This is a genomic window from Streptomyces sp. NPDC093260 (assembly GCF_040683715.1).
Taxonomy (GTDB): domain Bacteria; phylum Actinomycetota; class Actinomycetes; order Streptomycetales; family Streptomycetaceae; genus Streptomyces; species Streptomyces sennicomposti.
On the sequence record NZ_JBFBEK010000008.1, the window covers coordinates 1 to 57,671 of the forward strand.

A 57,671-nucleotide genomic window follows, 5' to 3' on the forward strand; every position below is an offset into this window, starting at 1 on the left:
AACAGGACCCTAGACAAGTCCCATCGTTGCAGGTCAGGAGCACTCTCCGCTTATTTGATCAAGCCTCGGACACCCCACCTCGCGAAAGCGCGAGGCTAGCGGCCCGCTCGGCAGGAGCGCCGGCGGCAGGATCGCGCCGCAATACTGCCCCACGAAGTGCCGGTCGCTCTCGGCGGCCGTGCATAGTCTCCGAATCGCGGACGGTGCTGCCCCTCAAGGGCGATCCGCAGTCACGGCGGTCGGAGAACATCGGAGTGACCATGGTCGACCAACGGCGTCTGCTCGTCCGGGGAGGCCGCGTCGTCACGATGGACGGCGCACTCGGCGATCTGGCGGCGGGCGAGGTGCTCATCGAGGGCGACACCATCGTGGCCGTCCGGGAACGGACGCGGGCGACCACCGACGAGGTGATCGACGCCACCGGCGGGATCGTGCTGCCCGGACTGATCGACACTCACATCCACCTTTGGCAGACCGTGCTGCGGGGCATGGCCTCCGGACTGTGGACGGGCGAGTACTTCGAGCGGGTCCTGCCCCACCGTGCACGGTTCAGACCCGAGGACGTGTACGCCGGCGGTCTGGCGGGCGGGCTGGAGCTGCTGTCCAACGGCGTGACGACGGCGGTGGACTTCTGCGACTGCGTCGGCTCCCCCCGGCATGCCGATGCCGCCGTCGCGGGCATGGCCACGTCGGGCGTGCGCGGCCTGCACGCCTACAGCGTGCGGGCGAACGCGCCCGGCACCTTCGCGGCTCCGGAGGACCGGTTGACCGACGCGGCACGGCTGTGCGCCGAGATCCCCGGACGGGGCAAGGGGCGCATCGGCCTCATGGTGGCGATCAGCGACATCGGAACCGTCGACATCGAGACCACCGCCCGTGAGGTGGCACACGCCCGTGCCCTCGGGCTCGGCATCACCATGCACGCGAACACTCCCGGACAGGTCACCGCATTGCACCGGGCGGGGCTCCTCGGGGAGGACCTGCTCCTGGTGCACTGCAATGTGGTGACGGACGAGGAACTCGACCTGATGGCGAGCACCGGCATGACGATGTCGGTCACTCCCGGTCTCGAACTGGCCTTCGGCTCACCGTTCACCATGCTCGGCCGGGCCCTGCGCCGCGGTGTGCGGGTGACCTGGGGATGTGACATCCCGAGCTTCACCAACGCGGACCTGCTGGCCCAGATGCGCCTCGCCTATCACGTGCAGGGGTGCCTGGACGGCCTTCGGGAGCGGGCCGAGGGGCGCTCCGGGCGGCGGCGCCCCGGCGTCCCCACCCTCACCCCGTCCGACGTGCTGCGAGCCGCCACGATCGACGCCGCCCGGGTCATCGGACTCGGCGACCGCATCGGCTCACTGACGCCGGGAAAACAGGCCGACCTGGTGATCCTGCGCGAATCGGCCTTCGGCGCGTCGCTGAGCGATGCCGCCGCCGCCGTGCTGCTGCAGAGCGGGGCCCAGGACATCGACACGGTCATGGTGGGCGGACGGGTCGTCAAGAGGGACGGCCGGCTGTGCCACGACGGACGGCCCGCCGAGCTGATCGAGGCGGCCCGGGCGCATGTGCTGGCCGCGGACGACGGGAGCCGATGACCGCTGGGAAGCGTCCCGCGGCCCGCCGCACCGGCCAGCCGTCGTCCACGGCACACCAGGCCGGACGCAGCCCGCCGGTCGCAGTCAGCGGGGCATCACCGTGGGGCACGAGGGCCTCCTGGGTACCGGTCGTGGATGTCGCAATCCACACCGCGCGCAGAAGGCCCTCACCTGTTCAAGCACCCAGCGCGCGTGTCACCGACATCCGGGGACAGCACAGCTAGCGCGCCTGCCAGCGAGGTTCACGCTTCTCGGCGAAGGCCCGCGGGCCTTCGACCGCGTCCGCGCTGTACATACGGCGCTCCTCCCAGGGATAGCGGGCGGCGAAGGCGGACTCCAGGGACAGGGCGGCCGACTTGGTGGCCGCCTCCTTGACGGCGCGGACGGAGAGCGGCGCGCAGCGCCTGAGGTCGGCGACCCACCCCTCGACACAGGCGTCGAGCTCGCCGGCCGGCACGACCTCGTTGACCAGTCCGAGTTCCCAGGCGCGGCGGGCGTCCAGCGACCGGCCGGTCAGCAGGTGTCCCATGGCGGTCTTCCAGGGCAGCTGCCGGGTCAGCCGGAAGACGCCGCCCGCGCCCGCCATGAGGCCGAGTCTGGCCTCGGGCAGGGCGAAGGTCGCGTCCTCGGAGGCGACGACGATGTCGCAGGCCAGGGCGAGCTCGAATCCGCCGCCCAGCGCATATCCCTGGACTTTGGCGACCACGGGCTTGACGAGGTCGAAGCGTTCCGTCAGCCGCGGCCAGCCGGGTTTTCCGCGGCTGCCGAAAGTGGCTGGCCCCGATGTGCCGTCCTGGTCTCGGGAGGCCAGTTCCTTCAAGTCCTGGCCGACGGAGAACGCCCGGGAACCCGACCCGGAAAGAACGGCGACCCACATCTCGTCATCGGACTCGAAATCGTCCCACACCTCAGCCAGTTCCTCGTGCATGCGCAAATCCATGGCATTGAGCACTTCCGGCCTGTCGAGCGTTATCCGGGCGATGTGGTCCTTCTTTTCGTAACGCACTCTCGACATCTGCGGTGCAGAATTCTCGAACTCCATCGATTCTCACAATCTTGTGCGGGGCGCCGGGTCGTGTAAGGCTTTGTCTATGGAGCCTTCCGAGCATCACGCCGAAGCCGATCAGCCGAATCGACGACCCGGACAGTGCAATGAGCCGGCCGTCCCCGTGAAGGACGGGGACGGCCAGGACGACACCAAGCTCGTGTGGTCGGCCTATATCTACTTGCGTATGTCCTGTTAACCGGTTGCCGATTAACGCATCGCCGGGGCCGGCCGCGCGCTGCCGTCGGCCACGGCCGCCAGCGCGGCGGGGCTCTGCTTCTCGAAGACCTGGCGAGCGGTGAGGAGGAGGCCCGCCTCGCGGGCACCGGACACCACCCGCATCGCCATGAGCGAGTCGCCGCCGAGCGCGAAGAACGAGTCGTCGGCACCGACCCTCTCCACTCCGAGCACGTCCGCGAACACGGTGCACAGCACAGCCTCGGCGGGCGTCCGCGCCGCTCGCTCCCCGCCCGCTCCGAGGCCGGGGGCGGGCAGAGCGGCCTTGTCGAGCTTGCCGTTCACGGTGAGCGGCAGCACCTCCAGGACCACGATGGCCGGCAGCATGTACTCGGGCAGGCGGCCCTCGGCGAAGGCCCTCAGGGCCGCGGGGTCCGCCGCACGACCGGCGGCGGGAACGACGTAGGCGACCAGACGTCGGTCACCCGGCCGGTCCTCGCGGACGACGACCGCGACCTGTGCCACGCTGTCGTGGGCCGCGATCACCGCCTCGATCTCACCCGGCTCCACCCGGAAGCCGCGGATCTTGACCTGTTCGTCCACCCGGCCGACGAACAGCAGCCGGCCGTCCTCGGTCAGGCGGGCGAGGTCGCCGGAACGGTACATCCTGGCGCCGTCGCCGAAGGGACACGGGACGAACCGCTCGGCGGTCAGGCCCGGACGGCCCACATAGCCACGCGCCAGCCCCGGGCCGGCGACGTACAGCTCGCCCGTCTCGCCGGGCGCCGCGAGCTGGAGGGCGTCGTCGAGGACGTACACCTGGGCGTTGCTGAGCGGTCGGCCGATGGCCGGCGGCTGGTCCTCGGGGGTGATGGCCGGGTCGACCACTTCCGCGGTGGTGATCACGGTCGCCTCGGTGGGCCCGTAGGTGTTCCACACCTGTGCCTGTGTGGTCCAGCGGCTCGCCAGGGCCGCGTTGAGGCGTTCCGCTCCGAGCACCCAGTTCTTGACGCCCGGTACGGAGGACGGCTCCAGGACACCGAGCAGGGAGGGGACGACGCTCGCCACGCTCACCCCGGCGGAGCGGACCATCTTCGCGAGTGCCTCCGGTTCGGAGCGTTCCTCGCCGGAGGCGATCGCCAGCGTGCCGCCGGCCGCGAGCGTGACCGCCAGGTCCAGCACCGCCGCATCGAAGCTGAACGAGGCGAACTGCAATGCGACGACCCCTTCGAAGACCCCGAGCACCGGACGCATCGCCTCGGCCAGGTTCACCACCCCGTGGTGGGCGATGGCCACTCCCTTGGGGCGTCCCGTCGAGCCGGAGGTGTAGATGACATAGGCGAGCCGGCGCGGATCGAGGACGGTGTCCGGCGGTTCGGCGGACTCGGCCGCGACGGCCTGCGCGGCCTCGTCCAGCAGGATGATCCGAGCACCGTGCAGCGGCATGTCCTCGACGGTCGCGGCCGTGCCCAGCACCACCGCGGCGCCGCTGTCGCCGACCATGTAGCCCAGCCGTTCGACGGGGTACTCCGGGTCGAGCGGCACGTAGGCGCCACCCGCCTTCCACACCGCCAGGATCGCCACCACCATGTCGACCCCGCGTGGCAGGCACAGCCCGCACCTGGTCTCCGGACCGACACCGAGGCCCGTCAGATACCGGGCCAGCCGGTTCGCGCGCTCGTCCAGTCCGGCGTAGGTCAGCACATCGGAGCCGCTGCGCACGGCGGCGGCGGTCGGCGCACGGTCGACCCACGCGCCGAACAGGTCGAGCAGCGTCCCTGACGGGATCGGCCGGGCGGTCGAGTTCCACTCCGCCACCGTCCGGGACCAGTCGGCCCCGTCGCGCCCGGTGCTCGCTGCCGCCGGCCGGCCGGCCCGCGTCTGGCGGCGGTCCGCCGCGGCGCCGACCCGTGCGGCGATCTCCTCCAGGAGCGACGCCGGGCGCTCGGTCAGATACATGTGGCCGCCGGGCAGCTCGGCCGTCGCGAACTCGCCCTGGGTCACCGCGCTCCACTGCTCCAGCCGGTGTCGTGAGATGAGGTGGTCGTCGGTGCCGCGCAGCGCGGTGACCGGTATCGACAGCCGGAGGTCGCCGGTGGGGGGCCGGTAGCGCTCGTGCATCACGGTGTCGGCCCGCAGCAGCGGCACCAGCAGGGAGCGGAGTTCGGGATTGTCGAAGGCGCCGTGGCGGTAACCGGTGATCTCTTCGACATGAGCGGCGAGCGCGTCGTCGTCGAGCGCGCTGTCCGGCGGACTCTGGTCCCAGGGGCCGGCCGCTCCGCTGACGAACAGATGCACCAGCCGGTCGAACTTCCGGGCCCGCAGTTCCCGCGCGGTCTCGTACGCCAGGACGGCACCCAGGCTGTGTCCGAAGAGCGCGACCGGGCCGGTGTCGTCCTCCATCAGCAGGATCGTCTCCACCGCCGCGTGCCGCGCCGCGTGCCGTACATCGGTGTACGGGTCTTCGTTGAAGAGTTCCTCGCGTCCTGGCAGCTGGGGAGCCACCACACGGACGCCGGGCACTCCCAGCCGGTCCCAGGGGCGGTAGAACCCCGCTCCGCTCCCCGCGAACGGCAGGCACACCAACGTGAAGGACATGTCCACACCTCTTCCGAGTCGTTCCGCCCGTACCGGCCGGCGCGGCGCGGACGTGTTCCGTAACCGGCGGCGAACCGGGTGGACACAGCCAAGGCCCACGGGTCGGTTCCGCCCCGGGAAAGGGCCCGCGGCCCTCAGTGGGCCCCGTGTCCCTCGCGGGAGGCCGACAGCGACGGGCGGGCCGGGCGTCCGCTGCCGATGAGTCCGGCGATCCCTGCGGGTGTCGGACGGTCGAACAGGGCGGCCAGCCGCACTTCCACACCGAAGGTGTCCCTGATGCGGTTCACCAGCCGGCTGGCGTGCAACGAGTGGCCTCCCAGAGCGAAGAAGTCGTCGTCGGCGGAGACCGGATCGCATTCGAGGATGTCGGTGAAGAGGTCGCACAGCCACCGCACCCGGACTTCGAAGACCGGCAGCCTGGGCGTCCCGTCACCCGGGCCGGCTGCGCTCGGCGCCCCGCCCGCGGGACGCTCGACGGCGGGTGGCCGGTCCGGCTCGTGGGCACCGGAGGTGGCGCCGTCGGTGGTGAGCAGCTGGGCGAGTCCGGCCGGCGTGGGGTTCTCGAACAGCAGCCGCACGGGCGCATCGACGCCCAGCAGGGCCTCGATGCGCCGGGTCAGCCGGAGGGCGGTCAGGGAGCCGCCTCCGAGGTGGAAGAAGCTGTCGTCGACGGTCACGTCGGATGCGCCGAGCACCTCGGCGTAGATCTCGCACAGCGACGTCTCCAAGGCCGTGCGCGGTGCACGGCGCACGGCGTCGCGGGTGGGCCGGGGCAACGCCGCTCGATCCAGTTTCCGGTTGGGGTTGAGCGGCATCTCGTCGAGCTGCACGAAGGCCCACGGCACCATGTAGTCGGGCAGCGCCTCGGCGACGTGCGCGCGCAGCGCGGCCACGTCCACGGGACCGGACTCCGAGACGACGTAGGCGACCAGGCGCTTGCTCCCGGGACGGTCCTCGACGGCGAGCACGGCGGTCCGGGCCACGCTCGGATGGCGCCGCAGCACAGTCTCGATCTCGCCCAGCTCCACCCGGAACCCGCGGATCTTCACCTGGTGGTCGACCCGGCCGAGGAAGACGAGGCTGCCGTCCTTGCGCCGGCGCACCAGGTCGCCGGTGCGGTACATCCGGGTCCCTGGAGCGTCGAACGGGTTGGCGACGAAGCGGGAGGCGGTCGGGGCCGGGCGGTTGAGGTATCCGCGGGAGAGCTGTTCGCCCGCCAGGTAGAGCTCGCCGACCACGCCCACCGGTACGGGTTGCAGGCGCCCGTCGAGGACGTGGCCGCGCATGTTGCCGATCGGTCTGCCGAGGAGCGGTTCGTCCGGCCAGTCGTCCACGTCCCGCGGGAAGGACTGGGCGATCGCCAGATGGGTCTCGGTGGGGCCGTAGTAGTTGTCGAGCCGACGGCGCGGGGGTGTGAAGAAGGTCTTGAGGCGTGGCGAGAGAGTCAGGGCCTCGCCGCCCTGCGCGATCATCCGCAGTTCGGGGAACTCGGCACCGGTGCGCTCGGAGACCTCGCAGAGCGCGTCCAGCACCAGATTCGGCAGATTCATGTCGTGGACCCGATGGTCGGCCAGCCACCGGGCGAACAGCTCGACGTCGCGCCGCACCTCCTCGGGCGGCACGACGAGGCAGCCACCGCTGGTGGTGGCGAAGAGCACCTCGAAAGCGGACGTGTCGAAGCTCAGGGAGGAGAACTGTGCCATCCGCCCGGGCGTCAGCGTCGTCTCGTACCAGGTCAGCAGGGAGACCAGGGAAGCGCCCGGCATCACCACCGCCTTGGGGAGGCCGGTCGAGCCCGAGGTGTAGATGACGTAGACGGGATGCCCGGGCAGCAGTGGCCGCACCCGGTCGGCATCGGTGATGTCTGTCGCCGGCAGGTGCGCGACATCGACCGGTTCTGTCAGGGTCAGGACCGGCCGGGCGTCCTGGAGCATGTACTGGATGCGTTCGCCGGGGTAGCCCGGGTCGATGGGCAGGTAGGCGCCGCCGGCCTTCAGCGTCGCCCAGAGCGCCACGATGACGTCGACCGAGCGCGGCATCGCCAGTGCCACCACGCTCTCCGCACCGACACCGTGGCTGATCAGGTGGCGTGCCAGCTGGTTGGCACGCGCGTTGAGTTCGGCGTAGGTCAGGACGGTGTCGCCCATCTGGACCGCGGGCAGGTCGGGGGTGCGCGCGACCTGGGCCTCCAGCATGTCGGGCAGGGTGAGGGCGGGGACGCCGAACGAGGTGTCGTTCCACTCGACGAGAAGTCTGTGCCGCTCGGCCGCATCGAGGATGTCGATCCGGCCGATCCTGCGCCGGGGGTCCTCGGCCACGGCGGAGAGCACTCGCGACAGCCGCTCCCCCAGTTCTCGTGCGGTCGTCGCGTCGAAGAGGTCGCGGCTGTATCCGACGCGCACGTCGATGCCGTCGAGGGCGCCGTCCCCGGCACGGCGCTCGCCGAAGTCGAAGGTGAGGTCGTGTCCGGTGGGGACGGGCGGTCCTTCGTGCAGCCGTGCTTCGAGGCCGGGCAGGCCGAGCGGCGGAAGGCACGTCCCCATGGTGAGGAGGACCTGGAAGAGCGGGTGCCGGGAGAGCGAGCGCGGCGGGTTGATCGTCTCCACCAGTCGCCGGAAGGGCAGATCCCGGTCGGCGTACGCGTCGAGGTTCGCCTCGCGGACCCGCGCCACCAGATCCTCGAAGGCAGGATCGCCGGAGATGTCCGTGCGCAGGACCAGCAGATTGGAGAACTGGCCGATCGCTTCGTCCGGTGCGCCCTCGGGACGGTTCTCGGCCCGGGTGCCCAGGGGTATGTCGTCACCGCCGCCGAGTCTGCCGAGCAGAACGGCCACCGCGGCCTGGAGGACCATGAACATCGTGCCCTGCCGGGCCCGGGCCACCGCGGCGAGTGCGCGGTGCTCGGCGGCCCGGACACGGAACCGGATCTCACCGGTGTCATGCGACGGGTTTCCCGGCCGGGTGCGGTCGTGCGGGAGGCCGAGTTCGTCGGGCATTCCCGCAAGTGCCTTCCGGCGTGCCTCAAGGCGCTCCGGGTCGAACGGTTCCGGGCGATCCGCCTCTTGCCGGCGGGCGAGGCCGAAGGAGCCGGGCAGCGGCCGGCGCCATGACGGGGCGGTCCCTTCCCGCCGCGCCGTGTAGGCCGTGCCGATGTCCCTGGTCAGGAGCGCGAGGGAGGGCTCGTCCACGGCGATCCTGTGCGTCAGCAGGAGCAGCGTGTGCTCCTCCGGCGTGACTTCGAGGAGCCACGTGCGCAGCGGAGTCTCCCGGCTGAGGTCGAAGGCGTACGAGGAGAGGTCCGCGAGTCTCGCGTCCAGCTCGCTCCGCGCGACCCGTTCGACGTGGAACCCCGCACGGGCCTCGATCAGCTTCAGCGCCGATCCGCCGTCGACGCAGACGGTGCGCAGCGCCTCGTGCCGGAGGACCACGTCGTCGACCGCGGCCCGTATCGCCTCCCTGTCCAGCGGGCCGCCGAGCCGCAGTGCCAGCGGCAGGGTGAGGCCGGGGCCCGGCCCGTGGAGCCGCTCCAGGAACCACACCCCTCGCTGCGCGTCCGACAACGGTGCGCGGTCCCCCGGCGGTGCGGTGGCCGGCCGGGGGGCCCGCGGGCTGTCGCCCGCCAGCGGCGGCCGGGTGTCCAGCACGGCGTCCAGGGCGGCGGGGGACGGCGCGTCGAAGACGTCCCGCAGGTCCAGCCGGGCACCGAACTCCGCTCGGAGGCGGTCGACCAGCCGCATCGCCGTCAGCGAGTCACCCCCCAGAGTGAGGAACGAATCCTCCGCCCCCACCGATGCCACACCCAGGACGTCCGCGAACACCTCGCGCACACCCGGCCGAGTCTTGTCGTCCACGCTCACCATCACCACTTGTCGGGAGTTCCGGCAGGCCAGGAACACTTGTTCGGTAGATCCACGCTATCGGCGCGGCGCGCCGGGACCGGCGGTACGAGCGGCAGACCGGAGGCATTCGCCCTGGCCGTCGCCGTCTCGCCGGCCGGTCGCAGGTCGCTCCGCATGGTCCTCGGACAGCGCCTCGGTGACCTTCGCGCCGATCCGGGCGGCCGTTTCGGGATCGGCCATCTCCTGGTGCCCGCAGGGAAGTTCGTGCACCAGGAACCGGCCTTGGACGAACTCTTTCCACAGCTCCGGTGACGGCGGTTCGCCCGCGTCGCCCATGGCGCGGAAGAAGTGGACGTCCCCGGTGTACGGGCGTGGGACGAAGCGGTTGGCGAGGTCGATGTGGTGGGTGGTCGCGGCGAGGGCGGCGCGGATCGTGCTCTCGTCGAACTCGCCCAGGATCAGGTCCTCGGTGCGCAGGAACCGCACAGCGTCCTCGACGTCCCGCAGCCGGTGGTCGGCCGTCAGCCGGGAGGTGTCGTGCAGCAGCGAGGACACCGCCTTGTGGAGGTCGGGCGGCTCGGCGTCGCCCGGCGGTACCGGGTAGGAGTCCAGGAGGGCGAGGAGACCGACGTCGTCACCGTCCTGGAGCAACCGGGTCGCCATGGCCTGCGCCACCAGCCCGCCGAAGGACCATCCCAGCAGGTGGTACGGACCGTGGGGCTGCACCTTGCGGATCGCGGCCAGGTAGCCGTCGGCCACGGCCTCGACGGTCGCCGGCCGCGGCGGTTCCCCGTCAGCCTGGAGACCGTACACGGGCCGGTCCGGGGGGACGTGGCGGAGGAAGTGCGAGTAGCACCAGCTGAGGCCCATCGCGGGGTGGACGAAGAACAGCGGAGGCCGCTCGCCGGTGGTCCGCAGGGGCAGCAGCGTCAGGTTCCTCTCCCGTTCGGCCATCCGCGTCTGCCGGATCAGGCCGGTCACGGTCGGGGCACGGAAGAGGTCTCTCACCGCGACCTGGACGCCCAGGGACGACCGCAGTTCCTCCACCAGTTCGGCAGCGAGCAGCGAGTACCCGCCGAGGTTGAAGAAGTTGTCCTCCGGGCCGACGGACGGAACTCCCAGCACCTTCGCGAAGACCGCCGCGACCGCCTCCGTGTACCGGCCGACCGCCGCGTCCTCGGGCGTCCCGGGGTTTCGGTCGCCCTCGGTCCGGCCGCGCTCCGGCTGGTGCGGGAGGCCGGCCGGGCTGCTCGCCCCGTGCTCCTCGTCCGCGCGCTCTCCGGTGATCCGCCGGGCGGGGTCCGCCGCGAACTCGGCCACCAGCGCGGCGAACTCCTCGGCCATGGCGCGGGCGGTGCCATGGGCGAACAGGGCCGTGTCGTACTCCAGCGCTCCGGTGATGCCACCGGGCTTGCCGTCGGCGGTCCGGTGCTCGGTCAGGTTCAGGGTGAGGTCGAAGGTGGGCGCGGAGGTCTCCAGCGCGGTCACCTCCGTGCGCAGCCCGGCCAGTTCGGTCCGGAGGGCCGCATGCGAGGTGGCGACACTGAACATGACCTGGAAGAGCGGGTTCGGGGCGGTCGTGCGCGGCGGGTTGACCGCGCGGACGACCAGCTCGAACGGGACGTCCTGGTGGATGGTCGCTTCGAGGTCGGTCTCCCGCACCCGGCCGAGCAGCTCGCGGAAGGTCGGCGCGCCACTGGCGTCGACACGCAGGACGAGGGTGTTGACGAACATGCCGACGAGGTGGCGCAGAGCGTCGTCGTCGCGGCCGGAGGCGTTGATGCCGATCGGGATGTCGGTTCCGGCGCCGTTGCGGTGCAGCAGGCTGACGAAGGCGGCGTGCAGCACCATGAACAGCGTGGCCTGGTGGCTCTGCGCCAGTTCGACGAGCCGGGCGTGCAGGTCGGCGTCGATGCCGACGGTGACGCGGGCGCCGTGCCGGCCGGCGTCCTCCGGTCGCGGCCGGCCGGTGTCCGACCCCGGCGGTCGGGGCAGATCGCGCAGGGTCTCGACCCAGTAGTCGAGGTGCTCGTCGCGTATCCGGCCGGTGACTTCGTCCGCGGCGAACAAGGACCGCTGCCACAGCGCGTAGTCGGCGTACTGGACGGGCAGCGGCGGCCAGTCCGGCGGCTGCCCGGCGGAGCGGGCGGCGAAGGCGGTGGCCAGGTCGGAGAAGAGCAGATCCACCGACCATCCGTCGGCCGCGATGTGGTGGAAGTTCAGCATGAGCACGTGCTCCTCGGCCCCAGTGCGCAGCAGCAGGGCACGCAGCGGAAGCTCGGCGGAGAGGTCGAAGGGACGGTCCGCCTCCGCTCGCAGCCGCTCGTCCAGGCGGTCGGGTTCGCAGTCCCGCACCTCCCAGAAACCCGGCTGCCAGGTGCGGTGGTCCAGCAGGACCTGGTGCGGTTCGCCGTCGGCGGTCCGGTAGACCGTGCGCAGCGGTTCGTGCCGGTCGATGACGTCCTGGAGGGCGAGGCGCAGTGTCTCGGGGACCAGGGCGCCGGACAGCCGCACGGCGTAGGGGTTGTTGAAGGCGCTGGTGAGTCCGTTGAACCTCTGGACGAAGGCGAGTCCGTGCTGCTGGAAGGCGAGCGGGACGCGCTCCGGGCGGGCGGCGGGGACGAGCGCCGGTCGGTCGGCGGACGCCTCGCGGGCTACTCGGGCCAGATCGGCAGGTGTCGGGTGCTCGAACACGTCCCGCACGTGCAGCTCCACGCCGAGCACCGAGCGCGCGCGGTTCACCAGCTGGGTGGCGAGCAGCGAGTGGCCTCCGAGTTCGAAGAAGCCGTCTCCGGGATTCACCAGGGGCACGCCGAGCACCTCGGCGAACAGGTCGCAGAGGATCTGCTCGCGGGTCGAGATGGGGGCCTGTCCGCCCGGCCGGGCGCTGCCGCCGGGCGCGGGCAGGGACCGGACGTCGAGCTTGCCGTTCACCGTCAGCGGGAGGTCGTCGACGAGCACGACCGTCGGCACCATGTACGGGGGCAGCGCCTGCTGAAGACGACTGCGCAGTTCGCTCGGGGACACACCGGCTTCACCGGCCACGACATAGGTGACCAACCGCTTGTCACCCGGCCTGTCCTCGCGGACGACGACGGCGCTGCGCACGACGCCGGGGTGCTGGGCGAGGGCGGACCTGATCTCGCCCAGTTCCACTCGGAAGCCGCGGAGCTTGACCTGCTGATCGGCGCGGCCCACGTACTCCAGTCCGCCGTGGCGCGTCCAGCGGACCAGGTCTCCGCTTCGGTACATCCGTTCGCCGGTGCCTTCGAAGGGGCAGGCCACGAAGCGTTCCGCGGTCAGCCCGGGCCGGTTGAGGTAGCCGCGGGCCAGCTGGGGCCCTGCCAGGTACAGCTCGCCGACGACGCCGACCGGAACCGGCTTCAGCCCTTGGTCCAGGACGAACGCTCGCGATCCCGCGAGGGGCCGTCCGACCGGACTGCGGCCCGCGGCCTCGGCCGCCATGCCCGCGTCGAGCGCCAGATGGGTGCTGTGCACCGTCGTCTCCGTGATGCCGTACATGTTGACCAGCGTCACGCGGTCGTCCGGATGCCGTTCGTACCAGGCGCCGAGCTGCGCGAGGTCAAGGGCCTCCCCGGCGAAGATCACGGTGCGCAGGGACAGTTCGGGCGTCCTTCGGGCGTCCTCCTGGGCGAGCGGGTAGAAGGCGGACGGCGTCTGGCACAGCACGGTCACCCGTTCCTCGGCCAGCAGCATCAGGAAGTCCAGGGGCGACCGGGACACGTCGTAGGGGACGGTGACCAGGGTGCCTCCGTGGGCGAGGGCGCCCCACATCTCCCAGACGGCCACGTCGAAGGCGTACGAGTGGAACCAGGACCACACGTCGTCGGGGCCGAAGGCGAAGTGCTGACGGGTGGCGTCCAGAAGTGCCACCACGGCGGCGTGTGCGACCGCGACGCCCTTGGGACGTCCCGTGGAGCCGGAGGTGTAGATCACGTACGCCGGATGGCGGGCGTCCAGCGCGGTGGTCCGGTCGGCGTCGACGAGGTCCGCGGGGTCCTGGGCGGCGAGTTGCGCCTCGGTGGTGGCCTCGCCGAGCCGGATGGACGCCGCCGGCCACTCGGGCAGTGCGGCGCCCGCGGACTCGGACGTGATCACCTGGCTGGGCCGCGCCTCCTCCAGGAGGACGGCGATGCGTTCGGCCGGATGGCTCGGGTCGACCGGCAGATAGGCCGCTCCGGTCTTCAGGACGGCGAGCAGCGCGACGGCCAGGTCCGCGGAGCGGTGCAGGAGCACGGCGATCCGGTCCTCCGGTCCCGCTCCGCCGGCACGCAGCAGCCGGGCGAGCCGGTTCGCGCGGGCGTTGACCTCCGCGTAGGTGTGCCGCTCGGCGCCGTCCACCACCGCGACGGCTTCCGGGCGGCGGGCGACCTGCGCCTCGAACAACGCGGTCAGATGGGTGGTGGGAAGGTCGCCGAGCGTGCCCGCCCAGTCGGTGAGCAGCAGATCACGCTCCGGCCCGTCGAGCAGGTCGATGTCCTGGATCGCGGTGCCCGGATCGGCGGCCACGGCGCTCAGCACCCGGACCAGCCGCTCGGCGCCGGCCCGTACCGTGGCCTCTTCGTAGAGGTCGGCGCTGCCCTCGACCGTCACCACGAGCGGGCCCGGCGTTCCGTCGTCCGCGCGGCGCGCTGCGAAACCGAACGCGAGGTCAAGCTTCGCGCTGCCGATGTCCACGGCATGTACGCGCGTGCGGAGCCGGGGCATCCGGGGTGGCGACGCGTCACCGTCGGCCAGGGTCATCAGCACCTGGAAGAGCGGGTTGCGCTTGCTGGAGCGCGCCGGGTTCAGCTCCTCGACCACCCAGTCGAACGGGACGTCCTGGTGGGACCAGGCGGCGAGGTCCGCCTCGCGGACGCGCTGGAGCAGCTCGCGGAAGGAGGGGTTGCCCGTGACGTCGGTGCGCAGGACGACCGTGTTGACGAAGAAGCCGACGAGGTCCTCCAGGGCCTCGTCGTCCCGGCCCTCGACCGGCACGCCGATCGGGACGTCCTCACCCGCGCCGGTGCGGGCCAGCAGGACGGCGACCGCCGCGTGCAGCACCATGAACAGGGTGCTGCCGGTCTCCTGGGCGACCTCCAGCAGCCGGGTGTGGAGCTCTGCGGGGCAGTCGACGGTGTGGGCCACGCTGCGGTGCGTCGGGGTGGCGGGCCGAGCGCGGTCCGGCCGGATCAGCGCCTCCTCCGGCAGACCTGCCAGTGCCTGGCGCCAGTAGGCCAGTTGCCGGGCCGCCTCGCTCTCCGGGTCCGAGCGGCTGCCGAGCACGTCGCGCTGCCAGGCGGCGTAGTCGCGGTACTGCACGGGCAGCGGATCCCAGTCGGGCGCCCGTCCCTCCAGACGAGCCCGGTACGCCTCGCTCAGGTCCCGCCACAGTGGCCGTTGAGAAGCGCCGTCGGTGGCGATGTGGTGCATCGACAGCAGCAGTACGTGGGTGCGCGCGCCGACGGTGAGCAGGTGGGGCCGGAACGGGCGGTCCCGGCCGAGGTCGAAGGGCGCCCGGGCGAGCCGGACCAGCGTCGCGTCGAGCTCCGCCTCGGCGACCTGTGTCTCCGGCAGTGCCGCTCCGCCGTCCTCGGGGTCGAGCACCCGCTGGCACAGAGCGTCGTCGACGACCTCGAAGACGGTGCGCAGGCTCTCGTGGCGGGCCGCCACATCGCTCAGCGCGAGCCGAAGGGCCTCTCGGTCCAGCTCTCCTTCCAGCCTGAGGGCGGCCGGCACGTTGTAGGTCGGCGACCGGTCCTCCTGCCGGCTCAGAAACCACAGGCCCTGCTGTCTGACGGAGGGTGAGAACAATCTGGGCTCCAATTTCCTCGGGCGGGGCGGGGGTGCGTCGAGCGGCGGGAGCGGGTTGCCGCGCCGTTCCCGGCAGCGCCGGAGAGGCGGCGCTGCCTACGCCCGCCCGGCCCCGGCCCGGTCCCGGTCCTCCCTCTTCATGGCCTCCACGAGAGAGGCCGGCCGCATGTCCGTCCAGTGCGTGTCGATGTACTCCAGGCAGTTCTGCCGGGTGTCCACGCCGTGCACCGCCTTCCAGCCCGCCGGGACGTCGACGACCGCGGGCCAGAGCGAATGCTGCCCCTCGCCGTTCACCAGCACGAGGAATTCGCCGTCCGCATCGTCGAATAGAGCGCTCACAGATCTCCACCTCGCGCATGCCGTGCTCGCCTGATCATGTCGGGTCACCACGGTAGGAGAGCCTCGGACACCGGATCGGCAGCGTGGGCGGCGCCCTGGGGGCAGTTCCGACCGGGCCTGCGGTCGGGGACCTCAGAGGCCGGCGAAGCGCCCCACGTTCATCGCGCCCGCCGCTCAGCACAGGAGGGCGCGCACCGTCTCCCCTGTCGGCGAACAGACTCCCCTCCCCAGTTGGGTACGGAGGGAGCAGGGTCCATTGGTCCCCGAGGACGGTTGACCAGGTTGTGGGTGGCCCGGGTGGCGGCGCGGACAAGGTGGGCGGCTGGAGCGGCCGTCCGCTCTCCGTCCTCCAGGACCTCCATCGCGGCGTCGCGGCCGTTCGCGCGGGCCACAAGGCGGTGATCTGTCCTGAGGAACACCTCTGCCTGGACCACCGGCGGGCGGCGCAGGGCGAGCCGGTGCCCGTCGGCTACGTGCGCACACTCGCCGACGTCTACAGGTTCGAGCCCGTCCCGGCGGGCCTCACCGAGGAGCAGGGCGGGCGGGTGGCCGGCGCCCAGGGCAATGCCTGGTCCGAGGCCATGGATACCCCGCAGCGCCTGGACTACCAGGTGTTTCCCCGGCTCGCCGCGGTGGCCGAGCTGACGTGGTCCGACCTGCCGGCCCCGGGCCGAGCGGGACGTGGCGGAGTTCGAGGCGCGCATGGCCGGACACCGTGCCCGCTGGACGCGCTCGGCGTCGACCACCGCCCGTCCGGCGGTCCGCTCCCCTGGCAGCGCCGCCCCGGTGTGTCCGGCCGGCCCACGGGTTGAATCGAACCACCTTTCACCCGCAGGTCGAGCTGTCCTTGCCGTGCGTTCAACTGCCCCTAGGATTGCCCTCCTTACCGCAGCCGCCTGCCGGGCGCCTTCCTATCCTGGCGCGACGGACCACCGACCACGAGGACCCCGATGAGCATACGCAAGGAGAGCCGGGACGAGCAGCGGGCGTCGAAGGCCGCACCGGCGACGCGCCAACCGTCGTCCGCCCCGCAGCAGCGGCTGCTCTCCCTCCAGCGCGCTGCCGGGAACGCCGCCGTGGTGCAGGCGCTGCGGCTCGCCGGGCAACTGCCCGGCGAGGAGGCTGCGCAGAGCGCGCAGCTGGACGCGGGCGCGGAGATCAAGCGCGTGACGTCCCGAAGCGGTACTCCGCTGGACCCGGCGAAACGCGCGAAGGCCGAGGCCCACTTCAAGGAGGACTTCTCCGATGTGCGGCTACACACGGACATGGTGGCCCAGCGGTCCGCAGCGAACGTGCGCGCGCACGCCTACACCGTGGGCGACGACATCGTCTCCGGGAGCGGCAGCATCGACGACAAGACCCTCTGGCACGAGCTGACCCACGTCTCCCAGCAGCGCAAGGGTCCGGTCGCGGGCACCGACCGCGGCGACGGTGTGCGGGTGTCGGACCCCGGCGACCCGTTCGAGCGGGCGGCGAGCGCCAACGAGCGGCTGGCCGACGCCCCGGCGTCCGCGGGGCATCATGCCGGGGACGGCCACGGCCACGCGCACGGCGCCCCGGTGCAGCGCAGCGCCGCGCGGCCGGACGCCGTGCAGCGCATGATGACGGACACCGGCGAGCGCGCGACGGGCACGGGCGAGCGCCGCAGGGTGCTGGTGGTCTGCGACGAGAGCGGGCTCGGTCTCGGCGGCGTCCCGGTCTTCAACATGGAGCTGGTCAAAGGGCTCCACCACGACCACGACGTCACCCTGCTCACCGTCAACGCGCACGACGACTACGACCACGACAGGACGACCGCCCAGCACGGCGGCGCCCACATCGTCAACGCCTCGGTGCCCGGCGTGGAGGAGGGCCGCGACCGCCTCGACGTGGTCGCCAAGGGCTCGCCGGGCCAGTACAAGCTGCCGACCGCCAAGGACGCCTTCGACATCGTCATCGGCCACTCCCGGTTCTCCGGTCCCGCCGCGCAGAAGATCCGCGACGCCTGGTATCCCGGCGCCCGGGTGGTGCACTTCCTGCACACCAGTCCCGTACGCCTCGACAAGATCAAGGAGGCGCCGAAGAAGGGTGCCGAGAAAGCCATCAAAGAGCGCAAGGCCATGCAGAAGGCCGATCTGGTGGCCGGCGTGGGATCGCTGCTCGCCAAGGAGGCCGAACGGCTCTCGGAGGGGGTGCTGCGCGTCCCCGCGCTGCACGACTTCGTCCCGGGCACCGAGGTCGGCGAGCCGGTCGAGCCGTCCCTGCTCAACCAGGCCAAGTACCTGATGCACCTGCCGCGCAAGCTCAAGGTGCTGCTGCCGGGACGGGCCGCGGACCAGATCAAGGGCGTGGAGGCGGCCGTCCAGGCGATCGGCATCCTGCGCCGCCCGAAGAACCAGGGCGGCCGCGGTCTCGACGTCCGGATGACGATCCGCGGCACTCCGCACCCGGAGAAGGACCCGGAGAACTACGCCAAGTGGAAGTCGATCGTCGACACCCACGGCGCGGGCGGGGTCATCATGCTCCCCTTCAGCAAGAACCCGGCGGACCTGGAGCACGACCGGGAGACCACCCACGCGGTGATCATGCCGTCGCTGCACGAGGGCTTCGGGCTGGTCGCCACCGAGGGAGCGGGGCGCAGCCTCCCCGTCCTGGTCAACGGGGAGAGCGGCGCGGCCCAGTTCCTGAAGCAGGTGACCGACGGCTCCTTCATGGGGGTCGTCGACGCGCCCTTCAACGTCGACTCGGCCAGCGGCAAGGAGGTCGCGGGCGGCGCCAACTCGCGGGCGCAGGCGTGGGCCACGGCCATCGAGAACCTGCGGACGAACCTGCGGGGCGCGCGCGGGGAAGCGGACCATCTGTACGAACTCCTCAAGGGCTACTCCTGGCGGCACGCCGCCCAGGCACTGGTGACGGCCACCATGGCGACCGCGCCGCCCCTCCAGGACCCGTCGCGTCCCTCGGACGAGCCGTACCGCGGCGCGGTCACCCGGCAGGGCCCGAACGGCGCCGTGGAGGAGGTCAAGGACACGCGCGGGAACTGGGCGCCGCACGCCTACTGGGACGGCTCGACCCCGGAACCGGCCGGTCTGTGGGACCCGGAGGAGCAGAAGGCCCACATGGCGAAGCTCGTCCTCGCCATGAGGCCCGACCCCACGCGGAGAAACTCCGCCGATGTCCTGCACTCCGGCCGGCACACCGGCATCGACGGCAAGGAGCGTCCGCGGCCCAGGGACGGGGGGACATGGCAAAAGCAGGAGAGCTGACGGCGCTGCTGCGCTACCGCAGGACACAGGTCGACCCAAGCGTCATCGTCGGACCGGGCGTTGTTGGTGGATTTCCTCCGTGCGCGCCGTGAGAGGGAACGGGTCTGAAGGCGACCGTCCCGGACGCCGGGGGACGGTGGGACTGATTCCGCCGAACCATCCGGACAAATGATCGGCGCGGAGCCTGCGCAGGGACCGCTCGCGTCGGCTGGAGGTCACCGCGATGACATGTGCCCCCTTCCCCTTCCGCGAGCCGCACAGGAAGGTGCCCTCCGCCGGCGGCACCATGCCCGGGCCTCCACGAAGCGGGCGGGCCGGAGGTTCTGCGGTACGCCGAGGTGCCGGTTCCTGAGAACTGAATCGCCTTCGTCACGCTGTCGCCTTCTCAGGGAAACCGTGCCCCTTCAGTCAGGCCCCAGGACGGCAAGGTCCCTCGAGACCCGTTCGGGAACCTGGTCATTCCGAAGGGCATGACACGTAGGCTGGAACGGTGAATGATCTCGGACAGGACCTGGAACTGCGGCTGGTGCGTTACTTCACCGTGGTGGCGGCGCACCAGCACTTCGGCCGGGCCGCCGCCGACCTGCACGTGGCGCAGCCGGCCTTGAGCCGCCAGATCCAACGCCTCGAGAAACATCTCGGCTCACGGCTGCTGGACCGCACATCGCAAGGTACCCGGCTCACTCGGGCCGGTCAGGCGTTCCTCCCCGGGCCCAGGCCTTGCTGCAGGCCGCCCGCCAGGCCGAGCTGGCCGTGCGTGAACAAGCCAGGACCGAACGCATCGTCATCGGCTACGTCGAGGACCTGGTGATCACTGCCGCCGTACGGGAACTGCGCCGCCGCCACCCGGACGCCGACATCATCACCAGGCATCTGAGTTGCCGTGGTGTCGGGGCGCTGCCCGACAAGCGCGTCGACGCACTGATCGGGCGAGCCCCGCTGCCACTCGCCGCCGACGACGTGTCCACCGCCCCGCTGTACGAGGAGCCTCGGATGCTCGTGGTACCGCGCGGCCATCCCTTGGCCGGCCGCGCGTCGGTGACCGCGGAGGAACTGGCCGACGAAGAGGCAGCGCCGTGCGCGTTCGGAACCGAGGAATGGACCTCCTACCGCATCCTCGGCGCCGGCGTACCGCCGATCGAGAGTTACGAGGACAAGCTCGAACTCGTCGCGAACGGCGAGGCGATCGCCGTGTTGCCGGTCGGTGATCGGCGCAGCTCCCTGCGTCCCGAGCTCGTCACTGTCCCGATCGAGGGCGCTCCGTCCAGCCAAGTCGTCCTGGCGAGCCGCAGAGGCGACCCGAATCCGATGATCAGCGATCTCCTGCTTGCGGCCAAGACCGCCCTGACCGGCTCGGCAGCCTGACGGGATCAGTTGACCCGCTCGGCGCGTAACCGTACCGAGCGGTGTTCCCGCGCACCGTGGCCGTCGCGCGCCCTGCCGGAGCGTCGGTGCGGTCGGCCTCGGCCCGTTTCTCGTGGCCGCTGGCAGGCCGCGGTGTCGGCCGGCTGCACCTGAATGCCGGCAGCGCGGCACTCCTCGACCACGAACCGCTTCACGTCCGCCTCACCACGTAGGACACCGTCTCCATCAGCGGCTGTGCCGTTGGTAGGCCGCTCAGCCGTTGACGGCAGCGACGACCTGGTCGTAGTCGCCGCGCGCCTCGCCGTAGCGCAGGAACTTCACGCGCTCGACCTGGATCTCCTTGGCGTCGGGCTCGGCCTCGATCAGACCGACCACCTCCGTGACGAACTCGTCGAGGGGCATCGACCGCTCGTCGTCCTCGTGCCCGGGGAGCAGCGCGGTACGGACGGCCGGCGGTACCGGCTCCACGACCTTCACCGAGGTGCCGGCCAGTTGCAGCCGGACGGACTCGCTGAGCGTGTGGATCGCGGCCTTCGAGGCGTTGTAGCTCGGCGTGATCTTGAGTGGTAGGAAGGCGAGGCCGGAGGAGACGGTCATGATCGTGGCGTCCGGCCGCGTCTGGAGGTGCTCGACGAACGCGGCGATGAGCCGGATCGGACCGAGCACGTTCGTGGCCACCGTGTCCTGGGCGGTGGCGAAACGACGCGGGATCGCGCCAGTCCTCGGCGTGCATCACGCCGGCCATCGTGACCAGGACGTTGAGGTCCGGGTGGTCGGCCACCACCTGCTTCGCGGCGCAGGCGATGCTCGCGGCGTCCGTGATGTCGATCCGGGCGAACGTCACTGCCCGGCGGACCGGTGTCCCCTGCTCAAGCAGCGAGGCTCCGGCCCGCGAGGTGGTGACGTCCGCACGTCCGCCAGGCCACGGACAGTAGCCAGTAGCCGTGCAGCAGTCCTTGTGCGGCGCGGGCGTGCCGGTACGGTCGTGGCGGCGCATCTCCGTCTCACCGTGGTTGAAGTCCGCCACCGGGGGTGACGCGAGCGCCTGTGACAGGGAGCGCTAGGTGTGGCTAGGTGTGTTGCCCCGGGACGTCGGTGACACGCGTGCTGGGCTTCGGTACAGACGCACCGCCATGAACGGTGCCCCCACCACCACGATCACAATGGTCGCCCACCACGGCAGGACCGGTCCACCAGTATCCGCCGCGGCCATCAGGATCACGGAGCCTCCTCGGTCTGGCGCTCACGGAGTTCGGCGAGCAGTGCTGAATTGACGATGCGGACGATCGCCTCGGTGTCGCGGTCATCTACGGAGGGCCACAGTACGTCGCGGGCCGCCCGATACTTCGCAGCCGGCCGCACCCGCTTTCTTCCAGGCGTGGAAGAACTGGCCCGACTCCCGCACCGGCACGCGTCCACGTCACTGAAGGCCGACTGGAAAGCGCAGGTGTCGACCTCGTGCCGGCACCGGGCACAGGCCGTCCGTGCCGGTCCGCGAGTCGGCCTTGGCCGCGCTGAACGCCCAGCGGGACGCGCCGACATGCCGGTCGAGATCGGCGAGCTGCGCGGCTGTGACGCCCAGAGCGAACCGGAACGCGCGGATCACGACGTCTGCGGACACATACTGCCACCCCTTGCTGCTCACTGTCCCGGACACGGCGGCGGAACTGTAAGAGACAGCACTGACATCAGACCCGCACGGAGTCATCGGTCGCGGACAACCGTGTGCGGTCACGGACGAAAGGCCGCCCGTCGCCCGGCGCTTTGTCGCCCGGGATACCGAGCGCTGGGACCTCGGTTCGTCGTGGGCTCACGAGTGCGGGCGGACCACCTGGTCGTGTCCTGCCTGGCTGCCACTGCTGTAGGGCCGATGTCACCGGCAGGGGCCCGGAGAGGGACTGCTTCGAAGGGACGATCAGGAGTCGCCGTCCGCGCACGGCGGCCGCGGCCTCGGCCAGGCCCGCATCCGCCCCCGTGACGGGCGGCTCGCCATCACCGTCATCCAGAAGGGCGTGGTCCGCGTCCCGCGCCCGCCGGACGACAACCCGGTTCGCTGAGGTGCCAAGTGGCGAGTGGGGTACTAGCCTCAATGAGTGAAAGCCGCGAGTGCACGGCATGAGCGGCCGGCGAGGTCCCGGGGCATCTCCTCCGACCTCAGCCGCGGCATCTGACGACGCGCCAGCGTCCAAGGTGGGCCGCAGGCGTCGACCGCAAATACGTGTCGTGTACACATGATCTCTCGCGGTGACATCTGAAGACCGCGCCGCGCGTCCTTCCGTGCGGCGGCGGCCTTCCACCTCGCGTCTCCCTCCGGGGGCCGTGAGAGACGATGGAAGGTAATTACCATGCGAGCAACACGCACGCGGCACCTTGTCGCACTGTCCGCCACGGGTCTGCTGCTGGCAGGCGGAGCCGCGATCGGCGTGGCGGGCACCGCCTCGGCGAGCCCTGCCAACGTTCACAGCTCCTACAGCAGTGACTGGGGCGGCGGCCACGGAGACCACGGCCGCGGTGGACACGGCGGCTGGTGGGGCGACGACGATGACGACTGGGGCTACGGCGGCTACGGCCACGGTGGCCACGGCGGCTACGGCGGCTACGGCCACGGCGGCTACGGCGGCTACGGCGGCTACGGCCACGGCGGCTACGGCGGCTACGGCGGTCACGGTGACGGAGGCTACGGTGGCGGCCACGGCGGTGGCGGAGGCCACGGCGGTGGCGGAGGCCACGGCGGTGGCGGCCACGGCGGTGGCGGTCGCTGAGCCGAGTCCCCATCCCAGACGACACGATGTGCGACCCCGCGCGCGGGGTCGCACATCTCTCTGTCTTCGGGCCGGTCAGCCCCTGACGAACCCTAGTGGTCCAGACCGGTTCGGCCAGCCGCGTCCAGCAGACAGGCGGTCACGTCGTAGTGTCGCGGGCTGACCACACAGTGACACGGCGGCGCTCCCGCCTCATGCCGCCGGTAGTCGCTGCCCCTGCCCGGCAGGCCGGCCGATGGCGAGGCCCTGGCGCACGGGCGTGTCCCCGGGAACTGGGGTACACCGGTTGTATGAACGCGCGGCGTGCGTCGGTGGACCGGTTGCTGGCACAGCTCTCGGGCCGCGGGGCGGTGGCGGTCCCCTTGGCTCTGATCGTCGCGATCACCCTGGCGGACCTGCGCACCCCGCAAGACGTCCACCTGGGGCCCTTCCTGGTGATCGCACCGGCTCTCACCGCTTCCTTGGCCGGGCCGCGGCTGACCGCGCTCGTCGGCGCGCTGGCTGTGGCCGCGCAACTGTGCATAGCTGTTTTTCACGGCGGGGTGGCCACCTCCAACCACCTGGCGCAGATCACCGCTCTGACTCTGCTCTCGGCCCTGGTGGTCTTGGTCTGCCACGTGCGCGAGCGGCGCGGCCGGGAACTGAGCCGGGCACGGTCGGTGGCGGAGACGGCGCAGCTCGCGTTGCTGCGGCCACCGCCGCGCCGGATGGGGCCGCTGCGGGTGGCCTGGATGTATCTGGCCGCCGGGGACGAGACCCGGATCGGTGGCGACCTGTTCGCGCTGGCCCGTACCGACCGTCCCGGCACCCGTGTGATCATCGGTGACGTCCGGGGCAAGGGCCTGGCGGCCATCGGTGAGGCGTCCGTCGTGCTGGGTGCGTTCCGTGAGGGCGCCCACCGCTACACCACCTTGGCGGGCCTCGCGGCGGCCTTGGAGGAGAGTGTGGCGCGGAATCTGGAGGAGGTGGCCGACACCGAGCACGACCCGGGCGAGCACTTCATCACCGCGCTGCTACTCGACATCCCCGACCAGGGTGCGCAGGCAGAAATGGTCAGCTGCGGCCACCCGCCGCCCCTGCTGCGGCACGATCACCACCTCACCGCCCTGCACGCACGGCATCCCGCTCCCCCCTTGGGCATGTGCCAGCCTCCCGACTCCAGGCACCGGAGCGAATCTTTCACCTTCGAGACCGGCGACATGCTGCTGCTTTACACCGATGGTGTCGTCGAAGCCCGCTCGCCTTCGGGAGCCTTCTACCCACTCAGCCAGCGCGCGGCCCGGTATCGCGGATCCACACCCGAGAACCTGGTCGGCGAGATCCACCGCGGCCTGATTGACCACGTCGGCCACGAACCCGCAGACGACGCCGCCCTCCTCGTCATCGAACGCTGCCCCACTCACCGCCTTCACCGACCACATCCCGACGGCCAGATCCGCGAGCCCTCACAGAGCGGCTCGACGAGGCCTGCGAGCAACGCGGGAGGAAGCTGACCAACCGAGATGCACGGAGCAGCGTTCGCTTTGGTCCCGGCCGAACAGCCGCTCGCCATGCAGCAAGACACCGCCGACATCGACGCCTTTCATGCTCAAGCCTTGACCAGCGCGCACACCGCGGCTCGGCGCAGCGGACCCGTTTCCACCGAACGGCGCCTGATGTGCCGGGCACATGCCTCGTCTGCCGGGAATCCCTCGGCCAGCGTCAGCGATGTCGCGCTGCTGCACACTGCCGTGTGGCGATTGAACAACTCGATCCTCGCCGGCGTCGGGACAAGGCTCTCCACGCCTTCGAACGCCGTCAGCATGTGACCTCTGGAGGCGGCGCCCGCCGAAGGGTCCTCCCTCAAGGAGGCCAGACGCTCCCTCGCCAGGGGGAAGGACTCGCCTGTTCGCCACAGCGGGGCGCTCATGGCCATGGCCGGCACGTTCTCCAGCATCGTTCAGCGCATGCGGTGCGGCGCGTCGTGGAACGAGGGGTCGAGCTGGAACTCGGCGGCCAGGGAGAACCAGGTCATCGGGACGACACCGGCCTGGACCATGCGCTGCACCGCCGCGTTGTGGGCCTCGACCGAGGGACTGGCGGAGGCGTCGAGCGCCACGTGCACGCGGTAGCCCTCACGAGGCGCGGCCTGAGCAGGCCAGGGCCGAGCAGGCAACGGGTGAGACGGGCCGGGACGGCACGAGGCGTGCGACGGGCCAGGCGCACGAGCCGGGACCTGCCGGCACAACGGCCGACTACCAGGCGTGCGGACGGCGAGCAGCAGCAGCGCAGCAGACGACCGGACAGGCGGGTGAGCCGGCCAGCGGGTGAGACCAGCCGGGACGGCACAGGCCCGGCGGCGAGCGCCGGGCAGCCGGGGCCAGCGCCAGGACAGGCCGGACAGCGGCGGGACGGGAAACAGCCCGGGCCGCACGGCAGGGGGCCGGGACCGCAGCAAGGGTGTGGCGGGGAGGCGCGGGCGCGCCTCCCCCGGGGGGCGAAGGGCCCCGCGACCGGGCCGGGCAACGAGCAGAAACCGCCAGCAGCGGCGGGCCGGGCGGGCACCGAGACCGGGCCGGGGCGGGACAGGTCGTGGCGCAGCTGACGCTGCACGTTCCGCGACTCGCTGTGCGCATCGTGCGTGTGGTCAAGGAACGGCTTCCCTGACTGAGGGTCTGCGCAGGAGCCCGTCCCGTAGGGCGGGCCCCCGCGCACCATCCACGTCGACCCCTGGTGGGGTCTGCGCATACCTGAGCGGTAGAGCAGGCCCCGCTGTCGTGGCGGACGACTCCTGAGCCTCTGCCGCCCACACGAGACGGCCCCGCCCGCCACGCTGTCATGCTCTCCTCGGCGAAACGCCGTTCGCAGTGATCTGCACAGGTCAGAGTGTGCTCACGGGGAGCGTGACAGGTGGCCGTGACACGAGCCGGGCGGGGACCGAGACGGAGACGGCCTGGAGCGAGGCGCTGTGTCCCGCGGTGCTAGCGGACCACGTAGCCGAAGCGCCCGCCGGCCGCCGGCAGACCGCCCTTGCCGGGCTGGTACGTGGTGATCGCCGCGTTGGAACCGCCCGCGGTCACGTTGGACAGCGGCAGGGCATAGACCGTGCCGTAGCTGCCCGGGCCGTAGGGCATGCCCAGGTACAGCTGGGTGCCGCTGTAGTGGATGCTCTGGCCGAGGTGCTGGTCGGCACCGGCCGGACCCGGGATGCCGGAGGTGCCGGCCTCGATCCAGCGGTTGTTCGCGCCGGGCGAGCCGAGCAGCGAGAAGGTGGTGATGGCACCGGCCTTGGCGGTGGTGCCGATGGCCTCGTCGGTGATGCCGACGGCCAGCTTCATCGTCGCCGTGGTGCTGACCGCACGCGGGGCGGTGTTCACGGCGGCCACGGCCGTGCCGAAGCGGTCACCGGCCTCGGAGGTGCCGGGCACGGTGTCCGAACCGGTGCCGGACAGGTACGAGTTGAGCTGGGTGTACTTGCCGTCCGCGCCGATGCGGAAGGTCTGCACCATGCCGGCGTCGGTCTTGTTGACGCCGTCGACGGACAGGTCCTCGCCGGGCACGCCAACCACGAGGATCGACTCGTTGGCACTGGCCGCCCCCGACGGGCGGTAGGGCACCATGGCCACGGACTTGCCGAACAGGTCACCGGCCTCGGCGCCGCCGGAGACGGCGTCCAGGTCCTGGTCGAGGCCGAACAGCGGGGTGGGCCGCTTCTCGGAGTTCAGCTGGTGCGAGAAGACCGCCAGGTTGCCGGCGTCCGCGTCGGTGCCGATGGTCTCGTTCGGCGCGGCGATGACGATGTGGTTGGCGTCGGCCGCGACCGCGCCGCCGAAGCCGTCGTTCGCCTCCACGGCGCCGGGCACGCCGGTGCTGTCCTGGCTGATGGCGATGTTGGTGTCGCCGTGCACGTAGAAGGCCATGCCCGCCTTGGCGACGCTGCCGATGGCCTCGCCCGGGGAGCCGATCACGACGAACGGCTCGCCGGCGGCGGTGACGCCGGCCGCGATGGCCTGGCCGGTGCGGTCGCCGGCCTCCGGGGAGGAGGACTTGAAGGAGCCGGTGCCCGAGCCCTGCTCGAAGTGGGTGTCCTTGAGGGAACCGGTGCCGATGCCGCCCGGGGCGCCGTACAGGATGTCGGCCATGCCCGCGTCGGCGGCGGTGCCGAGGTCCTCGGAGGGGGTGCCGACGACGAGGTCGGTGCAGCCGTCCTCGTTGTAGTCGACGGTGTCCATGGCCTCGCCGAACCAGTCGCCGGCCTCGGAGCCGCCGGGTACCCAGTCGAGGTCCTGGTTGATCTCGGCGGTGCCCTTGCCGCCGCCGTAGACGATGCGGACGACACCCGCGCCGTCCTTGCCGGCCACGGCCGCCTTCGGGTCGGCAATGGCGACGTCCTCGACGCCGTCGCAGTTGAAGTCGGTGATGCGCGCGGCACCGGTCTTGGAGCTCACCCAGGAGGCGAGGTCGTCGACGCGGGCGGTGACACCGCCGGTGCGGGTCTCGGCCGCGTCGATGCCGAAGCAGCCACCCTGGTAGGAGCGGCTGCTGAGGGCGACGAGCTGGGAGGTGCCGCCGCTCGTGCGCACCACGGGACCGCCACTGTCGCCCATGCAGGCGGCAGCGCCGTCCTTGCCGGTGACGGTGGCCGTGGTGGCGTCGGTGGAGTCCACGGTCAGCGACCCGCTGTGCAGCTTCAGGGGCGCCCACTCGGTCTTGTTGCGCCCGTAGCCGGCGAACTTCAGCTCCTCACCGGCGGCGGGCGCGGTGGTGGCCAGGGCGATGGGCGCGACGTTGGTGACCGGGCGGTTCAGCCGGGCCAGCACCACGTCGCGGTCGGTGCGGGGCACCAGTTCGACGATCTCGCGTACGGCGCCGTCGGTGCCGCTCAGGTCGGTGCGGCCGATGGTCGCGGTCGTCTTCACCTTCGGCTTGCCGGCGGGCACGGTGAGGTCCGTGGCGGGGTTGTCGGCGAAGCAGCTGGCCGCGGTGAGCAGCCATTCGGTGTCGACCAGGACGCCGGAGCAGCCGTGGTCGTGGTCGCCGACGATGACCTGCGCGGTGGGGGCGAAGGAGGCGTCCGTGACCGGGGTGCCGGTGACGGCGGACGCGGGCGCGGCGCACACGGCCAGGGGGCCGGCGAGGACCGCGGTGACGAGTGCGGCGAGACGCACGTGTCTTGACTGTGGCATGTAGAAAGTCCTTGAGCTTGTGATCCGCGGGCCGGTACGGCCGCGCGGAGGAGGGGGCGGGACGACGGGGGCCCGCGGTTACTTGGAGGTGCGGATCTCCACGAGCATGTGCTCCCGGCCCTGCGGGTCGGCGCTCTCGCCGACCGCGGTCCAGGTGTTCTTGGCGATGTCGAAGCTCTTCTGCTCCGAGTCGACGGTCATGTCCACCTGGGCCGCGTAGTCGTTGCCCCGGACGGCGTAGACGGAGGGGATCTCCATCGTCAGCCAGCCGGTGTTCCCGGTGACCTGGAAGCAGATCTTGTCCTTGCTGCGGGCCCAGACCTCGAGGAAGCCGGTGCCGCTCGCGCAGTCGGCGAGCGTGATGTGCCCGTCGCCCCGCTTGAGGACGATGTTCTTCTCCGCGAGGATCTTGTCCGCGCCCGGGTAGTTGAAGTCCTCCACGGCGTAGCCCGGGGCCTCGCCGGCGACGGAGGTGACCGAGTCGGCCGTGACGTCCTTGGCGGCGGAGGTACCGCCCGTCAGTGCCGTGACCGCCAGGGCGCCCGCGGCCGCGGCGGCCAGAACGGTGCCGGCGATCCTTCTCCGGTTCGGCTTCGCCATTACGGCACGTTCCTTCATCACAGTCCTCACTCGTCGGTCTCCGGAGCGGATGGTCCGGAGCGCATTTCATGCAGTTGTGTGAAGGCAGCAGGAAGTGACGCGCAGTGCCCCCACTCCCGGCAATCGAACGAATGGCGACGTGCCCGTTCTGCCATTCATTTGGCATACGGCCCTGACCGGGCTTCTGTCCGACTGTCGGGAAACTGCTCGAACTTGGCTATAAAACCCTCTGCGATGAACCCTTGTCCACTTCGCAAATTACCTAAATGGGGCGTAAAGTGGAAGCCTCGTTGTGAGGTGGATCACAGCGGCGGGATGTTTCTCAGACGGCCAGCAGAAACGCCAGAAATCCCATCACGATAACCGAAACGTAGACGGCCGCCTGATATCGCGCAGGGTACTCGTACTTGTCCCTGCGTACGCCCCTTCGCCATTCTTCGCACCATTCGGTGAAGAGTTTGCCGGAGGGGAGCAGGCCGAGGGCGAGACCCGTCCAGGTGAAGGAGTAAAGAACCAGCATCTGCCGCGCGTTCCAGTGCTGCTGCTGGAGGTTTCCCACCGCGACCATGCCGAGGCAGCAGGCCGCGGAAACGACGGCCACCCACAGGGTCAGCCTGCGGACTTTCATCCAGCGGTGCATCTCGGCGGTGAGCAGGAAAGTGGCGAGAGCCGCCATGAGCAGCAGCCAGCCGAGGGGAAGGCGCGCGAGCACGGCCGCTCCTTTCGAGAATTCGGCAGGGCCGGCGGCGGATGCGCCGCCGGCCCATCCCGGGGACCTTACACCGGGCCGGTCAGAAGAGGGATCCGAGCAGACCCGTCACCGGCGAGATGAGGTCGTGTCCCACCTGCGTGAGCTTGGTCGCCACCTTGGCCCCGCCGAGCGCGCCGATCCACTTGGACTGCCCGAACGTGATCACGCTGAGGGCGGCGCTCCCGAGGGAGGACTGGAACTCGCTGCTCGTCCAGCCGTAGCCGATTCCGGTGAACAGGACGTTCAGTCCGGTGAATGCGAGCGAGGCATATCCGAACCCGGTCGCGATGCCTTCGAGCGCCAGACCGGCCGGCGGGAAGAACACACCCACCCCGAGCCCGACCAGACCGATGCCCGCCGAGGCGAACCCGGTCCCGATGCTCGCCCAGTTGGTGGCGTTCGCCAGCCACCGGGCGTCATTCTTCCACCAGGGCAGGCCGCCCTTGACATCGTCGTTGTCGGACGTGTCGGCCGGGTTCTGGCCGGCCTCCTTGGCCTTGCGGGCCTGCTCGGCCGCCGCCTTGGCCGCGGCCGCGATCTCCGCCTTCCGCTTGGCCGCGGCGATCTGGTGGGCCTGGCTCGCCGCCGCGGCGGCGGTCTGCGCGTCCTTGCCCGCCTGGACGGCCGAGGCGCGCGCCGAGGCCGCCGACGCCTGCGCCGAGTTCGCCGACGCCACCGCGCGCTGCGCGGCGTCCACCGCGCGGTTGGCTGAGTAGTTCGCCGAGCGCGCGGCCGTACGGGCGGTGGCCGCCGCGGCCTTCGCCCGGTCGGCGGAGGCCTGTGCGTCCTTGGCCGACTGCTCGGCGGCGTCCGCGTTCGCGTCCGCCTGCTGCGCGGACACGGCGGCCTGGTCGGCGGCCTTCTTCGCCTTGTCGGCCCACTGCAGCGCCTCGGTGGCGGCGTTACGGGCCTTGGCCGCCGCCTCCTGCGCCCGGGCGGCGTCCTCCTGCGCCTTGTTCGCGATCTTCGCGGCGGCGGCGATCGCACCCTGCACGGCGGCGATGTGGGCGGCCGAGTCGTAGTCGAGCTGCGCGGTCTTGTACTGCACCGAGGCGATGAAGTTGCGACGCATCCACGTCGGGCCCTCCATCGCGGCCTGGGCGTGCGCCTTGGTGTACGGGCCGCCCTTGTCGATGAGGGCGGCGGTGGCGACCGCGTCGTCCTCGCGCTGCGCCGCCTCGTAGGTGACGCTGAGGAACTCGTGCAGCGCCTCGGCGGTCCCCGCGTTCAGGGCGTCGTTCGCCGCCTTCGTCACCGCGCTGCCCGGACCGGCCGCCAGGACACGGGAGACCGCGACCCGGTTGTCCGTCGCGGCGGCCTCGACCACACCGGTGGCGAGGAAGGAGGTGCCGGCGTCCGGGTCGTCGCTCTCCAGCGCCCTGGTCGCGGCGTCGGCCACGTCCGGGGTGGTGATCTGCGCCAGGTACAGGACGGTCTCGCGGTCGTCCTGCTTCTGTGCCAGCGCCCGGTCGGTGTCGATCCAGCCGTGCACGTCGGCGTCCGCGCCGGACAGCGCGAACCGGGCCGCCTCTCGCGACCAGGAGCCGCGGGAGTCCATGTGGGCGAGGGCCGCCTTGCGCCCGAGGGTGGCGGCGAGCCCCAGGTCGCCGCCCTTCAGGGCCGCCTCGGCCTGCGCGACGAGGTCCTTGGTGGCCTGCTCGGCCTGCGAGGTCTGAGTGCGCTTCTCGGCGTACTCCGCGCGCTCCCGGTCCTCGATCTCCGCGAGGTCGCGAGCCTCCTCCAGCGCCTGCTTCAGGTCCTCGTCCAGCCGCTGCCACTCGGCGTCGCGGGCCTGCTTCTCCACCGTGACCGCCTGGTTGACGGCGTCGGTCGCGGTGTTGGCCGCCTCGGTGGCCGCGTTGGCGAACTCGGTGGACTTCTTCGCGTACTCGACGGCCTGGCCCGCGTACTTGACGGCCCACTCCGCGGCGTCCGCGGCCTTGTCCGCATGGTCGGCCGCGCTGTTGGCGGCGTCCCGTGCGGTACGCGCGGCACTGGCCGCGGTGTTCGCCAACGCCTGCGCCGTACCGGCCGCGTTGGTGGCGATCTGCGCGTTGCTGCTGGCGATCTGCGCCTGCCGCCTGGCCTCCGCGGCCTCGGCCTGCGCCTTGCCCGCGGCGGACGCGGCGGAGGCGGAGGCGTTCGCGGCGGCGGCCGCGTTGCGGGCGGCCGAGGCGGCGGCCGAACCGGCGCTCGCGGCCTGCGCGGAGGAAGTGGCCGCGTAGTCGGCGGCCTTCGCGGCGCTGCGCGCCTTGGCGGCGGCGTTGCGCGCGGCGACGGCGGCGTCCTTGGCGGCGGACGCCTTGGAGGCGTCCTTGGAGGCGGCGATGGCCGCGTTGTAGGCACGGGCGGCGGCGGAACCGGCGGTGGCCGCCGCCTGGCTCGCGGCGGTGGCGGCGTAGGCGGCCCGGCGGGAAGCCTGCACGGCGGCGTGCGAGGCGCGGATCGCGACCCGGGAGGAGTCGGCGGCGCCCTGCGCGGCCTGCGCCGCCTTGCGGGCGGCCTTGCCCGACTTGACCACGTCATCCTGGGCGGCCTGGGCCTCGGCCGCGGCCTTCTCGGCGGCCTCCTTGGCCTTCGCGGCGGCCTCGACGGCGCGGGCGGCGGCCTCCTCGGCCTCCTTCGTCTTCGCGTCGGCGATCTTGCCCTCGCGCTCGACGACCGCGACCAGTTCCTCGATCTTGGCCGACTCCTGGTCCCGGGCCCGGGCGATGTGCTGGCCGGTGTCGAGGAACCACTCGATGTCGTCGGCGGTGCCGTCCAGCGCACGGGTGGCGTACTTCTGCACCTCGGGACCCGCGTTCACGGTGAGCGCGGAGACCTGGAAGCGCATGTCCTCCAGGCGGGCGCTGTACTGCCCCTCGGTGAGGAAGTCCTCCAGGGCCTCCTGCGTGCCGGCGCTCAGGGCGGCGTCGCCGTCCCGGCGCACGGCCTTGTCCCCGGTCGCCATCACGGTACTGGTGGCGACGCGCAGGTCCTCCACGATCGCGGTCTTGAAGCCGGTGCCGAGGTAGTCGGTGATGGCCGCGTCGCCGCCGTCGAGCGCGGCGGAGGCGGCCCGCCGGGTGCCCGTGCCGCCCCCCGCCAGCGAGGTCAGGACGGCCACGCGGTTGTCCTCGGCCGTGGCCGCGGGCAGCTCGGTGGTCAGGAAGGTCTGGATGTCGGCGTCGGTGCCGCTCAGCGCCAGTTCCGCGGCGGCGCGCACGGCCGGACCGCCCAGCAGCCAGGCCTTCACGGCCTTCGCCCGGTCGGTGTCGGGCAGGTTGAGCGGGTCGCCGTCGTCGTCCGCCGGGAGCGTGTCGGCGGCCCAGGCGGCGACGGGGTTGAGAACGAGACTCGACGTGGCGGTGACGGCCGCGGTGGCGGCGAGGGCGCCGAGCACGCGTCGTCTGCTCCAGTAGGTGGTGTCCAAAGCGGTCCTTCGTTGTCGGTGTCCGACGGCTGCGCGAAGGCGGCGGAACGCCGCCGGACGGACTGGTGTCGGCCGCGCGCATGTCCCCCCGTTGGTGCAGAAGTTGAGCAGGGACACGACTGAGCGCCACGTGAAGATACGCACTCCGGGGAGTTTGTTGAACACCCGTGAAGGATGCGTTGGCCAAAACCAGACCCCCACCGATGGTTTTGCGCCATCTTCCGGTCAACCGGAAGCCGATCCACCGGGCTTGAGCGGCAGGTGAGAGACACCTCACGTTTCAGAAGCGCTTCGCGGTGCGATCCGGCCATTCGTCCGGGTACTGGACGAACGAGCGGTCGCCGGCCGGCTCGCGTGGATTGCTCCTCGTCGCTGACCGCCGCCGCCGGCCTGGACGCCGGCCGGGTGGACGCCCTCGCCGGCGTCCTCGCCAAGCACGGCGGTCCCGGGCGCAAGGAGGTCGTCCTCGTCTCCTCCGGCACCGTCGCCGCCGCTCTCGCCCTGCTCGGCCTGCGCCGCCGCCCCGAGGACCTCGCCCGCCAGCAGGCCGCCGCCGGCGTCGGCCAGGGCCTGCTCGTGGCCCGCTCCCTGCTTGTCTCCGATGCCGCGCGCTACCTGTCACCAGTGGCAAGCCAAGCAGGGGCGATGTCACCACGTGCGGCTTCTGGTGAGCAGGGTGCCGAGCGGCGGCCTTCGGCGATCACGGCCGTATTTCCCGCGCCCTACGCGCCGTCTGGCTCCTACGATCACTTGGCACGACGGCTGGAGGGGCGGGAATGCTTGAGAACATCGAGGCCGGGACAGCGGCGGCAGAGCGGCTCGCGGGTGGTGCGCCGCTTCGAAGTGCGCTTGATGTCGCCGACCCCGCTGACTGGCTCGCGCTGGACGCAGGAGTGCGTGAGGTGGCCTGGCACCGCCCTCAGTTCCTGCCGGAGTGGGAGCACTCCGCCCCACTGCCCGCCGACCTGACTCAGCTCGTCGAGTCCCGGCTCGCCCTCGCCCTCTGCCACCGCGACGGGCGGATCCGTCAGGAGGCGGTGCGTCAGTCGGTCCGGTACCCCGGTCTGCTGCCGTTGGTCGTGATCCGTTGCGCCGACTGGGCCGGCCCGGTGCGCGAGCACGCGCGGCGGCTGCTGCGCGAGACCCTGAACGTGGCCTCCGCCCTCGACCTCGCGCCGCTCATCCTCCGCGTCGGCCGCCGCGACAGAGGTGCCTTCGGCGTCGACGTACTCGGCCAGATCCTGCGCCAGGCATCCCACGGGCAGCTCGCTGTTCTCTTCGCTGACCCCGACCGCGTCGTTCGGCGGTTCGCGTACCGGCTGGCCATCGAGGGCCGACTGCTCCGCCCCGCCGAGCTGGCCCGCGCGGCCGCCGCGGACCAGGACACCGTGGTCCAGGACCTGTGTGCCACAGCGGCGCTCACGGCTCTGCGGGATGAGGATGATTTCGAAGGTGCGCTGCCTCCACTGCTGTCCGCACGCGACCCGCGTGTCCGTTCGGCCGGCGTCACCGCGCTGAGACGGGCGGGACGACCGAAGCAGGCAGAGCCGTTTCTCAGCGACCGTTCCGCGCTCGTGCGGGCTTGTGCCCGGTATGTCGTACGACAGCAGGGTGGTGACCCGGCGGCCTGGTACCGGGAGCAGTGCACGACACCTGACGACCCGGAGTTGCCGCCCGGTGCGGTCATCGGACTGGCCGAGTGCGGGAACCGCGCGGACGCCGGTCTGCTGCAGCCTCTGCTCTCGCACCCGGGGGCCGGGGTGCGGGCGCGAGCGGTAGCAGGGTTGCGGGCACTGGACTGCGCGGATGCGAAGCAGATGCGGCCGCTCCTCGACGACCCTGCCGCCGAGGTCGTCCGCGAGACCGCCACCGCCCTGCTGCCCTCGGCCAAGGAACTACCCGCCGACTGGCTACTGGAGCGCACCAGCTCCGAGCGGCCGCGGCACATCCGCGTCGGTGCGTTCCGGCTGCTCGACGCGCGCGGCGGCATCGTGGCGCTGCGGGCAGCGGTCGGCCTGTTCGAGGACCCCGACGTGAAGCTGCGCACCTGGGCCGCGCAATCAGTGCAGCGCTGGCATCCGTCCTCGGACGGCCGGTGCGGCGACGCGGAGGTGGGTGAACTGCTCGACCGGAGCAGACATCTCTTCAGCGACCACATGCTGCGCCGGCGCAAGTGGGAAGCCGGGGTGGACAGCTGAGGCTGCACCCGGTCCGGAACCCTGCTCAGCACTCGCAGCCCGGGGCCCTTGCGACAACACTCCTGCCTTGGGCCGGACTCGCTGAGGCACTCGGAGCGTCCGGCCCGGCGGCCGGGACCTCCGGCGTGACCCATCGTGGCCAGGCAGCACACAAGAGACCGGGCCAACCCACACCGCCGTACGAGCCGCCTGCATGAGCGAGGCGACTGCCGGACCGGACAGCCGCCTCGCTCTACGCTCTCTTCTGCCCGCTCAGCCGCGGACGATGTTCTGCGCCTGCGGACCCTTCTGACCCTGGCCGATGTCGAACGTGACGTGCTCACCCTCGGTCAGCTCGCGGTACCCGCTGCCCTTGATCTCGGAGTAGTGCGCAAAGACGTCCGGGCCCCCGCCGTCCTGCTCGATGAAGCCGAAACCCTTTTCGGCGTTGAACCACTTCACGGTGCCGCTGGCCATACCAGTTGATCCTTCATCCATGCCCAGGAACAGCCCGGCGATCGGGCCTGCTCCGGCTCGCGCAACCACACGAACCAACAACCGTTCTACCCCGCAACGCCACCCTCATACGGCCGACGACACGACCAAGGGACCACATGTTCGCCACTACACCCCGGCGTACGGTTGACGTCATTGCGTCTTCTGCAGGGCGACCTCGAGTGCCTCGGCCAGGGTCACGGGCGGGCGGCCGATCAGGCGGCGCAGGTCGCCGGAGTCGGTGTACATCTCGCCGCGGTTCATGCCGCGGTCAGCGTCGGCGAGGACCTCCGCCAGCTCGGCGGGCAGGCCCGCAGCGGCCAGTACCTGGGCGAGGTCGGTCACCGGGAGGTCAGTGTAGGTAACCTGCCTGCCGGTTGCAGCGGACATCGCGGCGGCGAGCTCAGTCAGCGTGAAGGATTCGTCGCCGCCCAGTTCGTACACGGTGCCGGTGTGGCCTTCGGTGGTGAGGACGACCGCTGCGGCCTCGGCGTAGTCGGCGCGGGACGCGGCGCTGATCCGCCCCTCGCCTGCGGCGCCGACGACGGCGCCGTTCTGCAGGATCTGCGGCAGTTGGCTGGTGTAGTTCTCCAGGTACCAGCTGTTGCGCAGCAGCACGCCGGGGATTCCGTGGTCCCGCAGATACTCCTCGGTCTCTCGGTGCGTGGCGCCGAGGACGGTGGTGACCGTGTCCGCGTGCGTCGTGCTCGTGTACGCCACCAGTGACACGCCTGCGGACGCTGCGGCGTCGATCACGCGGCGGTGGTTGGCGACCCGCTCGTCCACGGGGACGGAGGCCGAGACAAGCAGCAGCCTGTCCGCCCCCGCAAATGCCTCGACCAGGCCGTCGGTGTCCGCGAAGTCGGCGCGGCGTACCGTGACGCCTCGGTCGGCCAGGTCCTTGATCCTGGCGACGTCCCTGCCGGTCGCGATGATGTCCGCGGCCGGGATCCCGCGCCGCAGCAGCGCCTCAACGGTGAGCCTGCCCAGCCGGCCGGTGGCCCCGGTGATGACGATCGACATGATGGTCGTTCCTTCCCTCCACGCGTGCTCCGCACGCCTGCCGCGGTCCGTCCGCAGCGGGATGGAACACAGAATGACCTGGACACTCTCTGCTGGGGAGTAGCCACCAATTGGTACGGTACTTACCAGGCCGATAGCATGGAGGTGAGACGCATGACGGCTGTCGAGAACGTGACCGAGCCCATACCGTCATTCGATCCTTACGAGCGCGGTTGCCCGTCGCGGGACCTGCTCGACCAGATCGGCAGCAAGTGGGCGGTCCTCGTGCTGGGCGAGCTCGGCCGGAACGGGACCTCCCGGTTCGGTCGGCTCCGGCAGGCGCTGGCGGGCGTGAGCGAGAAGATGCTCACCCAGACGCTGCGCACCCTCGAACGCGACGGGCTGGTCAGCCGGACCGTCTACCCAGAGGTGCCGCCGCACGTGGAGTACGAGCTGACCGCGCTCGGCCAGACGCTCCGGGAACCGCTCAAGGCGCTCACGGAGTGGTCCGTGCTGCACATCGAAGAAGTCATCACCGCCCGCGAAGAGTACGACGACCGTACCGAGCGCGCCAGGTGATCCGCGGCGGCCGGCGGTCTGGTCATGGACTGCCGCCTCGCCGAGACCGCCCCGGCAGTCAGACTCACCTGGGCGACCCGGCGACAGGAGTCAACCTCAGTAAGAGGTTTCGACGATTCCCGGGCCCCTCGCGTCACCTCAGCGACCGCGCAGAGCGCCGGGGGGGCAGGCCTGCCCTCGGCCACGCGCGGCGCCGCCGACGCGTGAGCACCCCAACCGACCGCCCGCTCCCCGAGAGCACCACCGCCCTCCCGCCCGCCTCGCACCCGCCTTCTCTTCCCACCAGGCCGCTGGCCGGACACGGGGGTGCTCACAGGGGATGTCAACGCCCCACCCTCCCGAGAACAGCGTGGTGACCAGTACGGACTCGGACAGGCACAGAAGGCGCGCGCACCCTTTGGCGCAACGCCCGACGCAACCTCGGGCGCAACTCGTGGCGCAACAGCCGGCGCAACCCGCCAGGGCGCGACGGATGCCGCATCCTGGGCCGCGCCCCAGGGGACGCCCTCAGTCGGGCTTCGGGCCGTCCCGGCCGGAACATGACGCGGTTCGGGGCGATCGGATGGACGTGGGGGCGGTACTGATCGCGATCAGAGGTGCCCGGCTCCTGCCCACGAACCCCGCCGCGTAGCTGAAAGCCGACGAGTTTCGGTCGGACGCTTCAGCCTTGGCCAAGACCTCAGCTCGGCGAGCGAGGACACCTCGGGACCGGGACGAAGTGGTGGCGCCGGAAGTAGCCGATCTGCCCCTCGACCGCGCGGAAGCGGGCGTGGCCGCGGTCTGCGCGGGCGATCAGCGCCGGGAGGGCCGACCGAAGGCGGGCGGCTCACGAGGAGAAGCTGGGCGTGGGCTTCACTGCACTGCGAGGGCCGGACCCTGGCGCCACCGGATGCGTACGGGCCGCCTGACAGCAGGCCGACTCGATGCCGTTGGCCAGGTCACCAGCGCAATGCGCCCATCAACTCAAACCTGTGACGGAAGCCGTCCTCGTAGGTGGGGTGCTCAAAGGTTCCAGCGAACGGCGCGTCCGCGGCCTCGACCTAGCTCCGCTCGCCAGGCTCCGCGACATGCCACGAGAGGTCTCCTGGTGGAGCGATCCTTCCCGAAGTACTGGGCGATGCGGTAGGTGTTCTCGCCTTTCAGGGGGTTCCGCTGCCACTTCCGAGCCGCCGGCGACGGCTCACGTCACCGTCCCCGGTGCCCGTGACGGAGGCGCCCCGGGACCGGTGAGGCGGCCTCCCTCCCGTGAGCCTGGGCGGCTGCGGAGCGTTCCCCGTGTTCGCGGCAGTTACCGCCTTCCAGTAAGTGCTTGGCCAGAGCGAAGGCGTCCTCCGTCTTGGGGTGGGACGTGCCCAGCCGGGTGTTCAGGATGAGTGCGCCCCTGCGCGCGAGGGCCGCCGCGGTCGGGTCGCCCAGCGCGTGCACGGCCCGGGCCTTGAGCAGCAGGGCGTACCCGATGTACAGGTGGTCCGGCGCGTAACTGGCCTCGCGGATCCGTAACGCCCGGGAGATCAGCGGCACGGCCACGGCGTGGTCGTCCAGGTCGAGGTGGACACTGGCCAGGGCTACCAGGTCGAAGCTCACGTACGGGTCGTCCGGCCCGTACGCCGCCTCGTCGATCCGCAGCGCCCGCTCGGCCAGGGGCACCGCCGCCTCGTGATCACCGAGGAGGTGGCGGATCCGGGCCAGGGTGGCCAGGTCCGTCGCGATGGCGGGACTGTCCGCCGGCAGACAGGACTCGTGCAGGCCCAGCGCACGTTCCGCCAGCGGACGCGTCCGCTCCGGAGCGCCGTGGTCCCGGTGGATCTGCGCCAGGGTGATCAGGTCGAAGCCGATCTCCGCGTCCCGCTGTCCGAGTGATTCGTCGATCGCGAGAGCCCGATCGCACAGGGGCAGTGCCACCGAGTGCTCCCCGATCGAGAGGAGGAAGGCGGACGCCAGCCGCAGCAGCGTCGCCGTCTCGGCGGCGCACTCGGCCGGCGGCTCGTCCTTGGTCACCGCGAGCGCGTGCGGGAGCAGTTCCTGCCATCGCGACCGCGCCTGCGGGTCACCGTGGATGTCGTGCGGCACGGCCGCGAGCAGCGCCCGGCACAGTCGCGTGCGCGCGTCGGTGCGCACGTCGTCCGGCATCGCGGCGCGGATGGCGGCCTGCACCAGGCGGTGCAGCACCAGGGAGGACGCGCCGCGCCGGGCGAGCCCCAGGCCCGCCAGAGCGCCGACCGTCGTGTCCCACGCCACCGGGTCGGCAGCCGCCGCGATCAGCGGTTCCTTGCCGTCACCGAACAGGTCCAGCGGGATCGGCTCCGGTGCCAGCAGCGCACACAGCTCCAGCAGCCGCATGGCCTGCGGCCGCTGGCTCTGCAGCTTGCGCACGCTGAGCTGCCACAGGGTCGCGACCACCACCGCGGGCCGGTCGGTCAGTTCGCCCAGTGCGATCATGTCCTCCAGCCGCGACGCCAGCAGGGCCAGGTACTCCGCGGGCGCGGTGTGGTGGTAGTCCATGTACCCGGCCGCCTGCTCCAGTGCCAGCGGCAGGTCCCCCAGGTGCTCGGCGATCCGGTCCGCCACCGCTGCGGTCATGCCGTACACCCGCCGGGTCAGCAGTTCCACTGCCTCCCGCCTGGAGAAGACGTCCAGGTCGACGACGGCGGCTCTGCCCGTCCAGCCGCGCAGCCTGGTCGTGACGATGAGGTGGCCGCCGCTGCCCAGGTCACCCGACGGCAGCGCGTCCAGGAGCGTGCCGGGTCTTTCGCCGTTGTCGAAGATGATCAGCCAGGGCCGGTGGTTCCGCAGTTCGCCGTAGACCCGGGGGACGACCTGTTCGGAGTTCACCTCCGCCAGTCCCAGCTCCCGGGCCAGCGAGGCGAACTGCGAGGGCACCAGAGTGGGGTCCTCTGCGTCCACGAACGCCACGAACCGGTATTTCGACCGGTAGAGGTAGGCGTATTCGACCGCGAGCTGTGTCTTGCCGACGCCGCCCAGTCCGTGCACGACGTGCATCGCGCTTCCGCCGTCCGCGGCCAGGCGCTGCCGCAACTCGCGCAAGGTGGCGTCGCGGCCGGTGAAGTGGGTGTTGCGCGGCGGCAGCCGGTAGGTCGCCGGACGCTGCCGCGGGCCCGGAGGGCGGGCCGCCGGCGCGCGGAACTCTCCGCCGGCGCTCTCCAACAGGTCGGTGAGCGTGGCGTGGTCGCTCCGCAGCCGCGCGAGTTCCTCCTCGCAGGAGAGGTCGATCCGACCGGCGTGCGCGGCGCGGACGCAGGCGGTCACATAGGCCGCGACCCGCTCCCAGGGGGGTGGTCTGCTGAACTTGCCCGACAGCAGGTCCGACAGCGACGACCGGGTGAGGACCTTGTGCTCGTCATGGGCCAGCAACAGCGCCTGGGCCGGTGAGCCCGCGGACGTGCGCAACCGCTGCAACCGGCTGACGAACCAGCCTTGTGGTGAGCCAGGTCCCCTCATGTACGCGACTTTCCCCCGCTCCGCTCTCCGGAACCGTCCGGACTCCGGAGCCCTCGGACGCGGCGCGTCCAGCGCCGGAGCCCAGCGGATCCGGGCTCCTCCGGGACCACCGCGCCCGAGCGGCGCCACCCGGCAACGTGGACGGCGGCACAGACGGCACGCCAACGACTCGAACTCGACGAGGGGATCAATCATGGAACTCAAGGCAAGCCTCACCCGACTCGCCGGCGCGGGCGCGGCGCTCGCATGCGGTTCGGCGCTGCTGGTCGGCGGCGCGGCCTCGGCCCAGGCGGCGGCCGTGAACTACCAGGTGATCAACGGTAACAGCAGCAACTCCTGCCTCCAGGTCAACATCTCGGGCGGCAAGGGCAATCTGGTCCTCGGCACCTGCGACCGCAGCGCGAAGCAGGTGTGGCAGATCAGCGGCGGCGTCTTCAGGAACCCGGCCTCGGGCCACTGCCTCGACGGGAACGGCGCGGACGTCTACACGTTCCCCTGCAACGGCGGCGCGTACCAGAAGTGGACGACCACGTCCGGGAGCCCGAAGTCCATCCGGCACGACCAGAGCGGCAAGTACTTGGACGCGAACGGAAAGGTGGGGGCCACGGTCGTCTTCCAGCCCACCATCAGCACGGCGTCCCGCTGGGTGATCGACCCGGTGTGACCCGTCGGCCGACCCCGTGAGCCGGGCGGACCAGCTCACCGGCGGGCCGCCGGTGAGCTGGTCCGCGTCCTTCGGGAGCAGCCGGCCCCACTCCCGTACCGGCGCAGCTTGGCGACCAGGTCGTGCGCGTCCTCGGTACGGGGGTCGGTCTCCAGCAGCAGCACCGGCACTCGGGCCTCCGGCGCCCGCACCACCAGGTCGGCCCGCTGCTGCACGTAGCTGTTGCCGAGCCGGTGCCCGGTCTCGGTCGGGATCCGAAAGCCGGTGGCCGATGCCTGCGAGGCCGCCGCGATCAGCGGGGTGGCCCGACGCGGAGACCTTGAGGGCTGGCGATGTCGCTGATCAGGGAGCGGTTCCTCGCTTCGGGTGGCGCGGCAAGCTCGGCGGGAGTTCCGATCGGCCGCAGGGGACCCCGGAGGAGGTCGCCGCCGCCGTGGCCTTCCTCGCGTCACTGCGCCTTCCATGACGGTGGAAGAGGCCCTGTCCGCGGGGATGCCGAAGTGGGGAGCCGGACACGAGTGGAACAACGTGGTCCTCCAGCCGGCCCGGCCCGAGTTCGCCCGGGAGTTGGGCATCCCGCTCACCACCTTCGCCGAGTGGGCGGATGAGCAGTTGACACCCGTGTCCGGCTGGGGGCATCCGGTGCCGTGGGCTTCGGCAGCGCCCGCCGGGCGGACTGGGGCGAGCAGGCGAAGTGGCCTGCCTGGCATCCCCGCCAAGGACGCCCACCGCTGCTGCCGCGGCGCGTGCGGTGGCCGGCTCCCCAACCCGCGATCACCACGGCACGAGACGCGGCAACATACCTGGTCCCGTACGCGTCCTGGGCCAACCGCGGCATGTGGCAGACCGTGTTGTCCAGGCCCGTCCCTGCGGCCACGGCAGCGATTTCGGTCTTACAGGCCCGGGTGCGGTAGCCGTTGGACCCGCCTGCGTCCGCGGTGATCAGCAGCCGGCCGGCGGCCGGACAGTCGTGCCGGCCCCGCGCCCGCCACCAGCGGCGAACAGAGGCGACTGCGAACACGGCGGTGTCGTGATCGATGCCGGCACGGACCCAGCCGGTGTTCGCAGCGATGCCATGGATCCCGTACGGGATCGCCTTGCCCGGTCCCTGCCCGTCCAGGAAGTCGTGCGTCCTGACCAGTACCGGCTCACCGGCCGGTCGCCACTGACAGCCGGGTTCTTGCGCGGGCCGCAGACCCGGATCAACGTCCACGACCGCCGCAGCCGCTCATGCAGACGCGGGAACAACCTCCAGAACATCACTGCGAGTTGGTCACGGACCTCCTGGGAGACGCTCACAGCACAACAACGAGCCGCATCGCGGGAAGCAGCACCTTGCTTCTGTGCGAGCCCTGGGCGTCGAGCAACTCGCTCCCACGCAAGCCGGGGCACACGACAGCCCCCACCGGGCCCCGGGGCGCTACATACATGAACCTCCGTGCCGCGTGGTGGAGTTCGGCTCGAAGTGGAGCTGACAGGAGGATTCCAGGTCGTGTTACGTGTCATGTCTCCGTCGATTCACACTTGGCCGTCACCGTCCTTGACGGAGAACCACACCCACAGGAGGGCACGTGACCGGACCGTTCACCCGCCGAGCTCTGTTCCGGCCACGCGCCGTCGTGCGCGCCGCGCTGCTCGGGACACTCACCGCGTGCCTGGCGTTCACCATGGCCGGCCCGGGGGGCGTCACCGCCTCCGCCGCCGGCACGGACGCGCTACCACTGTCCGGCGCCACGACGTCAGGCCTGCACAACAGCTACGACCCTGGCGCCTTCACGTATCTGGCCCAGGCTCTCGACACGGGCACCTCGATGATCGAACTCGACGTCTGGGACGACTTCTTCACCCAGGAGTGGAAGGTGAGCCACTCCAACCCGACGGGCAACTCGAACAACTGCGTCAACGCGTCCTCGGCCTCCCAGCTCTACACCGGCGGGGCGAACAAGGACCTGGAGAGCTGCCTGGACGACGTCCGGCTGTGGCTCGGGGCGCACCCCGGGCACGGCCCGCTGTACATCAAGCTGGAGATGAAGGCGGGCTTCCAGGCCACGTTCGGCATGAGCCCGGCCAAGCTCGACCAGTCCATCAGCGCGCACCTCGGCGGGCTGGTGTTCAAGCCGTCCGACCTGCTCGACAAGCCAGGCGGCGGGCAGTACGCCACGCTCGACGCGGCCGCTTCCGCCGGAAACTGGCCCACTCGGCAGCAACTGGCCGGCAAGGTCATCCTCGAGGTCATTCCCGGCACGGTCGAGGAGAGCAACCCGACCGACTCTCTGTGGACCGACCAGGAGTACGCGGGCTACCTGCGCGACCTGCACACCCAGGGCAGGACATCACAGGCGAACGTCTTCCCTTCGGTGCACAACGCCCAGGCAGGAGACCCCCGTTCGCGCTACTCCGACACGTCGCTGCGCCCTTGGTTCGTGGCCTTCGACGGTGACGCGGCCACATACCTCAACGGCAGTATCGACACCGGCTGGTACGACACCCACCACTACCTGCTGTTCATGACCGACGCGCAGAACGTGCCGCCGGCGCTGGACGACGTCAACCCGTCGACGGCCGACGCACAGGCCCGGGTCACCCAACTGGCCAAGGCACACGCCACGGTGGCCTCCAATGACTGGAAGGCCCTGCCGGACGTCCAGTCGATGGTCGTCCCGCGCGGCTGACGGGTGCCAGAGGTCCACCAACTCCACGGGTGCCCGCGGTCAGAGGGGAACGCCGACCGCGGGCACCCGGTATGCGGCGAGGGACGTTGCGCGCCGCCTCGGGCCCGTCATCCGGCGGGGCGCGAAGGGCGGGAGCGTCCGCGTGGCGGCGCGGGATCGAGGCCGCGGTGCGGTGGGTGGTGGGAGACCGGCCACGACACGCTGAACGTGCCGGTGGCCTACCGGACGCCAGGGGCGGGGAACGTGGCGTCCTCGAGCCCTCCCCCGCGTGGTGGCGGCCTACTGGTAGCAGGGCGGCCCGCACAGCACGGTGACGATGCCGCTGTCGCCGGCCGCTGTGGAGACGGTGTGGTGGGTGGCGGTCGTGGGGGTCTTGCTGGTCTCCCAGGGCATGGGGACGGCCATGGCCTGGGGGGCGAGGGCGGTGAAGACCGCTGTGCTCATGAACATCGCGGCTGTCACGCGCTTGCGCAGACGCATCTTCACTCCTCCTACGACGACGGGCCATTGAGGTCCGGCGGCCGGCACACTGCCGCGGGCAGGCCGCCCCGGCTGGCTGCCAGTCTCATGGTGCGCGCAGCCCCGAACCAGACGCGCCGGAGGAGTCCAGCACTTCTCTGCACGATTACCGCAAGCGGCGGACCACACTTCGGACAGGACCGACAGCGGGCCCGGCGACTCCCCAACCCATCGCCATCGGTCATGCGGTCGGGTCACGGAGTGACTCCCGGGGACGCAGACGCGATCCGGAGGGCGAGAGGACGGCCCCTGCCGTCGCAGGCGAGGTGGATCTTGATTGTCGGTCCTCCGCGGGATCGGCCGAGGGCGTGATCGTCCGGTTCGTCCGGCCGGCGCCTGACCCTTTTCGGCCGGGTACGGCAGCGTGCTGGTGAGCGCGGACGATGGTGGAGTCGATCTTTACCAGCCAGTCGATGTCACCGGTGGCGTCGGCACAGGTCTGTATCTGATGCAGGACCCCATGTGCGCGCGGCAGCAGGTGCCCGGCCGTCTGGGAGTCGGACAGCGGATCTGAGCTGTTGCTCTGCTCTGCCGGGGCCGGTTCTGTCGGCCTGGGTGGTGGCGGGCTTCACAGGGAATTCTCACGCAGGCAGTCGTGGCGGCGGGGGTGTCTGTGTGACGGTGGGAGTAGACAACGAGACCGGTCGGCATCTCTGGGTGCCGGTCTTTGGGGAGTTCGGGCGTTGCCCCCATCCCGGGCACCCGGCCCCCCGCCATCGTCGTACCACCCCCAACGGGGGTGCTTCGTCCTTGGGCTCACCAACCCCCGGAAGGGGGCACGCCCGCGTGAACATCACCACCACGATCGACGGCACCTTCGCACGCATCTCCCTCTGCGGAGAGATCGACTTCGACACCCTGCCCCCGCTGTGCGCCACCGTCGACGCGCTGCCACCGCAGGTGACCGACCTGCAGTGGGACCTGAGCCGCACGTCCTTCATGGACGTCGCCGGCCTCCGCCTCCTCTTCACCCCCACCACCAGCGGCCCGGAGCGCCGGGCGACCGTGACCGGACTGCGCGCACAGCCGCTGTCGCTGCTGCTCATGGCGGCCGACCTGGATCCCACCGTCTTCGACCTCTGTCGCCTCCTGCCCGACGTACCCCCGGCCGGCCTCAGGACCGCAGCCCCGTGAGCGCCCCGGAGCCGGGCTCTTCGCCGGGCTCGGGTGGGTAGCTGGTCGACGGAAGGCGGATGCGGATGCGAGCGGCCCGTCAGAAGTGCAGATCAATGCCGTGGCCGGACGGAGGTCGTGTTCCCTGCTCGGCGGCGGGTCAGGCGGCGGGCATCAGCGTGATCACCGCCCAGGTGATCACACTCGCCGGTTCGCTGTGCCCGGGGCGTACAGGCCCCGGTCGGCGTCGCCGGCGGTGAGCCAGTTCTCCGGCCCACGCGCCCGAGGCGGTCGACAGCTCACGGACACCGAGCGGGCCGCCCACGAGTCGAACGATCACAGCAGTACCTCCCTCCCGGTGTCGCCCGGGTACAGGGCGCGCAGGTCGGCGGTCGTCCTCCGGCCGCGCCCGACGTCGTGCAGGCGGCCGTCGCCGGCCGCCTGCACGATCACGTCACAACTGCCCGGCTGCCGGGATCAGGTCCCCTGGACGATCCCGGTCCGTTGAGCGGTACGTCCGACCAGGCCGGCGCGAGGTCTCCGGGACCTGCGCACGACAGGGTGATCGTGAAGGGCGGTCGCCTACGCGGCGAAAGCCACCGCGGGGCTTCAACCGAACGATTGTCCCCGCAGGCAACAGGTGAGGACCGGAGGCACCGCCCCCTCCACGATCACACCCCGCACAGCACGTGCGAGCTGCCCGCGCCGGCCGGCAAGGCCGCAGGGTGAACGTGCTGCCGGGTCACGGTACTCGGGGCACCCGGAAGCCGGCCGCGCGGAGCTTTCGTTCGGTCAGTGCGGTCAGGCGGGCCGAGACGGGAGCCTGTTCCTCGCCGTGGTTGTTGATCAGCCCGTAGCGGGCGGCGGCGGTCGCCCAGGCCCGCATCGGGCCGCTGGCCTCGAGGAGTTCGGGGTGGGCGAGGTAGTGGTCGGCGAGAGCTGCCGCGAGTTCCTCGATGCGCGGGTCGTCCAGGTCCCAGCTCTCGGCCTCCCAGCCGCGCTGGGTCAGTTCGACGTAGGCGGGATCGGTCAGGCGGCTCTCCTGGACGGCCAGGAAACCGTCGAAGCCGGCCGGAATCAGCGCCTTGGCGAGGACCAGCGCCTCGCGTTGCGTGGCGACGTACTCAGCGGCGAAGCCGAGGGCGCGCATGCGGTCCAGGAGGGCGCAGGCCCGGTCGGGCAGCAGGGCCCGGTCACCGTCAGCGAGCCGACGCAGCGTTTCGCGTCGAGCGGTCAACTCCGCTATGTGGTCGACGAGTCGGCGCTCCACGTCAGCGAGCGCGGCGGTGAACCGCGCGCTGTCAGCAGCCAGCAGGGGCGCCGTGTCGGCGAGCGGCACTCCGGCGGTGGCGAGGGTGCGTACCTGCACCAGGCGCAGCAGGTCGGCCGAGCCGTAGCGCCGGTAGCCGGAGCTGTCGCGCTCCGGCTCTGCGACGAGCCCGAGCTTGTGGTAATGCCGCACCGTCTTCACGGTGATGCCGACGAAGGCCGCGGCCTGCCCGATCGTGACTCCGTTGCTCATGCGCCCAGTGTGCCGAACACCTCCTCCACGAGCCGCTGCTGGGCCTTCTGGAAGGGCACGGCGAGCGACAGGCCGGGGTCGTCGACGTAGTTGAGTCCGGCGGTCAGTGTCGTGGTGCCGTCGGCCGAGGCGTACATCAGTGCCGCCGAGCCGCCCTGGCCACCGTTGTGGTGGTAGACGGTGCGGCCCTCGCCCAGATCCTGGGCGAAGATCCCCAGGCCGTAGCCGACGGTCGGCTCCGGGGCGCGCATCTCGGCGAGCAGCGCATCCGGCAGCAGCACGCCGCCCATGAGCGCACAGAAGTACGTGTGCAGGTCCGCGGTGGTGGAGATCATGTCGCCGCCGGCGCCGACCCAGGACGGGTTCTGCCGGGTGATGTCGATCGTGCGCTCCACCCCTCCGTCGTCGTAGCGGTAGTAGCTGTGGTTGTGGGGGTCCGGGATGTCAGGGGACGCGCCCGGCGCCAGCGTGCCGGTCAGGTGCAGCGGTTCGAGGATCCGTCGCCGCAGTTCCTCGGCGAACGGGCGGCCGGTGAGCTCCTCGACCAGCAGCCGGGCGATCACGTAGTTGGTGTTGGCGTAGCTCCAGCCCGCCCCCGGCTCGAACCGGGCCGGCCTGGCGAGCGAGAACCGGACCAGTTCTGCCGGTTCGTAGGTGTGAAAGCGCAGGTCCACCCATTCCTTGCCCTGCCAGGGGATGCCGGCTGCGACCCTCCCGTCCTCGTAGTACTCCCCGGTGTGGTTGAAGATCCCGCTGGTGTGCTGGAGCAGCATCCGTACGGTGATGCGGCGGTCGAGGCCGAGCCGCGGCAGTTGGTCGGCGACCGGGGTGTCCAGGCCGGTCCGGCCCTCGGCCACCAGCATCAGCACCGTCGTCGCGACGAAGTTCTTGGTGGTGCTGCCGATCCGGAAGTGCGCGTCCGTCAACGGGCGTTGGGATCCGCCCAGTTCGCGGCACCCGGCGCTGCCTACCCACACACCGTGTTCGTCGTCGACCCGCAGCTGCACCCCGAGGATCCCGGACGCCGCGATCTCCTCGATCGCCTTCTGCAGCTCTGGCCGGTCCAGGCCCTGAGGGGCGGGATTGCTGGGCATGGTGTGCCTCCGCGTCGTGTGGGCCCCGCTCGGTGCCGGGCCGTTGCACAGAGCCTGCACCCTGACCTCGGGTCAACCTCAACCGTGGCGTGCGTCACAGCACTTGCGGCACTCTGGACCGGCACCGCGTCCAGGCGGCGGCAGAAGGCACGTACGAGGGTCCGGTGGTGCCGAAGCCGCACACCGACGCGATGCGGTCGAGGGCAGCGCCGGAGGACGCAGCCGCCCCCGCACACAAGAGGTCGCGGACGGGTTCGCGGTCGGGCCCCACCGGAGCGGACTCCAGGAGGCGCTTGCCAGCTGCGACAGCCCGCCCTCACCGGCCAGCTGCAGGCCTCTGAGCCCGCGGGCGGCGGCCTACCGACTCGTCGGTCAGCTGGTCATCCACAGCCTTCACCGACGCAGCCTTCCCGGGCTCGGCGGCAACCTCGGCCCCGGACACGTTCTCCCGGTCCGCGCCTCGCCACTCGCCCCGGCGGCCTGCGACCTCTCTCCTTCGGGGGCCGCCGCAACCCCGCCAGGCAGCCGCACGGTGAGAACGCCCGCCTCACCGCGGTGACCGGCCAGTCCGGCGCTGCGGCCATCTGCCCGGCTCCCGGCCGCTGCCCGGGGTCGGACAGAACGATCCGCGGATCCGGCGGGATCAGCCCACCGTCGCCAGCGCCACCACCGGACAGTGGCCCGGAACACGGGGTCGACTGCCCTCGGCCCTGCCGCGGCCCCGGCCACCGGGGCCCGTCAGGAGGTGGCCGCGGGAACCGTGTACAGCCTGCTGGGCACGTTGGGGCGGGCACATGGCGGGGCATACCGCTCGTGGGGCACGTACCGCCGCCACTCGTCCTGGTCGATCACGTCACCGACGGCCGTGCACAGTTGGTCCTCGTCGTCCTCCGGGACCGTGCTCCACACGTCCACCGACCCGGAGATCGTGGTGACCAGGAAGTGCCCGGTGGGGCTGAAGGCGACGGTTCCCGCGATGCTGATGGAGTCCAGGTAGGCCATGCCCCCCTGCGGCACGGGAGCCCTCGGGTCGCTGACGTCCCACAGTGCCACCCGTCCGCGATCGTCCGCCGGACCGATGACGTCACTCGTGTCGCCGTCCTCCACGAAGGCCAGGGTGCGTCCGTCGGGGCTGAAGGACGGTGGGCTTGCGCCGGCCCCGGGTGAGCGGATGACGGTGGGTGTTCCGGTGAGCCGGTCGCCGTCCACCTTCCACAGGCGGATCACGCCGCTTCCGTCGCTGACCGCGACCCACCGGCCGTCCGGACGGAACACGGCGGCCGACGTCGATCCCCCCGGTGTCAGCCGGTAGGCGGGCCGGACGGCGGGGTGCCGGGGATCGGAGATGTTCCATGTCAGCAGTGCGTCGGCGGTGCCCACGGTGAGCAGACGGCCGTCGGGGGACACCGCGACCTGAAGGGCGTCGACGGCCAGCCGGGCGAGCCGCCGCGGGTGGGCCGGATCGCGCACGTCGAACAGCTTCACCGACGGCTTACGGGGAGGACCCCCCTGGTAGTCGTTGTTGTCGGCCACGGCCATCGTCCGGCCGTCCGGGGTGAACGCGATGCTGACCACGCCGCGGTCGACGGCGTCGACGGTGGCGAGCACAGGCGCGCCCGGCCGGGTGGTGTCGCGCAGCCGGAGAACCAGCTTCCCCGTACGCGTGCGCTCGCTGTCGGCCAGAACCGCGCTGTTCGGCGTGAACGCCGCGGCGGACGCGCCGACGTCGGCGCCGGGCAGGTCGGCTATCACATGGTGGCCCTTGCTGCCGGTGAGGTCAGTGAGTTGCCCGAGGTTCCCGCCGACCACGGCGAGCAGCCTTCTCCGCCCACCGCTGATCACGGCCTTGCTCTCGAAGCCGTTCGGTCGCTGGCCGTAAGTGGCCGCGGCACCCGGTTCGTTGGGGTTCGAGACGTCCCACTGCTGCACGCCGCCGCCGGTCGCGTGCAGCAGGACATCGCTGCGTGGCTCGAACAGCGCGGGACCGTTGGCCGAGACGTCCACGCCCGGCATCTCGTGCACGGCCGTCAGATGCGTCATGTCCTGGCCCTGCCAGAGCGTCAGCGATCCGGAGAAGTCCTGGCACGACGTGGCGAGGGCGTGTCCGGTGCCGTTGAAGGAGACTGACAGGAGCCCCTTCGAACAGTCGTCGGCGTGGGGGCCCGCCGTCACGTCGTCGGTGCCGGGCGCGGCCAGCAGACGTGTCTTCGCCGGGGTGACGACGCTCCACAGCCGGATCGCGCTGTGCGCGTCCCCGGGGCCCGCCAGGACCGCTCCGTCCGGGCTGAAGGCGATCGGGTGGGTCACCGGACGGTACGACGGGTACGTGTCCGCCTTGACCTGGTCCTTGGCGAGCGTGGCTACGGGGGTCTGCGGGGCGTGCGCGGCTTCGCCCGTGTCCCACAGCCGCACCCGGTGGTCGGCGCCGTGACTGGCCAGCAGGCGGCGGGCCGGCGAGAACGCCAGGGAGTCGACGCCCCCGGGATGTCCGGTCAGCGACGGCAGCGGTCGGGGTGCGGCGGGTGCGGAGATGTCCCAGAGCCGGATGGCGCCGTCAGGACCGCCCGCGGCGAGAAGCCGCGCGTCCGCGCTGACGGCCACGGCGGCGACGCCGCGTGACCCGGCCCGGAGGGTGACCAACGGTGCGGGACGCCTGCGATCGGCCAGCGACCACAGCCTCAGGGTGCCTGTCCCTGTGCCGGCCGCCAGCACCCGTCCGTCCGGGCTGACCGCGAGCGGCCCGGCGGCGACACCCGGGATGGTGCTGACGCGGCCGCCGGAAGCGTTCCAGACGGCGATGCTCCTGCCGGTGGACAGCAGCAGGGTGCGGGTGTCTCCGGTGACGGCCAGATCGAGCACGGGGTCGGTGCGGTCGAAGATTCCCGGTGCCTGCAGTGCGGCCACCATTCCAGCGGTGCCGATGGCCGGGTCCAGTCGGTAGGCGGTGACGGCGAGTTGCTTGGCCAGGCCGGGCTGGGACCTGAGCAGGTTCTGCGCCTCCGCGGCGACGGTCCGGGCCAGGGCGCTGCGCCTTTGCGCGACGGCCTGGCCGCGCTCGACGAGCGCGGCCACCGCCGTGCCGGAGGCGACGAGCGCCAGGATCGTCACCAGTGCCAGCGCGGCGCGGCGCAGCCGGCGGCGGCGGGTCGCGGCAGCGGAGGACCGGTTGAGGAAGGCGGCGATGTCGGCGGGCATTCCGCGCCGTGCGGACCAGGACATGCCCTCGGTGAGATCGGTGCCGTCCAGCAGGTCGGCCGGGCGCGCGGACCGTGTCCACACCGCGTGCTGTTCACGGGCGCGGTGCAGCCAGTCCTGGAACTGCCGGTCGTCGCGGGCCCAGTCGCGCAGCCTTCCCCACTCCCGGATGAGTGCGTCGTGGATGAGTTCCGCCACCACCGGCTGGTCGGGGTCGTTCTCCGGCCGGCCCGGAAGGCGCACCGCGCGGGTGGTGACGATGCGGTGCCGCGTGAGGGCGGACAGCGTCTCGTCCGCGCGGGTGAGCTGTTCGTCGCGCCGGACGCCGGACGTGCCGTCCACGGCCAGCTCACGCAGCGTGGGCACCGGGACCTGCTGCCGTACGGGAGGGATGTCGTGGGCCTCGTCGGCGGGCCGCACCAGGGCGGTCAGGATCCGTTGCGCCACCGGCCGGCGCTCGTCCGGCAGGGTTGCGACCGCCTCGTCGCACCAGGTGGCCAGGCTTCCGGTGACCCGGCCGAGGGCCTGGTAGGCGTCATGGGTGAGATATCCGTCGACCCTCCGGTCCCATAACTGACTCAGAGTCAGCTCCAGCAGGGGCAGCACGGTGACCGGCGCCCGCAGGCTCGCCGCGCCCTCCCGTCCGGCAGCCAGGACGTCGGTGACGATCCGTTCCGGGAGCCCTTCCTCGAAGCGCGCGCCGGCCGCTCGCGCAGGCAACGTGATCATGGCCTCCAGTTCCCGGGCGTCCAGCGTCGCGGGGACGTTCACCACTCCTGTGGCCATGGCGTCGAGCAGTTCGGGAGCGAGCGCGGCCAGCCGCGGGTAGAAGTCGTCCCTCATGACCAGCAGCACACTCAGCGGGGCGGAGGAGGTGAGCGCGTCGGTGAGCTGACGAAGGGCCGTCAGCGAGCGGCCGGCGGCGGGCCCCGCGGCCGTCTCGTGCGTGAGGAGTTCCTCGAACTGGTCGACGACCAGCAGGACACGGCGGTGGCGGGGCTCGGCGGCGAGCAGACGCTCCACCGCGCCGGCGAGCCCGTCATCGGCCGAGCCGGACAGGCCGGCCCGTTCCAGCTCGGCCGTCAGGTCCTGCCCCGGGCGCACCAGGACAGGCAGCCATCGGTCGCTTCCCGGCAGACGGCCCGCCGCCAGGGCCGGCAGCACGCCGGCCTGCACGAGGGAGGTCTTGCCCGCGCCGGACGGCCCCAGCAGCGCCGCGCGGCGCTGCGCGGCCAGCGCCTCCAGCACCCGCTCGACTGCGGCGTCCCGGCCGTGGAACCAAGCGGCGTGTTCGGCGGTGAACGGTTCCAGCGCCCGCCGATAGGGGCGTTCGTCCTCGCGCACGGCCACATCCGGCCACGCATTGCGCAGCACCTCGGTCGGGGTGGCATACGCGACGCCGGACCCGCGCAGATGGGCGTCGGGGGCGGTGATGGCGGTGACCATGCCGATGACCCTGCCGGTCTGCTCGTCGAGCACCGGCGCGCCGCTGAAGCCCGTCGTCAGGTCGTTGGCGTCGGTCAGCTGGAGCAGCGGGCCGCCCTCGTCGGTGCCGCGCTCGATCAGATGGCCCCCCGTGCCGTAGCCGTGATGACCACCGGCCGGCGCCTGGGTCGGGAAACCGAACGAACGCACCCGGTGCCCGTGGCAGCCCGCCGCGGAGCCCAGCGGCAGCGGATCCGGCCACGAGTCCCCCGCTTCGAGGCGCAGCACGGCGACGTCATCGGCGGCCGGGGCCCGCCACGGCTCGCTGAGCACCCGGCCCTGGGCCGTCGGAGCGCCGGGCGCCTGCGGGAAGGCGAGGCGCACCGTGCCGCCCGGGCCCGCTCCGGCCGCGGTGATCACGTGGGCACAGGTGACCAGGATGCCGTCCGCAGCGAGGAAGCCCGCTCCGGCCACCGTGCCCGCCGGGCCGAGGATCTGCGCGACGGCGGCGGCCAAGCGGCCGCCGGTCACCGACGAGCCGGCGCCCACGGCTCAGCCTTCTTCGTCGGTGCCCGGCTCACCGCGCCGCCACGTCGCCCTGACCTTCAGGTGACACGCGGCCTCACCCTTGGTGATCACGGCTCCGGCCTGGCACGACAGATCGACCCCGAACTCCACCTCGATCTCGGTGGGCCCGGCCCTGCGCAGCTGCTCCAGCGCCGCCCGCGCGGCCTGGGTGACCGGGCCGAGGGCCCTTTGCAGACTCGTCGGCAGATCGTGGATGGTGTCACCGATCCGGCCGGCCTTCACCGGCCCGCCGCCGTCGACGCCCGGCGGGCTCTCCACCAGCACGGACCCGCCGTCGTCCAAAGGCACGCGAGCAAGCACAGCCACGGACTCCCTCTCCTTGCCACCGGCCCCTGCCTTCGCAGGGGAACACGACACTAGCCGAGTGATCGGCCGGCTTGTAGGGCGTTGGAAGTCGTTGCCGTGTCGATTCCGGTGAGCGCGAGTTCGAGGTCGTCGACTCGGTCGGGTGGTCTCCTGGCCGATCGGGCAGGACGGCGGGGCCTCCCGCACAGCTCGAGGGTGTCCAAGCCGGACGAGCGACAGACGGCCCCTGGTGCTGCGGTCTTCCGTGCCGACGCCGATGGCGGCCAACTCGGCCTTGCCGTCGTGTGTTTGCGTCGCTCACCGGTTCGGGGACGCCGGAGACCGGCCGCACCGGCGACCGAGGTGTCCGTGCTGACCGTCAGGGCGCGACCGTCGGCGCGGGCGGTGTCCAGCGGCGGGCGCGCGGCACGGTGCCGGTGACGCCGAAGTCCTTCTTCAACTGCTCGGGGATGGCGTAGTGCATGACGCGGCCGCGGGTGAGGGACGACAGTTCGAAGATGGTGGTGAGGTGGCCGAGGCGGTCCAGGGCCCAGGCCCCCAGCGGGGACCGGTCCTCGATGGCCTCCAGCACGCCGAGCAGGCTGGGGGCGGCCTTGACCACGCTGTCCCAGGCGGTGCGCGGCACCTGGAGCCAGTCCGCGCAGGTGTCGCCGGTCAGGTAGCGGATCAGGGCGGAGACGACCGGGTCGAAGAAGGTGCCGGGGACGACCTCCTCGTACAGGTCGATCAGCTGTCGGGTCAGGTGGGCGCCTTCGGGTGAGGGGCCCATGTGGCGGGTCATGTACAGGTCGAGGAACTGCCGCGCCTCGTCCAGCGTCCTGGGAACGGCGTCCTGGTCGACGCCGAGCATCGCGCCGACGACGCGCCAGGCGTAGTAGTAGGCCTCCGCCCCTTCGACGCTCATGTGGACGCCCAGGCGGTGCAGGCTGTCCAGGACGAGCAGGGAGAAGAACATCTGTCCGCCGATCATGTCCTCCTGGCAGATCGGCGCGCCGAGTGCCTCGACGTCCCAGCGGCCCTCCCGCCTGAGGTGATGACGGATGGAGGCATGCAGCAGGCGTACCTTCTGCGCGGCCGGGACGAACTTCCCGCCCGCCTCGAAGGCATCGGGCTGCATGAGGTAGACGGTGAACTGGCCGGTCTCCGCCATCCGCCTGGACGGGTAGTCCAGCCCGTGGGTGGCCGACAGCAGTTTCGCGACGTGGGGGACGACGTAGCAGGCGGGCATGGAGGCGAACGCCAGCGCGGTGGAGATGTGCACGTTGTTGTCGATGAAGAACAGCCGGGCCCTCTCCATCTCCCCCCAGTCCACCCAGGCCGGCGGCACGGCGGTGGCCCGCAGGTACTCGCGGGCGACGTCGGGCAGCCCGTCGGGGAGCGGGGCGCCGGCGGTGGAGACGTAGCGCATCAGGGTGTTGAACGTGCCCACCTCGCCCCGTTCGAACAAGGCGGCCACCACCGCGTCGGCGAGTTCGTCCCCCGACTGGCGCAGGGCGTCCATGGAGGCATCGGTGCAGGTCATGTCGGCAGTCCTTCCGGTGAGCCGCTCGGCTACGAGGGTCAGCCGTCGTGGGCAGGGGCGGATCAGTGTGGGTGGTCGGGCCGGTGCGGGCGGTCGGGCGGGCGAGGGTGATCTGGTCAGTGATGACGGTCGGTGGCCGAGCCGGCGAGCTCGGTCAGGGCCCGGCGGGCCGGCTCCGGCAGATCGAGGGCGTCCAGGCTGCCGACGGCTTCCCGCACCCGGGAGGCGATCATGTCCTCCATCTGGTCGGGGGCCTTGAGGGCGGTCATCAGCTCGCGCACCTCGCGCAGATCCTCGGCGGTGAGGTCCCGGCGGCCCAGCACGCCGGCGAGGCGCTGGCGCTGGTCGGGCGGGGCGGCCCGCCAGGTCACGGCCAGCAGCGCGGTGGGCCGCCGGCCGCGGAGGTCGTCCAGGCTCGCCTTGCCCGTGCGTCCGGGGTCCCCGAACAGGCCCAACAGGTCGTCACGCAGCTGGAACGCCTCGCCCAGCGGCAGCCCGTACGCGGACAGACCGGCCCGCAGCCGGGCGGCGGCACCGGCGAGCAGCGCGCCGATGAGCAGCGGGTGCTCGACCGTGTACTTCGCGGTCTTGTAGCGCACCACCTTGAGCGACACGAGCGGGTCGGGTTCTCCGCCGGTGTGGAGGATCTCCAGGCACTCGCCGGCGATCAACTCCCTCGCCAGGTCGCCCCACACCGGGCGCGCGCGGGTGAGGTAGGCGGCGGGCAGACCGCTGGTGGCGAACAACTGCCCCGCCAGTGCCATCAGGTGGTCGCCGACCAGCATGGCCAGTGCGCGGGCGGCGCCCCGGGCACCCGGCCGGCCGGTGACCACGGACCGCAACGCCACGTGAGCGGTGGGCAGTTCATGGCGCAGCGGGCTGTCGTCGATGAGGTCGTCATGGACGACCGCGGCGGCGTGGACCAGTTCCATGGAGGCCGCCGCGCGTACGAGGGAAGCGCTGTCGGGCTGGCCGGCCGCGCGCCAACCCCAGTAGCAGAACGCCGCCCGCAGCCGCTTGCCGTGCTCCGCCGCCGCCCGCAGTTGCCCGGCGACCGGCGCGAGCGCGTCGTCGATCGCGCGGAGCCGCTCGGCCTCCTCGGCGAGGAACTCGTGCAGGACGGTGTCGACACGGGCCTTGAACGCGGCGGTGTCGAAGCGCTCAGACATCGCCGCCGGGCGCCGTCCGGCGTGTCGCCGCGTGCCGGGCCAGCACCTCCAGGTGGGCGGGCGGTGCGGCGGCGTAGCGGTCCAGGGCGATACGGCCGCGGGCCAGCAGATCCTGGTGGGCGTCGCGTGCGAGGTCGGGCCCGTCGGACCGGCGCAGCAGCTGCCGTGCCGTGCCGAGGGCCGAACTCACGGTGCTGACGGCCAGGTCCGCCAGGCCCGCCACGAGCAGGACCGCCTGCTCGTCCAGCCCCCGGCCGTCGGCCTGAGAAGAGGTCATACCGGTCGTCCCCCAGTTCTGGAACCAGGCTCCGTCACCGTGGCGGCCGGGGGTGGTCCCCGGCCCGGGCGTTCCGCGGCCCGGACGTGCCTGCGCGCTCCAGCACACTGCGTCTGGGTGGGGGCAGGCCGTCGAAGCTCGCCAAACCACCTGTTCGGGTGAACAGGTGGGCTGGTCGGCTGCGGTGGCGAACGGGGTCGGGCTCCGGTGCGGGTCACCCTGCCGTCCACCTGCGGGATCCGGCCGGCGACGAGGTCGGCGTCGTCGGAGACCAGGAAGGCGAGGGCGTTGCCGAGGTCGGCCGAACCGACGCCCGTTTGATGGCTGCACGGCCGTCATCCGGGCGATCGCCTCCTCGGCGCTCGGGCGGGTCAGCGCGTGCACGGTGTCCTTGCTGGCCGGGGACGCCACATCGCGGTTCTGGGTCAGGGTGATGGCCGAGCCGGTGTTGACGATGCGTCCCCGGCCGGCGGCCCGCGCCCCGGGACGACCGCCCGGGCGAGGAGCAGGGTCGGCGCGCCGGACCGCTCAGGGGCGTGTCAGCAGGGCGCGCAGGGCGGCCTTGTCGGGCTTGCCGCTCGCCGCGACGGGGACGTCGGTGAGGGTGCTGACGCCTGCCGGGACGCTGGCGTCGCCCAGGACCCGTGCCACCAGTTCGAGCAGCGCCTCCTCCTGCGGTGCGCGGCCCGGTTGCGGGACCACGAAGGCGTGGATGGCCTCGCCCGTCCGCTCGTCCGGGATCCCGACGACGTATGCCTGGTCCACGTCGGGGTGGGAGGCGAGGAGGCGCTCGATGGGGCCCGCGTAGTGCACGACGGCGTTGACGATGACGACGTCGCGCGCGCGTCCGGTCAGCCGGAGGTGGCCGCCCGCGTCCAGCCGGCCGAGGTCCCGGGTGCGGACCCAGCCGTCGCGCAGGACGTCCGAGGTCTCCCGCGGGTCCTCCCAGTAGCCGCTGAACGCGTCCGCCGCCCGCACCCACACCTCGCCCGTGCCGCCCGGCGGGAGGTCGCGGCCGTCCTCGTCGCGCACGGTCATCTGGACCGTGTCGAGGGGGCGTCCCACCGTGTCGGCGAGGCGGGGGTCGGCGGCGAGTTCCTCGGGTTCGAGGAGGGTGAGCATGCCCGTCTCGGTCTGTCCGTAGGCGTGGTGGGCCACCGGCCCGAGCAGTTCGGCCGCCTCGGTCAGC

General features: G+C 71.8%; 37 protein-coding genes and 7 pseudogenes (1 of these 44 running past the window's edge). 15 read left to right on the forward strand and 29 right to left on the reverse strand.

Annotated elements, in window-relative coordinates:
* Window positions 1–260 precede the first annotated feature (260 nt).
* Window positions 261–1,592, forward strand: coding sequence for an amidohydrolase family protein (locus tag AB0N63_RS12220; RefSeq protein ID WP_365527640.1), 1,332 nt, complete (start codon window positions 261–263; stop codon window positions 1,590–1,592).
* Window positions 1,593–1,599: 7 nt separating this feature from the next.
* On the opposite strand, the pseudogene AB0N63_RS12225 reads toward AB0N63_RS12220, so the two are convergent.
* From AB0N63_RS12225 to AB0N63_RS12250, 6 genes and pseudogenes are all read right to left on the reverse strand, one after another.
* Window positions 1,600–1,701, reverse strand: a pseudogene (locus AB0N63_RS12225) (IS481 family transposase); the annotation flags it as partial.
* Window positions 1,702–1,812: 111 nt separating this feature from the next.
* Window positions 1,813–2,634 carry an enoyl-CoA-hydratase DpgD gene (gene dpgD, locus AB0N63_RS12230; RefSeq protein WP_365527643.1) on the reverse strand — a complete coding sequence of 274 codons (822 nt, stop codon included), beginning with the start codon at window positions 2,632–2,634 and terminating at the stop codon, window positions 1,813–1,815.
* Window positions 2,635–2,847: 213 nt separating this feature from the next.
* Window positions 2,848–5,412, reverse strand: coding sequence for an amino acid adenylation domain-containing protein (locus AB0N63_RS12235; RefSeq protein ID WP_365527646.1), 2,565 nt, complete (start codon window positions 5,410–5,412; stop codon window positions 2,848–2,850).
* 134 nt (window positions 5,413–5,546) lie between these two features.
* Window positions 5,547–9,263, reverse strand: a complete 3,717-nt coding sequence (locus AB0N63_RS12240) for an amino acid adenylation domain-containing protein (RefSeq protein WP_365527649.1) — start codon at window positions 9,261–9,263, stop codon at window positions 5,547–5,549.
* 63 nt (window positions 9,264–9,326) lie between these two features.
* Window positions 9,327–15,065: an amino acid adenylation domain-containing protein gene (locus AB0N63_RS12245; protein WP_365527652.1), complete on the reverse strand. Its 5,739-nt coding sequence runs from the start codon at window positions 15,063–15,065 to the stop codon at window positions 9,327–9,329.
* A gap of 96 nt (window positions 15,066–15,161) precedes the next feature.
* Entirely contained in the window at window positions 15,162–15,404 is a 243-nt protein-coding gene (locus tag AB0N63_RS12250) for an MbtH family protein (protein ID WP_365527654.1), read from the reverse strand.
* A gap of 284 nt (window positions 15,405–15,688) precedes the next feature.
* On the opposite strand from AB0N63_RS12250, the gene AB0N63_RS12255 reads away from it, so the two are divergent.
* Together AB0N63_RS12255 and AB0N63_RS12260 are read left to right on the forward strand one after the other, a co-directional pair.
* Entirely contained in the window at window positions 15,689–16,216 is a 528-nt protein-coding gene (locus tag AB0N63_RS12255) for a family 20 glycosylhydrolase (protein WP_365527657.1), read from the forward strand.
* A 138-nt stretch (window positions 16,217–16,354) separates the two neighbouring features.
* A complete protein-coding gene (locus AB0N63_RS12260; protein ID WP_365527659.1) occupies window positions 16,355–18,649 on the forward strand; it encodes a DUF4157 domain-containing protein in 2,295 nt (764 codons plus the stop codon).
* 385 nt (window positions 18,650–19,034) lie between these two features.
* Here AB0N63_RS12260 and AB0N63_RS12265 read toward each other — a convergent pair whose 3' ends face one another.
* Complete coding sequence (locus tag AB0N63_RS12265; RefSeq protein ID WP_365528176.1) at window positions 19,035–19,286, reverse strand: hypothetical protein; 252 nt, start codon at window positions 19,284–19,286, stop codon at window positions 19,035–19,037.
* Between AB0N63_RS12265 and AB0N63_RS12270 the strand changes: the two are divergent.
* Window positions 19,173–20,014 (forward strand): annotated as a pseudogene (locus AB0N63_RS12270) (LysR family transcriptional regulator). The gene AB0N63_RS12265 and the pseudogene AB0N63_RS12270 sit on opposite strands and share 114 nt — an antisense overlap.
* Window positions 20,015–20,266: 252 nt before the next feature.
* On the opposite strand, the gene AB0N63_RS12275 reads toward AB0N63_RS12270, so the two are convergent.
* Together AB0N63_RS12275 and AB0N63_RS12280 are read right to left on the reverse strand one after the other, a co-directional pair.
* Window positions 20,267–20,692 carry an SDR family NAD(P)-dependent oxidoreductase gene (locus tag AB0N63_RS12275; RefSeq protein WP_365527662.1) on the reverse strand — a complete coding sequence of 142 codons (426 nt, stop codon included), beginning with the start codon at window positions 20,690–20,692 and terminating at the stop codon, window positions 20,267–20,269.
* Window positions 20,693–21,434: 742 nt separating this feature from the next.
* The gene (locus tag AB0N63_RS12280) at window positions 21,435–21,635 is read right to left on the reverse strand and encodes a hypothetical protein (protein WP_365527664.1); all 201 of its coding nucleotides are present in this window, start codon (window positions 21,633–21,635) and stop codon (window positions 21,435–21,437) included.
* 292 nt (window positions 21,636–21,927) lie between these two features.
* Here AB0N63_RS12280 and AB0N63_RS12285 point away from each other — a divergent pair.
* The 4 genes and pseudogenes from AB0N63_RS12285 to AB0N63_RS12300 form a co-directional block, all read left to right on the forward strand.
* Window positions 21,928–22,071 (forward strand): annotated as a pseudogene (locus AB0N63_RS12285) (acyl-CoA thioesterase II); the annotation flags it as partial.
* Window positions 22,072–22,359: 288 nt separating this feature from the next.
* On the forward strand, window positions 22,360–22,776 hold the full coding sequence (locus AB0N63_RS12290; protein WP_365527667.1) for a hypothetical protein: 417 nt from the start codon (window positions 22,360–22,362) through the stop codon (window positions 22,774–22,776).
* Window positions 22,777–23,066: 290 nt separating this feature from the next.
* On the forward strand, window positions 23,067–24,269 hold the full coding sequence (locus tag AB0N63_RS12295; RefSeq protein WP_365527669.1) for a PP2C family protein-serine/threonine phosphatase: 1,203 nt from the start codon (window positions 23,067–23,069) through the stop codon (window positions 24,267–24,269).
* Window positions 24,270–24,278: 9 nt separating this feature from the next.
* On the forward strand, window positions 24,279–24,584 hold the full coding sequence (locus AB0N63_RS12300) for a hypothetical protein (RefSeq protein WP_365527672.1): 306 nt from the start codon (window positions 24,279–24,281) through the stop codon (window positions 24,582–24,584).
* A 131-nt stretch (window positions 24,585–24,715) separates the two neighbouring features.
* Here AB0N63_RS12300 and AB0N63_RS12305 read toward each other — a convergent pair whose 3' ends face one another.
* The 5 genes from AB0N63_RS12305 to AB0N63_RS12325 all read right to left on the reverse strand — a co-directional run bounded on the left by AB0N63_RS12305 (window position 24,716) and on the right by AB0N63_RS12325 (window position 32,704).
* Complete coding sequence (locus AB0N63_RS12305) at window positions 24,716–24,874, reverse strand: hypothetical protein (protein WP_365527675.1); 159 nt, start codon at window positions 24,872–24,874, stop codon at window positions 24,716–24,718.
* Between the two features lie 862 nt (window positions 24,875–25,736).
* On the reverse strand, window positions 25,737–27,941 hold the full coding sequence (locus tag AB0N63_RS12310; RefSeq protein WP_365527677.1) for a trypsin-like serine protease: 2,205 nt from the start codon (window positions 27,939–27,941) through the stop codon (window positions 25,737–25,739).
* 78 nt (window positions 27,942–28,019) lie between these two features.
* The gene (locus AB0N63_RS12315) at window positions 28,020–28,541 is read right to left on the reverse strand and encodes a hypothetical protein (RefSeq protein WP_365527679.1); all 522 of its coding nucleotides are present in this window, start codon (window positions 28,539–28,541) and stop codon (window positions 28,020–28,022) included.
* Window positions 28,542–28,863: 322 nt separating this feature from the next.
* The gene (locus AB0N63_RS12320; protein WP_365527682.1) at window positions 28,864–29,253 is read right to left on the reverse strand and encodes a hypothetical protein; all 390 of its coding nucleotides are present in this window, start codon (window positions 29,251–29,253) and stop codon (window positions 28,864–28,866) included.
* Between the two features lie 79 nt (window positions 29,254–29,332).
* A complete protein-coding gene (locus AB0N63_RS12325; protein ID WP_365527684.1) occupies window positions 29,333–32,704 on the reverse strand; it encodes an ALF repeat-containing protein in 3,372 nt (1,123 codons plus the stop codon).
* Between the two features lie 309 nt (window positions 32,705–33,013).
* Here AB0N63_RS12325 and AB0N63_RS12330 point away from each other — a divergent pair.
* Window positions 33,014–33,289: pseudogene (locus AB0N63_RS12330) on the forward strand (glutamate 5-kinase); the annotation flags it as partial.
* A gap of 191 nt (window positions 33,290–33,480) precedes the next feature.
* Window positions 33,481–34,902 carry a hypothetical protein gene (locus tag AB0N63_RS12335; protein WP_365527686.1) on the forward strand — a complete coding sequence of 474 codons (1,422 nt, stop codon included), beginning with the start codon at window positions 33,481–33,483 and terminating at the stop codon, window positions 34,900–34,902.
* Between the two features lie 252 nt (window positions 34,903–35,154).
* On the opposite strand, the gene AB0N63_RS12340 is transcribed toward AB0N63_RS12335, so the two are convergent.
* Together AB0N63_RS12340 and AB0N63_RS12345 are read right to left on the reverse strand one after the other, a co-directional pair.
* Window positions 35,155–35,358 carry a cold-shock protein gene (locus tag AB0N63_RS12340; protein WP_055711351.1) on the reverse strand — a complete coding sequence of 68 codons (204 nt, stop codon included), beginning with the start codon at window positions 35,356–35,358 and terminating at the stop codon, window positions 35,155–35,157.
* A 171-nt stretch (window positions 35,359–35,529) separates the two neighbouring features.
* Window positions 35,530–36,399, reverse strand: a complete 870-nt coding sequence (locus AB0N63_RS12345; protein ID WP_365527688.1) for an SDR family oxidoreductase — start codon at window positions 36,397–36,399, stop codon at window positions 35,530–35,532.
* 153 nt (window positions 36,400–36,552) lie between these two features.
* Here AB0N63_RS12345 and AB0N63_RS12350 point away from each other — a divergent pair, with 153 nt between their 5' ends.
* On the forward strand, window positions 36,553–36,957 hold the full coding sequence (locus AB0N63_RS12350) for a helix-turn-helix domain-containing protein (protein ID WP_365527691.1): 405 nt from the start codon (window positions 36,553–36,555) through the stop codon (window positions 36,955–36,957).
* 1,185 nt (window positions 36,958–38,142) lie between these two features.
* Here the strand turns inward: AB0N63_RS12350 and fxsT are convergent.
* Window positions 38,143–40,416 (reverse strand): FxSxx-COOH system tetratricopeptide repeat protein, encoded by a 2,274-nt coding sequence (gene fxsT, locus AB0N63_RS12355; RefSeq protein WP_365527693.1) that lies wholly within the window; start codon window positions 40,414–40,416, stop codon window positions 38,143–38,145.
* Between the two features lie 193 nt (window positions 40,417–40,609).
* On the opposite strand from fxsT, the gene AB0N63_RS12360 reads away from it, so the two are divergent.
* On the forward strand, window positions 40,610–41,080 hold the full coding sequence (locus tag AB0N63_RS12360) for a ricin-type beta-trefoil lectin domain protein (protein WP_365527695.1): 471 nt from the start codon (window positions 40,610–40,612) through the stop codon (window positions 41,078–41,080).
* A gap of 35 nt (window positions 41,081–41,115) precedes the next feature.
* Here AB0N63_RS12360 and AB0N63_RS12365 read toward each other — a convergent pair whose 3' ends face one another.
* Window positions 41,116–41,295 carry a hypothetical protein gene (locus AB0N63_RS12365; RefSeq protein WP_365527698.1) on the reverse strand — a complete coding sequence of 60 codons (180 nt, stop codon included), beginning with the start codon at window positions 41,293–41,295 and terminating at the stop codon, window positions 41,116–41,118.
* Between the two features lie 220 nt (window positions 41,296–41,515).
* Here AB0N63_RS12365 and AB0N63_RS12370 point away from each other — a divergent pair.
* Window positions 41,516–41,698, forward strand: a pseudogene (locus tag AB0N63_RS12370) (NmrA/HSCARG family protein); the annotation flags it as partial.
* Between the two features lie 214 nt (window positions 41,699–41,912).
* On the opposite strand, the pseudogene AB0N63_RS12375 reads toward AB0N63_RS12370, so the two are convergent.
* Window positions 41,913–42,254, reverse strand: a pseudogene (locus AB0N63_RS12375) (ISAzo13 family transposase); the annotation flags it as partial.
* Window positions 42,255–42,651: 397 nt separating this feature from the next.
* Here AB0N63_RS12375 and AB0N63_RS12380 point away from each other — a divergent pair.
* The gene (locus tag AB0N63_RS12380; protein WP_365527701.1) at window positions 42,652–43,752 is read left to right on the forward strand and encodes a phosphatidylinositol-specific phospholipase C domain-containing protein; all 1,101 of its coding nucleotides are present in this window, start codon (window positions 42,652–42,654) and stop codon (window positions 43,750–43,752) included.
* A gap of 279 nt (window positions 43,753–44,031) precedes the next feature.
* Here AB0N63_RS12380 and AB0N63_RS12385 read toward each other — a convergent pair whose 3' ends face one another.
* Window positions 44,032–44,232, reverse strand: a complete 201-nt coding sequence (locus AB0N63_RS12385) for a hypothetical protein (RefSeq protein ID WP_365527704.1) — start codon at window positions 44,230–44,232, stop codon at window positions 44,032–44,034.
* Window positions 44,233–44,504: 272 nt separating this feature from the next.
* Window positions 44,505–44,689 (reverse strand): annotated as a pseudogene (locus AB0N63_RS12390) (IS5/IS1182 family transposase); the annotation flags it as partial.
* Window positions 44,690–45,057: 368 nt separating this feature from the next.
* Here AB0N63_RS12390 and AB0N63_RS12395 point away from each other — a divergent pair.
* Window positions 45,058–45,405, forward strand: coding sequence for an STAS domain-containing protein (locus AB0N63_RS12395; RefSeq protein WP_365527707.1), 348 nt, complete (start codon window positions 45,058–45,060; stop codon window positions 45,403–45,405).
* Window positions 45,406–46,126: 721 nt separating this feature from the next.
* Here the strand turns inward: AB0N63_RS12395 and AB0N63_RS12400 are convergent.
* The 8 genes from AB0N63_RS12400 to AB0N63_RS12435 form a co-directional block, all read right to left on the reverse strand.
* Complete coding sequence (locus tag AB0N63_RS12400; protein ID WP_365527709.1) at window positions 46,127–46,906, reverse strand: MerR family transcriptional regulator; 780 nt, start codon at window positions 46,904–46,906, stop codon at window positions 46,127–46,129.
* Window positions 46,903–48,000, reverse strand: coding sequence for a serine hydrolase domain-containing protein (locus tag AB0N63_RS12405; protein ID WP_365527711.1), 1,098 nt, complete (start codon window positions 47,998–48,000; stop codon window positions 46,903–46,905). The genes AB0N63_RS12400 and AB0N63_RS12405 overlap by 4 nt, the downstream gene beginning before the upstream one ends.
* A 738-nt stretch (window positions 48,001–48,738) precedes the next feature.
* Window positions 48,739–53,169 (reverse strand): trypsin-like peptidase domain-containing protein, encoded by a 4,431-nt coding sequence (locus tag AB0N63_RS12410; protein ID WP_365527714.1) that lies wholly within the window; start codon window positions 53,167–53,169, stop codon window positions 48,739–48,741.
* 3 nt (window positions 53,170–53,172) lie between these two features.
* On the reverse strand, window positions 53,173–53,514 hold the full coding sequence (locus AB0N63_RS12415) for a CU044_2847 family protein (protein ID WP_365527717.1): 342 nt from the start codon (window positions 53,512–53,514) through the stop codon (window positions 53,173–53,175).
* Window positions 53,515–53,872: 358 nt separating this feature from the next.
* The gene (locus AB0N63_RS12420) at window positions 53,873–55,036 is read right to left on the reverse strand and encodes an oxygenase MpaB family protein (protein WP_365527719.1); all 1,164 of its coding nucleotides are present in this window, start codon (window positions 55,034–55,036) and stop codon (window positions 53,873–53,875) included.
* Between the two features lie 116 nt (window positions 55,037–55,152).
* A complete protein-coding gene (locus AB0N63_RS12425; protein WP_365527723.1) occupies window positions 55,153–56,205 on the reverse strand; it encodes a polyprenyl synthetase family protein in 1,053 nt (350 codons plus the stop codon).
* Window positions 56,198–56,482, reverse strand: a complete 285-nt coding sequence (locus tag AB0N63_RS12430) for a polyprenyl synthetase (RefSeq protein ID WP_365527725.1) — start codon at window positions 56,480–56,482, stop codon at window positions 56,198–56,200. Before AB0N63_RS12430 ends, AB0N63_RS12425 begins: the two co-directional genes overlap by 8 nt.
* Window positions 56,483–57,010: 528 nt before the next feature.
* A protein-coding gene (locus tag AB0N63_RS12435; protein WP_365527728.1) for a fatty acid--CoA ligase family protein crosses the window boundary here: on the reverse strand, window positions 57,011–57,671 show its final stretch. 863 nt of this gene lie beyond the right edge of the window; 661 of the gene's 1,524 nt are visible here — the last part of the coding sequence; its start codon lies beyond the right edge, outside the window — the gene reads right to left on this strand; the stop codon is at window positions 57,011–57,013.

Excerpts from the sequence above, each read along its gene's own strand:
- AB0N63_RS12430 (WP_365527725.1), bottom strand. The coding sequence starts at position 56,482 with ATGACCTCTTCTCAGGCCGACGGCCGGGGGCTGGACGAGCAGGCGGTC.
- AB0N63_RS12295 (WP_365527669.1), top strand. The coding sequence starts at position 23,067 with ATGAACGCGCGGCGTGCGTCGGTGGACCGGTTGCTGGCACAGCTCTCG.
- AB0N63_RS12405 (WP_365527711.1), bottom strand. The coding sequence starts at position 48,000 with ATGCCCAGCAATCCCGCCCCTCAGGGCCTGGACCGGCCAGAGCTGCAG.
- fxsT (WP_365527693.1), bottom strand. The coding sequence starts at position 40,416 with ATGAGGGGACCTGGCTCACCACAAGGCTGGTTCGTCAGCCGGTTGCAG.
- AB0N63_RS12340 (WP_055711351.1), bottom strand. The coding sequence starts at position 35,358 with ATGGCCAGCGGCACCGTGAAGTGGTTCAACGCCGAAAAGGGTTTCGGC.
- AB0N63_RS12345 (WP_365527688.1), bottom strand. The coding sequence starts at position 36,399 with ATGTCGATCGTCATCACCGGGGCCACCGGCCGGCTGGGCAGGCTCACC.
- AB0N63_RS12220 (WP_365527640.1), top strand. The coding sequence starts at position 261 with ATGGTCGACCAACGGCGTCTGCTCGTCCGGGGAGGCCGCGTCGTCACG.
- dpgD (WP_365527643.1), bottom strand. The coding sequence starts at position 2,634 with ATGGAGTTCGAGAATTCTGCACCGCAGATGTCGAGAGTGCGTTACGAA.
- AB0N63_RS12300 (WP_365527672.1), top strand. The coding sequence starts at position 24,279 with ATGCACGGAGCAGCGTTCGCTTTGGTCCCGGCCGAACAGCCGCTCGCC.
- AB0N63_RS12260 (WP_365527659.1), top strand. The coding sequence starts at position 16,355 with ATGAGCATACGCAAGGAGAGCCGGGACGAGCAGCGGGCGTCGAAGGCC.
- AB0N63_RS12315 (WP_365527679.1), bottom strand. The coding sequence starts at position 28,541 with ATGGCGAAGCCGAACCGGAGAAGGATCGCCGGCACCGTTCTGGCCGCC.
- AB0N63_RS12385 (WP_365527704.1), bottom strand. The coding sequence starts at position 44,232 with ATGCGTCTGCGCAAGCGCGTGACAGCCGCGATGTTCATGAGCACAGCG.
- AB0N63_RS12335 (WP_365527686.1), top strand. The coding sequence starts at position 33,481 with ATGCTTGAGAACATCGAGGCCGGGACAGCGGCGGCAGAGCGGCTCGCG.
- AB0N63_RS12360 (WP_365527695.1), top strand. The coding sequence starts at position 40,610 with ATGGAACTCAAGGCAAGCCTCACCCGACTCGCCGGCGCGGGCGCGGCG.
- AB0N63_RS12420 (WP_365527719.1), bottom strand. The coding sequence starts at position 55,036 with ATGACCTGCACCGATGCCTCCATGGACGCCCTGCGCCAGTCGGGGGAC.
- AB0N63_RS12265 (WP_365528176.1), bottom strand. The coding sequence starts at position 19,286 with ATGTTTCTCGAGGCGTTGGATCTGGCGGCTCAAGGCCGGCTGCGCCAC.
- AB0N63_RS12425 (WP_365527723.1), bottom strand. The coding sequence starts at position 56,205 with ATGTCTGAGCGCTTCGACACCGCCGCGTTCAAGGCCCGTGTCGACACC.
- AB0N63_RS12290 (WP_365527667.1), top strand. The coding sequence starts at position 22,360 with ATGCGAGCAACACGCACGCGGCACCTTGTCGCACTGTCCGCCACGGGT.
- AB0N63_RS12350 (WP_365527691.1), top strand. The coding sequence starts at position 36,553 with ATGACGGCTGTCGAGAACGTGACCGAGCCCATACCGTCATTCGATCCT.
- AB0N63_RS12310 (WP_365527677.1), bottom strand. The coding sequence starts at position 27,941 with ATGCCACAGTCAAGACACGTGCGTCTCGCCGCACTCGTCACCGCGGTC.
- AB0N63_RS12235 (WP_365527646.1), bottom strand. The coding sequence starts at position 5,412 with ATGTCCTTCACGTTGGTGTGCCTGCCGTTCGCGGGGAGCGGAGCGGGG.
- AB0N63_RS12400 (WP_365527709.1), bottom strand. The coding sequence starts at position 46,906 with ATGAGCAACGGAGTCACGATCGGGCAGGCCGCGGCCTTCGTCGGCATC.